At 33.1% G+C, this 57,671-nt stretch carries 52 protein-coding genes (2 of these 52 cut by a window edge); 38 read left to right on the top strand and 14 right to left on the bottom strand.

Translation table 11 applies throughout. From position 1 onward, the window contains the following. From HH304_RS05330 to HH304_RS05375, 10 genes are all read left to right on the top strand, one after another. Nucleotides 1-1,141: the 3' portion of a serine hydrolase domain-containing protein gene (locus HH304_RS05330; RefSeq protein ID WP_169678706.1), read on the top strand. The gene continues 509 nt to the left of window position 1, outside the view; the window shows 1,141 of its 1,650 coding nt (coding positions 510-1,650); the start codon falls outside the window, past its left edge; it ends in the stop codon at nt 1,139-1,141. A gap of 231 nt (nt 1,142-1,372) precedes the next feature. Further along, nucleotides 1,373-1,825 (top strand): nuclear transport factor 2 family protein, encoded by a 453-nt coding sequence (locus HH304_RS05335; RefSeq protein ID WP_169678708.1) that lies wholly within the window; start codon nt 1,373-1,375, stop codon nt 1,823-1,825. Between the two features lie 16 nt (nt 1,826-1,841). Further along, nucleotides 1,842-2,927 (top strand): DUF2235 domain-containing protein, encoded by a 1,086-nt coding sequence (locus HH304_RS05340; RefSeq protein ID WP_169678710.1) that lies wholly within the window; start codon nt 1,842-1,844, stop codon nt 2,925-2,927. Nucleotides 2,928-3,032: 105 nt separating this feature from the next. Beyond that, nucleotides 3,033-3,644 carry a dihydrofolate reductase family protein gene (locus HH304_RS05345; protein WP_169678722.1) on the top strand — a complete coding sequence of 204 codons (612 nt, stop codon included), beginning with the start codon at nt 3,033-3,035 and terminating at the stop codon, nt 3,642-3,644. 154 nt (nt 3,645-3,798) lie between these two features. Continuing rightward, nucleotides 3,799-4,638, top strand: coding sequence for a helix-turn-helix domain-containing protein (locus HH304_RS05350; RefSeq protein ID WP_169678724.1), 840 nt, complete (start codon nt 3,799-3,801; stop codon nt 4,636-4,638). 241 nt (nt 4,639-4,879) lie between these two features. Continuing rightward, entirely contained in the window at nt 4,880-5,947 is a 1,068-nt protein-coding gene (locus HH304_RS05355; protein WP_169678727.1) for an NAD-dependent epimerase/dehydratase family protein, read from the top strand. A gap of 191 nt (nt 5,948-6,138) precedes the next feature. Next, complete coding sequence (locus HH304_RS05360; RefSeq protein WP_169678729.1) at nt 6,139-7,095, top strand: proline iminopeptidase-family hydrolase; 957 nt, start codon at nt 6,139-6,141, stop codon at nt 7,093-7,095. A gap of 45 nt (nt 7,096-7,140) precedes the next feature. Next, complete coding sequence (locus tag HH304_RS05365) at nt 7,141-7,842, top strand: glutamine amidotransferase-related protein (protein WP_169678731.1); 702 nt, start codon at nt 7,141-7,143, stop codon at nt 7,840-7,842. Between the two features lie 274 nt (nt 7,843-8,116). After that, nucleotides 8,117-9,859 (top strand): amidohydrolase, encoded by a 1,743-nt coding sequence (locus tag HH304_RS05370; RefSeq protein ID WP_169678733.1) that lies wholly within the window; start codon nt 8,117-8,119, stop codon nt 9,857-9,859. A gap of 141 nt (nt 9,860-10,000) precedes the next feature. Then, nucleotides 10,001-11,521: a hypothetical protein gene (locus HH304_RS05375; RefSeq protein WP_169678734.1), complete on the top strand. Its 1,521-nt coding sequence runs from the start codon at nt 10,001-10,003 to the stop codon at nt 11,519-11,521. A 50-nt stretch (nt 11,522-11,571) separates the two neighbouring features. Here the strand turns inward: HH304_RS05375 and HH304_RS05380 are convergent, their stop codons facing one another. Further along, nucleotides 11,572-12,303: a hypothetical protein gene (locus tag HH304_RS05380; protein ID WP_169678736.1), complete on the bottom strand. Its 732-nt coding sequence runs from the start codon at nt 12,301-12,303 to the stop codon at nt 11,572-11,574. Between the two features lie 232 nt (nt 12,304-12,535). On the opposite strand from HH304_RS05380, the gene HH304_RS05385 reads away from it, so the two are divergent. The 7 genes from HH304_RS05385 to HH304_RS05415 all read left to right on the top strand — a co-directional run bounded on the left by HH304_RS05385 (nt 12,536) and on the right by HH304_RS05415 (nt 18,275). Continuing rightward, nucleotides 12,536-13,132 carry a hypothetical protein gene (locus HH304_RS05385; RefSeq protein WP_169678738.1) on the top strand — a complete coding sequence of 199 codons (597 nt, stop codon included), beginning with the start codon at nt 12,536-12,538 and terminating at the stop codon, nt 13,130-13,132. Between the two features lie 471 nt (nt 13,133-13,603). Next, nucleotides 13,604-13,891 (top strand): RNA recognition motif domain-containing protein, encoded by a 288-nt coding sequence (locus HH304_RS05390; RefSeq protein ID WP_169678740.1) that lies wholly within the window; start codon nt 13,604-13,606, stop codon nt 13,889-13,891. Nucleotides 13,892-13,901: 10 nt separating this feature from the next. Next, nucleotides 13,902-14,093 carry a cold-shock protein gene (locus HH304_RS05395; RefSeq protein ID WP_169678742.1) on the top strand — a complete coding sequence of 64 codons (192 nt, stop codon included), beginning with the start codon at nt 13,902-13,904 and terminating at the stop codon, nt 14,091-14,093. A 437-nt stretch (nt 14,094-14,530) separates the two neighbouring features. Continuing rightward, nucleotides 14,531-14,974, top strand: coding sequence for a cold-shock protein (locus HH304_RS05400; protein ID WP_169678744.1), 444 nt, complete (start codon nt 14,531-14,533; stop codon nt 14,972-14,974). 320 nt (nt 14,975-15,294) lie between these two features. Then, nucleotides 15,295-15,822, top strand: coding sequence for an alpha/beta hydrolase (locus HH304_RS05405; protein ID WP_169678746.1), 528 nt, complete (start codon nt 15,295-15,297; stop codon nt 15,820-15,822). A gap of 118 nt (nt 15,823-15,940) precedes the next feature. After that, nucleotides 15,941-16,612: a DUF6090 family protein gene (locus HH304_RS05410; protein WP_169678748.1), complete on the top strand. Its 672-nt coding sequence runs from the start codon at nt 15,941-15,943 to the stop codon at nt 16,610-16,612. A gap of 193 nt (nt 16,613-16,805) precedes the next feature. Beyond that, a complete protein-coding gene (locus tag HH304_RS05415; protein ID WP_169678750.1) occupies nt 16,806-18,275 on the top strand; it encodes an aminopeptidase P family protein in 1,470 nt (489 codons plus the stop codon). 281 nt (nt 18,276-18,556) lie between these two features. On the opposite strand, the gene HH304_RS05420 is transcribed toward HH304_RS05415, so the two are convergent. Next, entirely contained in the window at nt 18,557-20,098 is a 1,542-nt protein-coding gene (locus HH304_RS05420; RefSeq protein WP_169678752.1) for a long-chain-fatty-acid--CoA ligase, read from the bottom strand. 689 nt (nt 20,099-20,787) lie between these two features. On the opposite strand from HH304_RS05420, the gene HH304_RS05425 reads away from it, so the two are divergent. Further along, nucleotides 20,788-24,243 (top strand): carbohydrate-binding protein, encoded by a 3,456-nt coding sequence (locus HH304_RS05425; protein ID WP_169678754.1) that lies wholly within the window; start codon nt 20,788-20,790, stop codon nt 24,241-24,243. A 165-nt stretch (nt 24,244-24,408) separates the two neighbouring features. Here the strand turns inward: HH304_RS05425 and HH304_RS05430 are convergent, their stop codons facing one another. After that, nucleotides 24,409-24,876 (bottom strand): RES family NAD+ phosphorylase, encoded by a 468-nt coding sequence (locus HH304_RS05430; protein WP_169678756.1) that lies wholly within the window; start codon nt 24,874-24,876, stop codon nt 24,409-24,411. Continuing rightward, a complete protein-coding gene (locus tag HH304_RS05435; protein ID WP_169678759.1) occupies nt 24,876-25,379 on the bottom strand; it encodes an antitoxin Xre/MbcA/ParS toxin-binding domain-containing protein in 504 nt (167 codons plus the stop codon). The genes HH304_RS05430 and HH304_RS05435 overlap by 1 nt, the downstream gene beginning before the upstream one ends. A gap of 177 nt (nt 25,380-25,556) precedes the next feature. Here HH304_RS05435 and HH304_RS05440 point away from each other — a divergent pair, with 177 nt between their 5' ends. The 4 genes from HH304_RS05440 to HH304_RS05455 all read left to right on the top strand — a co-directional run bounded on the left by HH304_RS05440 (nt 25,557) and on the right by HH304_RS05455 (nt 31,266). Next, nucleotides 25,557-26,945, top strand: coding sequence for a S41 family peptidase (locus HH304_RS05440; protein WP_169678761.1), 1,389 nt, complete (start codon nt 25,557-25,559; stop codon nt 26,943-26,945). Nucleotides 26,946-27,265: 320 nt separating this feature from the next. Continuing rightward, on the top strand, nt 27,266-28,171 hold the full coding sequence (locus tag HH304_RS05445) for a DUF5694 domain-containing protein (protein WP_271711515.1): 906 nt from the start codon (nt 27,266-27,268) through the stop codon (nt 28,169-28,171). An 81-nt stretch (nt 28,172-28,252) separates the two neighbouring features. Then, complete coding sequence (locus HH304_RS05450) at nt 28,253-28,852, top strand: hypothetical protein (protein WP_169678763.1); 600 nt, start codon at nt 28,253-28,255, stop codon at nt 28,850-28,852. A gap of 251 nt (nt 28,853-29,103) precedes the next feature. Next, nucleotides 29,104-31,266 carry a M3 family metallopeptidase gene (locus HH304_RS05455; protein ID WP_169678765.1) on the top strand — a complete coding sequence of 721 codons (2,163 nt, stop codon included), beginning with the start codon at nt 29,104-29,106 and terminating at the stop codon, nt 31,264-31,266. Between the two features lie 103 nt (nt 31,267-31,369). Here the strand turns inward: HH304_RS05455 and HH304_RS05460 are convergent, their stop codons facing one another. Then, on the bottom strand, nt 31,370-32,104 hold the full coding sequence (locus HH304_RS05460) for a hypothetical protein (protein WP_169678768.1): 735 nt from the start codon (nt 32,102-32,104) through the stop codon (nt 31,370-31,372). A gap of 425 nt (nt 32,105-32,529) precedes the next feature. On the opposite strand from HH304_RS05460, the gene HH304_RS05465 reads away from it, so the two are divergent. From HH304_RS05465 to HH304_RS05480, 4 genes are all read left to right on the top strand, one after another. Further along, nucleotides 32,530-33,438 carry a BspA family leucine-rich repeat surface protein gene (locus HH304_RS05465; RefSeq protein ID WP_169678770.1) on the top strand — a complete coding sequence of 303 codons (909 nt, stop codon included), beginning with the start codon at nt 32,530-32,532 and terminating at the stop codon, nt 33,436-33,438. A 176-nt stretch (nt 33,439-33,614) separates the two neighbouring features. Further along, nucleotides 33,615-34,133, top strand: a complete 519-nt coding sequence (locus HH304_RS05470) for a hypothetical protein (RefSeq protein ID WP_169678771.1) — start codon at nt 33,615-33,617, stop codon at nt 34,131-34,133. Nucleotides 34,134-34,161: 28 nt separating this feature from the next. After that, the gene (locus HH304_RS05475) at nt 34,162-34,470 is read left to right on the top strand and encodes a hypothetical protein (RefSeq protein WP_169678773.1); all 309 of its coding nucleotides are present in this window, start codon (nt 34,162-34,164) and stop codon (nt 34,468-34,470) included. A gap of 20 nt (nt 34,471-34,490) precedes the next feature. After that, on the top strand, nt 34,491-34,955 hold the full coding sequence (locus HH304_RS05480) for a c-type cytochrome (RefSeq protein WP_169678775.1): 465 nt from the start codon (nt 34,491-34,493) through the stop codon (nt 34,953-34,955). A gap of 179 nt (nt 34,956-35,134) precedes the next feature. On the opposite strand, the gene HH304_RS05485 is transcribed toward HH304_RS05480, so the two are convergent. From HH304_RS05485 to HH304_RS05495, 3 genes are all read right to left on the bottom strand, one after another. Beyond that, nucleotides 35,135-35,728 carry a c-type cytochrome gene (locus HH304_RS05485; protein WP_169678777.1) on the bottom strand — a complete coding sequence of 198 codons (594 nt, stop codon included), beginning with the start codon at nt 35,726-35,728 and terminating at the stop codon, nt 35,135-35,137. 181 nt (nt 35,729-35,909) lie between these two features. Beyond that, nucleotides 35,910-36,926, bottom strand: a complete 1,017-nt coding sequence (locus HH304_RS05490; RefSeq protein WP_169678779.1) for a zinc-dependent alcohol dehydrogenase — start codon at nt 36,924-36,926, stop codon at nt 35,910-35,912. A gap of 185 nt (nt 36,927-37,111) precedes the next feature. Next, nucleotides 37,112-37,837 (bottom strand): hypothetical protein, encoded by a 726-nt coding sequence (locus tag HH304_RS05495; RefSeq protein ID WP_169678780.1) that lies wholly within the window; start codon nt 37,835-37,837, stop codon nt 37,112-37,114. 144 nt (nt 37,838-37,981) lie between these two features. Here HH304_RS05495 and HH304_RS05500 point away from each other — a divergent pair, with 144 nt between their 5' ends. The 3 genes from HH304_RS05500 to HH304_RS05510 all read left to right on the top strand — a co-directional run bounded on the left by HH304_RS05500 (nt 37,982) and on the right by HH304_RS05510 (nt 41,367). Beyond that, the gene (locus tag HH304_RS05500) at nt 37,982-38,761 is read left to right on the top strand and encodes a LytR/AlgR family response regulator transcription factor (RefSeq protein ID WP_169678782.1); all 780 of its coding nucleotides are present in this window, start codon (nt 37,982-37,984) and stop codon (nt 38,759-38,761) included. Between the two features lie 109 nt (nt 38,762-38,870). Then, nucleotides 38,871-39,557 carry a GIN domain-containing protein gene (locus HH304_RS05505; protein WP_169678784.1) on the top strand — a complete coding sequence of 229 codons (687 nt, stop codon included), beginning with the start codon at nt 38,871-38,873 and terminating at the stop codon, nt 39,555-39,557. A 286-nt stretch (nt 39,558-39,843) separates the two neighbouring features. Further along, a complete protein-coding gene (locus tag HH304_RS05510) occupies nt 39,844-41,367 on the top strand; it encodes a PKD domain-containing protein (protein ID WP_169678786.1) in 1,524 nt (507 codons plus the stop codon). Nucleotides 41,368-41,390: 23 nt separating this feature from the next. On the opposite strand, the gene HH304_RS05515 is transcribed toward HH304_RS05510, so the two are convergent. Next, the gene (locus tag HH304_RS05515; protein ID WP_169678788.1) at nt 41,391-41,876 is read right to left on the bottom strand and encodes a DinB family protein; all 486 of its coding nucleotides are present in this window, start codon (nt 41,874-41,876) and stop codon (nt 41,391-41,393) included. Nucleotides 41,877-42,035: 159 nt separating this feature from the next. On the opposite strand from HH304_RS05515, the gene HH304_RS05520 reads away from it, so the two are divergent. From HH304_RS05520 to HH304_RS05545, 6 genes are all read left to right on the top strand, one after another. Beyond that, a complete protein-coding gene (locus HH304_RS05520) occupies nt 42,036-43,097 on the top strand; it encodes a tetratricopeptide repeat protein (RefSeq protein WP_169678791.1) in 1,062 nt (353 codons plus the stop codon). Nucleotides 43,098-43,112: 15 nt separating this feature from the next. Further along, nucleotides 43,113-43,607, top strand: a complete 495-nt coding sequence (locus HH304_RS05525) for a hypothetical protein (RefSeq protein WP_169678793.1) — start codon at nt 43,113-43,115, stop codon at nt 43,605-43,607. Nucleotides 43,608-43,847: 240 nt separating this feature from the next. Further along, nucleotides 43,848-46,100, top strand: coding sequence for a S9 family peptidase (locus HH304_RS05530; RefSeq protein WP_169678795.1), 2,253 nt, complete (start codon nt 43,848-43,850; stop codon nt 46,098-46,100). A 290-nt stretch (nt 46,101-46,390) separates the two neighbouring features. Then, the gene (locus HH304_RS05535) at nt 46,391-48,112 is read left to right on the top strand and encodes an amidohydrolase (protein WP_169678797.1); all 1,722 of its coding nucleotides are present in this window, start codon (nt 46,391-46,393) and stop codon (nt 48,110-48,112) included. Nucleotides 48,113-48,258: 146 nt separating this feature from the next. Continuing rightward, nucleotides 48,259-48,633: a BlaI/MecI/CopY family transcriptional regulator gene (locus tag HH304_RS05540; RefSeq protein ID WP_169678798.1), complete on the top strand. Its 375-nt coding sequence runs from the start codon at nt 48,259-48,261 to the stop codon at nt 48,631-48,633. Nucleotide 48,634: 1 nt separating this feature from the next. Further along, nucleotides 48,635-49,861: a M56 family metallopeptidase gene (locus HH304_RS05545; RefSeq protein WP_169678800.1), complete on the top strand. Its 1,227-nt coding sequence runs from the start codon at nt 48,635-48,637 to the stop codon at nt 49,859-49,861. Nucleotides 49,862-49,945: 84 nt separating this feature from the next. On the opposite strand, the gene HH304_RS05550 is transcribed toward HH304_RS05545, so the two are convergent. Further along, nucleotides 49,946-50,251 (bottom strand): hypothetical protein, encoded by a 306-nt coding sequence (locus HH304_RS05550; RefSeq protein ID WP_271711516.1) that lies wholly within the window; start codon nt 50,249-50,251, stop codon nt 49,946-49,948. 193 nt (nt 50,252-50,444) lie between these two features. On the opposite strand from HH304_RS05550, the gene HH304_RS05555 reads away from it, so the two are divergent. Together HH304_RS05555 and HH304_RS05560 are read left to right on the top strand one after the other, a co-directional pair. Further along, nucleotides 50,445-51,353, top strand: a complete 909-nt coding sequence (locus tag HH304_RS05555) for an AAA family ATPase (RefSeq protein ID WP_169678804.1) — start codon at nt 50,445-50,447, stop codon at nt 51,351-51,353. Nucleotide 51,354: 1 nt separating this feature from the next. Further along, nucleotides 51,355-52,680, top strand: coding sequence for a hypothetical protein (locus HH304_RS05560; RefSeq protein ID WP_169678806.1), 1,326 nt, complete (start codon nt 51,355-51,357; stop codon nt 52,678-52,680). A gap of 18 nt (nt 52,681-52,698) precedes the next feature. Here HH304_RS05560 and HH304_RS05565 read toward each other — a convergent pair whose 3' ends face one another. Genes HH304_RS05565 through HH304_RS05575 form a run of 3 tightly spaced genes read right to left on the bottom strand, consistent with a single transcriptional unit; the run spans nt 52,699 to nt 56,342 of the window. Next, nucleotides 52,699-53,565, bottom strand: a complete 867-nt coding sequence (locus HH304_RS05565) for an MORN repeat-containing protein (protein WP_169678808.1) — start codon at nt 53,563-53,565, stop codon at nt 52,699-52,701. Nucleotides 53,566-53,586: 21 nt separating this feature from the next. Further along, complete coding sequence (locus HH304_RS05570) at nt 53,587-54,411, bottom strand: DUF2490 domain-containing protein (RefSeq protein WP_169678810.1); 825 nt, start codon at nt 54,409-54,411, stop codon at nt 53,587-53,589. Between the two features lie 2 nt (nt 54,412-54,413). Further along, the gene (locus HH304_RS05575) at nt 54,414-56,342 is read right to left on the bottom strand and encodes a hypothetical protein (protein ID WP_169678813.1); all 1,929 of its coding nucleotides are present in this window, start codon (nt 56,340-56,342) and stop codon (nt 54,414-54,416) included. A 305-nt stretch (nt 56,343-56,647) separates the two neighbouring features. On the opposite strand from HH304_RS05575, the gene HH304_RS21195 reads away from it, so the two are divergent. After that, the gene (locus HH304_RS21195) at nt 56,648-57,271 is read left to right on the top strand and encodes a hypothetical protein (protein WP_271711517.1); all 624 of its coding nucleotides are present in this window, start codon (nt 56,648-56,650) and stop codon (nt 57,269-57,271) included. A gap of 10 nt (nt 57,272-57,281) precedes the next feature. Here the strand turns inward: HH304_RS21195 and HH304_RS05590 are convergent, their stop codons facing one another. Then, nucleotides 57,282-57,671: the 3' portion of a hypothetical protein gene (locus tag HH304_RS05590; RefSeq protein ID WP_169678815.1), read on the bottom strand. It continues 225 nt past the right edge of the window; the window shows 390 of its 615 coding nt (coding positions 226-615); its start codon lies beyond the right edge, outside the window — the gene reads right to left on this strand; its stop codon occupies nt 57,282-57,284.

The raw sequence follows: 57,671 nt of genomic DNA on the forward strand, positions 1-57,671 counted from the left end.
TCCTGGAGAGAAGTATGAGTATAATAATACTGGGTATGTCTTATTAGCAGAAATAATTGAAAGAAAATCTGAGAAACCATTTCAACAGATATTGGAAGAGCTAATATTTATCCCTAATGAAATGTATGATACCAGAGCAGTAAATAACTCAACGATTATTATTAAAAACAAAGCACAGTCATATAAAAACGAAAATGGTTTGTATAAAAAACATCCCTTCAATACCATGGCTAATGGTTCATCAGGTATCAGCACTACAATTAGTGATTTATCAAAATGGGCAACTAAATTTCAATTCCCGGATAAATTATCAAAAGAGATTTTTGAAGAAATGACTAAGCCGACCATTCTTAATTCCGACAGCATAATTAATTATGGGTTGGGATTAGAATTTAAAAAATATAAAGGTCAGGACATAGTTTTCCACGGAGGTGGTGACGCCGGGTACCGTTCTTACTTATTACATATTCCAAAATTCAAGTTTTCAGTAGCAATACTTGGGAATAATAATGATTTCACTCCACTATTCATTGTTAATGAAATTATTGATCTCTATCTAAAAGATTATCTGGAGAATACACCTACTCCTATAAAAACATCATACAACACTAAGGAACTTAAGCAGTTCGAAGGTACTTTTGAAATGTTTCCAGGCACCTATTTTAATATTATTGCAGAAAATGACACATTGTTCTTTCAATCTTATGGCAATAAAAACAAAGCTCCACTACCAACAATCGGTGATGGTGAGTTTTTATTTCCCTATGTCCCCACTAGTAAATTTTCATTTTATAAAGGTGGGTTTATATTTAATATTGCCGACTTCAAATATGATTGCAAAAGGGTTAATCTACCAGAAGTAAAATACCCCAATAAATCAGACCTTATTCCATATACAGGGGTTTATCACAACCATGAGTTCAATTTACATTATGAGATAGTAATTTTAGACAATCAACTTATTGCAATCCACCAGTTAAACGGCAATATTCCATTGATGGATTTGGGAAATGACCATTTTTATACTAACCAATCATTTTTTGGAAAACTTGATTTCATAAAGAATAAAGAAGGCAGGGTTAACGAATTTTTACTTTCAGGTCAAAATCTAAAAAACCTGTCTTTTAAAAAAATTAATTAAAATGGCGCTGTAGAAACTGGTTAAAACAAGGTGAAAAGTTGAATGGTTAATTAATAAAATCATATAATCATAAAGGCATCAAAACGTTAAGAGTTGTTTACAAAATGTATTTAATGCTTTTTCCAATGAATATTTCATGGTTTCCATTATTGATTTAGAATACCAACAATCGTCATTTTGATTTTGATTAAACTAAAGCTATTTTAAGCTTCAAGTACAGAACTAATCAAAATGAAAACATATACCTTTTTAATATTTATAATATTTCTCGGGTTTAATATGACTGGTATTGCTCAGGACTTTTCCCTTGATCAAGTCAAAAGTGAAATCGAAGAAATATCTTCAAAAGAACAAGAAGCTTTCAAAAATGGTGATTGTGAAACTGTAATGGAATTAATGTCTGACAATATTACTTTTTACGCCAACGGAACCCCCTCTCCTCCCAAGGCTATGATTGAGAAATTTTGCAATAATATCCCTCGACCATTTCCGGAACTAAATGATGGTGATTTAAAGATTTATCCTCTTTCATCAAACAGTGCCTATTCAGTCAAAACTCTTGAATATCATAAAGATGAAAATACCAGGATCAGAAAGATTGTTACTAAAATCTGGAATAGAATAGAAGGAAACTGGAAAATGGCCCATCTTCAATCGACGGTCAAAGAAATACTGATTAAGTAATAAATTCTACTAACCAATGCCAAAAAATATAATAATCTGTTGCGACGGGACTGGTAATCAATTTGGTGATTCTAATTCGAATGTCGTCAAATTATATAGTGTAATTAAAAAGATCCCGGAGAAACAAATTGCTTATTATGATCCGGGTGTTGGTACTTATAAGTACCCAGGTTTAGGCCTTTCAATTAACAGTAGTCTAAACAGAATATTTGGATTAATTACCGGATTTGGATTATACCAGAATGTTTATGAAGCCTATTCATATCTAATGGAAAATTACGAATCTGGTGATCGTATATTTTTGTTTGGTTTTAGCAGGGGCGCATATACTGTAAGGGTATTATCCGGATTTATTCGTTTAATGGGTTTGCTGGAAAAAGGTTGCCAGAATTTAATTCCATATGCATTTCAGATATATGCAAAGAGAAATCCAAACTTCAAAATAGCAAATAAATTCAAAATGCAATATTGCAGGGAATGTCCGATTAAATTTATGGGTATCTGGGATACTGTTTCGTCCGTAGGATATTTTGGAAACTGGAAGTCATATCCTTATACTGCTAATAATAAAAATGTTGAGGTAATCAGGCATGCTGTTGCTATTGATGAAAGAAGAGCCTTTTATAAGCAAAACAAACTGGGAGCTAAGTATAACAACATAAAAGAGGTCTGGTTTGCAGGAGTACATTCGGATGTAGGAGGTTCTTATCCGGAAAAACAAAGTGAGTTATCAAAAATCTCTTTACAGTGGATTTTGAATGAGGCAGCAAAAGAAAATCTGATTATTGATACTGATAAATACAGACAAGTTGTGTTAGGGAAACATCCAAAACTGGTTAAACCTAATCCATTTGGTGTCCTGAATAAATCATTGAAGGGTTTTTGGTACCTAGGTGAAATTATTCCCAAGGCAGAAATTGATTACAGTAAGAAAACCAAAAAGTGGTATATCCCTTTAGGTAGATATAGAACTATCCCTGAAGATAGTTTTATTCATGAGACTGTTTTCGAAAGAATTAAATATTGCAAAGAAAAATATTCTCCTCCGAACATACCTAAATCATATCAAATAGAAAAAACAATTGATATGATTGCTAAATAGTCTGGTTATTTCAATTTGTCTTGATTGACCTCCTTAATTGTCGTATTAACACTTCCTGAAAGATACATTTACTTATTAAATTCAATTAATGATAAATGTATAGAAATGAGAAAAATAATACTACAAGAATTCATATCCCTGGACGGGATTATACAATCTCCGGGAGCTCCGGAAGAAGATAGTTCAAACGGTTTTCAATCTGGAGGCTGGGTAACTCCATTTTTTAAGAATGCAGATTCAAAAACTCATGAATTCATGCAAAAAAATCTGATTATGACTGATCTTCTACTTGGCAGAAAAACCTATGAAATATTTGCAGAATACTGGCCAGACCATGCTGATTCCTGGCCCGGTATTAATGACGCCAACAAGTATGTAGTTTCAAATAGTGATATACCGCTGAATTGGAAAAATTCAGTTTTGATTACTGGTGATGTTATTTCTAAAATTCAAAAGCTAAAATCTGAAAAAGGGTCGAATCTGAAGGTGTTTGGAAGTAGTAAACTGGTTCAAACTTTATTAAACTCTGATCTTGTTGACAAGCTTTGTTTGATGACAATTCCTGTTATTCTTGGAAATGGTAAACGGTTATTTCATGAAAGTGATTCACCATCAACTTTCAAATTAACAGATAGTTTTGTTTCCTCAACAGGACTTATCTTTTCCATTTATGATAAAATAGATAATAAAATTGAAACGGGAACGATTGGCTCCTGACATATTGGTGAAACTTGAATGATTAAAAATAATTCATTATTGATAAAAATTTTATCATTTCAAAAAGTGACACCTACAAACAAATTAATTGACGCGTACAGACAAATTAATCACTTGGATTATCCTTATTTTTGTAGAAACAGTTGTTAACGATATGACTAAAAAACAACCTTCTGCAAACGTGAAAATGATTCATTGCAAAGATTTACATGTTGCCGCAATGATTGAAGCTGATTCTTGCCATGAGCGAACCATGTATTACCCATCAAACTACCTTGTTATGGTAGAGCAAGGTGTTTTTACATTAGAAACAGAAGACAACACCTATATTATTAATGAAGGTGAATTTGCCCTCATTAGAAAATATACCCATGGTCAAATCAAAAAATCGTTTTCTGCTAATCACAAAAATTTCAAAGACACTGTATTTGTGCTTCAAGATGAATTTATAAAGGAGGTTATTAAAGATTTTAAGCAACCTGAAAATTATCTTCCCTGTACCGAAAAAGTCGTAAAATATGACAATAACTATATACTGGAAGGATTAAAACATTCACTGCAAATATATTTTACGGGTGTTGAGCAGGTTGAACCAGATCTTATACGCTTAAAAACAAAGGAGGCTATTTATGGGATACTAAAAGACAACCCAAACCTGATTCATATATTCAACGAATTTTCCGAGCCTGAAAAAGCAAATTTATCTCTTTATATGGAGCATAATTTTTTCTATAATATACCATTAGAAACCTTTGCAAAAAATTCGGGAAGAAGCCTGTCAACATTTAACAGGGAGTTCAGAAAAGTGTTTAATCAATCACCAAGTAAATGGCTGAAGAAAAGAAGATTAAATATGGCCAGAAATCTTATAGAAAGTCAAAATAAAAGGCCATCAGATGTTTATCTTGAAGTAGGTTTTGAAGACCTTGCCCATTTCAGTCGTTCATTTAAAAGTGAATTTGGCATAAACCCTTCTGAAATCTATTCAACCTAGCTTACAGCAACTTTACCAAAGAACATTTTCAACTCTTGAATATAAGGTCTTAATTGCCCACCCAACCTGTTTTAATTTCAAATCTTTATCAATGCTGTTATCTGGCTGAAAGCAGTCAACGGAAATCACCAATGAAATTCACAGGCAAGCAATAAGACATTATCAGTCAAACGAAAAGATCGAAGCTAATCTAATTTTGTATTATCTATAACAAAGAAAAACAAAATTCTAAAATATAATTATGGTAACGATAGACAAATCCAAACCTGTTTTTGTATCCGGAGCAAATGGTTATGTAGCTAGCTGGTTAGTAAAAAAATTACTTGAAGAAGGAATAACAGTTCATGCTGCAGTCAGAAATCCTGATGATGATAAAAAGGTCGGACATTTAAAAAACATTGCAAAAAACACAAAGGGAGAACTAAAACTATTTAAAGCTGATTTACTGATTTCCGGATCTTATGAAGAAGCAATGAGAGATTGCGAATTGGTATATCATACTGCATCACCTTTTACATCAAATTTCAAAGATCCACAAAAAGAATTAATAGATCCTGCAGTTAAAGGGACCATAAATGTATTAGAGACCGCCTCGAAGACCCCAACAGTAAAAAGAGTAGTTGATACAAGTAGTTGTGCAGCAATATATACTGATGCTATCGATACGGTAAATGCTCCCGGAGGAATCCTTACCGAAGAAGTATGGAATACAACTGCATCATTAACACATCAGCCATACTCCTATTCTAAAACCCTGGCTGAAAAGAAGGCCTGGGAAATTGCGAATTCTCAAAACCAATGGGATTTAATCACAATTAATATGAGCCTGGTAATGGGACCTCCGTTAAACCCGGTTCAAACAACATCAGAATCTATGAGCATCCTAAAACAGCTTGGAGATGGCACAATGAAAGCAGGAGTTCCTAAAATGGGTATCGGAGTAGTTGACGTACGCGATGTTGCTGAAGCTCATTATCGTTCAGGTTTCACACCAGAAGCCAGAGGAAGATATATCACTTCAGCACACAATACAGATTTATTAGAAATATCATCGGTGCTGCTACCTAAATATGGAACTAAATTCCCAATCCCTAAAAAGGCCTTACCAAAATGGTTATTAATGATTGTTGGTCCGATGGCAAATAAATCCTTTACCCGAAAGTTCATCAAAAACAACGTTAATTATCCCTGGAATGCAGATAATTCAAAAATCAAAAGAGAATTGTCAATGAAATTCAGATCACTTAAAGAAACGATGGAAGATTCTTTTCAAGTGTTAATTGACAATAAGATTCTAACTGCAAAATAAACTAAATATTTACCAGGGTATTTGATTTTGCCCAATTATCCGATTCCTCAAAACTGGTACATGTAATGTGCATGTACCAGTGTTATTATCCCGGTTAACCTCCAACCTTTGGCATTTCTAAAAATGGTATTGAGATATGGTAATTTTATCCTATTTTAACGATATATTTATATTCACCTTTTTAAATAAACATGAATAACTACTCTGTCATACTAATTGTATTCTTCATATTAATTTGGGGTTGTAATTCACCTCAAAATCAGAAAAACCCTTACTTACACCATGGCGAAGGCTATGTCGAAGTCAATGGAGGTAAAATATGGTATGCTATTTTGGGTGAAGGTGATCAGCCTCCAATACTGTGCCTTCATGGAGGGCCCGGAGGAAATAGTGCCAGCTATTATAATCTTTCCGAACTGTCTAAAGAAAGACCTATCATAATGTTTGATCAATTAGGAACAGGTAGATCTGATCATCATCAGGACACTTCACTTTTAAAAGTAGACCTATTTGTTGAGCAAGTAGAAGCAGTAAAATCAGAATTAAAATTAAACGAATATTATTTAACAGGTGGATCATGGGGAGCGGCTTTAGCTCTAGAATATTATGAGGCACATCCTGAAGGAATCAAAGGAATCATTTTTAATAGCCCATATTTCAGTACGCCAATATGGACTGAAGATGCAGACAAATTGGTAGCTGCTTTACCAGATTCGATAAAAGCTGCTATTTATGAAGCTGAAAGGGATAGTTTATTTAATACTCCTGCCTATGATGCAGCAAATACTTATTTCGCAAGTCTTCATGGCCGTAGAAAGGAGAAGATTAAGCATGCTTATGACACAATTGATTCAAAAAGGAATACATTTATTTACAATTATATGTGGGGACCTAGTGAATTCACAGCTACAGGTACACTCCGTAATTATGATAATCATCAAAGCTTAAAAAAGGTCAATGTACCTGCATTATTTACAACAGGAGAATTTGATGAGGCTCGGCCTGAAACTGTGGAGAAACTAAGTAAACTTGTTCCTGATTCTAAATTTGTTGTTATTCCCGATGCTGGTCATTCTACTTTAAATGATAATGGGAAAGCAGTTAGAATTGCTATAAAAGAATTTATTAATAATATAGAGAATGAATGAAAATTAAGTCCCTGATATTATTTAAAATTGGGAAAACATATCTATTTGGTTAATAAAATTGCAATTCTAGGAGATTTCAACCCTGTATTTCAAACGCTTCATAAATTAAATGATAGCACCAGGGATATTCAAAAATATCTCAAAACAGAAATTCAATTTGACTGGATTCCAACTGATTTATTTAATTCAAAGGTAGTATTTGAACAAAACAAGTACAAAGGGCTGTGGATTGCGCCTGGTAGTCCATATAAGGATATGAATAATGTACTTAAGGCCATTAAATATGCTAGGCAAAACGAAATCCCTACCCTTGGTAATTGCGGTGGTTTTCAACATATGATAATCGAGTTTGCTATTAATGTATGTGGTATCAAAAATGCTGCCCATGAAGAAGTTACCCCAGATAGCCCGGAACTGTTAATCAAAAAACTTGCTTGTTCATTAATTGGAGAACAAGAACAATTGAAAATATTGAATCAAAATTCCAGACTTTACGATATTCTACAGACCAAAAACCTCACTGCAAAATACTTTTGTAGCTTTGGTTTAAACGAGAGGTATTTAGACATACTGAACTCCAATGGGTTATCTTTAACTTCCATTTCTGAAGATGGAAATTATCGTTCTTTTGAAATCACATCACATCCATTTTTCATTGGAACACTATTTCAACCTGCGTTAACTTCTACAAAAGAAAACCCTGATCCCTTAATCATAGCATTCGTAAAGACAGCTTTAAAAAATTAATTCAATATTTCATTCTTTATAAGACTTCAGAGTTTAAAGACATAACTATATATTTTCTTATCCAGTCTATGTATTATAAATAAAATAAAAATATTAATCATAGTAGAAATAAATACATATCTGTTTAAATCCCAAAATCAAATTATTTAGCTTAAATCCACCTAAAAATATTATTAGAAATAACTAAATTATTTATGTATCGATTCAGATTTAACATGAAGCCCTACAAAATATTTTAACACCCTATTTCTAATGATTTATTAATTGCCTCAAAATGAAACTAAATTCGTCTATTCCATTTATTGTTTTTCTTATTATTTTAAGTTCCTGCAATAGTGAGAAAAAATCTGAAAACATAGCAAATAATGACAGTGAAAGTACGATTTATTTTAATGGTGATATCATAACCATGGAAGGATCGGAAACCTCTTACACTGAAGTGGTTATAGAACAAAATGGCAGGATAGTTTTTACAGGCACCAAAGAAGAAGGATTAAACCTGTATCCAAATGCAAAATCTTATGATTTACAGGGAAAAACAATGATTCCCGGTTTAATCGAACCCCATCTGCATCCATCCATTGCTGCGATAATGCTAAGTAATGAAATTATTGCACCCTATGACTGGAAATTACCCGATGAAACAAAAATAGGAGTTCAGGGACAGGATGAATATCGAAATCGAATATCTGAGTCAATCAAATCAAAAGCCAAACCAGATGAGCTCTATTTCATTTGGGGATATCATCAGCTTTGGCATGGAGAACTTTCTAGAGACCTGTTAAATGAAATAGCAGGAGATCAGCCTGTAGGAATTATACACCGATCCTTTCATGAAATATTTTTAAATGATGCAGGAATAGAAAAACTGGGAATAAAAGAAAGTGATTTTGAAGGAAATCCTCAAGTAAACTGGCAAAAAGGCCACTTCTATGAAGGTGGCTGGTTGGCGCTGGTTCCTAAAATGGCTCCAATATTACTAGAACCATCGGGATATCTCGAAGGTTTGAAATCAATGAGCAAATTAATGCTTCTAAACGGTATTACAACCATAGCAGAACCAGGATTTCCAAGTTCAGATTTTGATGGAGAACTGGCTCTATTGAAACAAGAAATGGCCAATAATCCTCCTTATGATATTTATCTTATCCCAAGTGGAACACAACTATATATATTAAAGGGTGGAAATGATAGAGCTTTGGCTTTTATTGAAACCTTAAGTTCAGATTCTTCAAACAATACAAATAATATCCATTTTTTACCAAAACAGGTAAAAATATTCTCTGATGGAGCGATTTATTCACAACTTATGCAAATGAAAGATGGCTATACTGATGGACATCATGGTGAATGGATGACCCCTCTTGACTTATTTGAAGAGCAGGTAAAATTATATTGGAATAATGGGTATAAAATTCACGCTCATGCAAATGGAGATCTCGGACAACAAATGGTTATAGATCTGGTAGCCAAAGTTTACAATCAAAATCCAAGGGAAGACCACCGGTTCACCCTCCATCATATGGGTTATTTTGACGAACCCATGGTTCAGCAGATGGCTGATCTAAAAATGGAGGCTTCTGTTAATCCATATTATCTGTGGGCATTGGCTGATAAGTATTCTGAATTTGGCTTGGGACCGGAAAGAGCTGAGAACCTTGTTTCTATAAAACTTCTCACAGACCATAATATTCCGGTATCATTTCATTCAGATTTCTCAATGGCTCCTGCTGAACCACTTACACTTGCCTGGACGGCTATAAATAGAGTAACCTCACAGGGAAGTAAATTTTCACAAGACCAGAGAATTTCTGTGTTTGATGCAATGAAGGCTGTGACTATTGACGCGGCACGTACGCTTAATCTTGAAAATGAAATTGGTTCTATTAAAAAAGGTAAAGTGGCCAATTTCACCATACTTGACCAAAATCCATTCAATGTTGACCCAATGATAATAAAAGATATTAAAGTCAAAGGGATTGTCTTTAAAGGATCTTATGTTGAAAATAAAAATTAGCAGATTAACTAGTTAGAAAGAATAATTCTATTTGTTAATAAAACATTTTCTTTTCAAATTATGGTTCAGCTATCTTTTAAGAGTTAAATTTTACGGATAGAGATCTCTACAAATTGAATTGGGAGGATTTTTTTATCATCTATGATATTGAAAAAAGGGTTTATACAAAAAAGCAGTAATATCAGTACTCAAAAACTAATTACTGGAATCTTTCTTTGGATTATATTTTCATATGTTTTATATGCCTTCTTTTATCTGTTAAGAGAATCAATTAGAGTACTTGCAGTTAAGATTGAAGATCCGGTTTTCATTATTCTCAATGAAAAAGAACACTTAATTTACAATCTGTTTTATGCTTCAATTGCAATTGCCTTAGCTTATATATTTTCGTTGAAATTTACTCTTAGAATATCTAATTATTCTCAGCCAAGAAAGTCAAGATCATTATTAAGAAATACCATTAATGATGGAGGATTTTTTTCATGGACATTCCTTTTCTGGTTTGGAAAAATGGCAGTATTCTATGGACTTTGGTATACCATCTACCCGCTTCATAATGAAATTAGTTTTCTGGATGAGTTCCCTTTATTTTTATTCTTATTACCATTAATAATATTCCTAAGTACGTGGCCTAAGCTAAGACTATTTCTTGGGAAAGAATCTTTAAAATGGTTTTTGATTTCAATCGCACTTTTCCTTACTCTAACTATAACTTTCGCATTCAAAGATTTTATTTCGATCGAAAATATCAATCAAAAAATAGTCAATAGTTCAATAGAATATTCATATAAACTAGAGATTCCTGAAACCCGAAATAGCAATAAAATTGAAAGAAAAGAGAATTCTATAAACCTGTTTATAGTTAATGACTCTACAAGTAACCCAATGCTGTTTCTCAATGAAAAGAGAAGACAAATCAGGTTTGAACAGTTAAGTTATATAATTCAACTGGAAAGAGATAAAATTGATGTAATTGATCAGAGTAGTTTAATGGTAAACATATTTGCAGATAAAAACCTAAAACTTGATGTTATTAATCAAATCAAAAATACACTTAGGGAATCTGGAATAAGAAAGATCAATTATTCTACTAACAAGATCAATTCAAATTACCCGATTGAACATCCAGCAGTAAAATACAGTGGAATTAGCACATACCTTTATCCATCTTTTAGTAATAAGCTGATATCTTTTATGGATTCTATTGAAAATATAAATCTTACTAATAAGAAAATCAGTATTCCTGAAGAAAAATGGATGAGAGTTTACTCAGTAAAAAACATTAATCGTATTGAAGTCAAGGTAGATAATGAAAATGTATTTCTTAATGGGAAAAGCATAAGTGATTCAAAACTCAGGTCTTATACTAGTAAATTAACTAGTAAATATTCACCAGGTTTTGCCATCATTTATTCACCTGCTGATGACATAAGCTATGACCGATATATAAAATACCTCGATTTGTTTTATTCAGTAACAGATTCAATCCGGAACGAAACGTCGCTTATTACATATAACAGGCCCTATAAAAATCTGAACCTTGCTTATACTGAGGATTTGGAAATAGTAAATGATATTGAAAAAAGATATCCCTACTCTGTTATAGAGTGGACTGAAGATGAAAAAAGGTTAATGAAGCTATTAAATAAGCAAGGAAAATAGTTTACCAATTAAAATTAAAAAGCCCCTGATTACAGGGGCTTTCGGGTATGCTACATGCCAACTTTTGACCGGTGTTCTTCATCGATGTCTATAACAAATGCTTTCCATTCTTCTATGAAGTTCATCCATGAACCATCACCGTAAATTTCATTGAAGGTTTCAGAGACTTTACTATCCCTTTCCAAATCCGCAAAATTATTATAACCCCAAACTATGCCTGCATCAGGTCCTCCCTTACGATTAATTGCATTATTAAAAACAAGAAATGATCTGTTCCCCATCTTTGCAAATGCGGCCTGAATTTTTGTCATCGCCTCGTTAAACCGATAATATTGCCATGGCTTAAGGTATACAGCCCATACTTCATACCTTTTTTCATTTTGAAATCGATCCATTCCATAAGACAACTTTTTATTATAAGACCATAAATCGATATCTCCATATTCCTCTACATATTTCCCAACATTATCCTCCCAGTCTTTATTGTGGTCATCTCCGTCTGGTCGATTATCCATTGAAGCATATGTACCATGCATTAGCCAGACATACCATCCTGATTTATTTCCATATTCCACTCTACGTAACCCGGCTTCATGGTCACCTCCTTTGGCATGGAACTTTTTATTGTGTGCGGCAACTCCTTCTTCGAGTTGTTTATTCATCCCGGTTTTTGGAAGAATATAAATAGTTTCCGTGAGCATGGCAGGCTCATCATCTGATTGTGCGTAAGTGGCAGTATAAAAAAACATGCATACTGCTACCAACATTAGTGTGTTTTTCATGATTGTGAGATTTTGATTATATATAATATAAGGATTTTTTATCGGAATTTTACGATTTCTAATAGCAGCAATCATTAATAAACGATAAACAAGAAGGTTTTGAGGTTATCTGAGGTATTTTAATCGTTATAACTATTTAAATATACAATTAATGATTGTTCCACTAACGGTTTAGGATATACTATAATTTAGTATTATATTATTTTATAAACCAACTAAATTACCTATAACTATGAATCAAATTCACCTTATTACCATTGGACTTATATTATCATTATCTGTAAATGCCCAAGGTCTGAACAATGAACAATACCCTATTGATGAATCAGACATCAAGAATATAAACTCGATCTTTCACGGCATTGACACCTATAAATTTTTCGTAAATGCGAAGAGTAGTGAAGATTTGGATGTTAAAATTGTCACATATAAGTATGGAGAAAAAGTTGGCACAAAAACACTAATAAAAAGTATGATTGAATCATATGGAATAAACCCCATTGATAAGAAAAATGGTGATGATTTTATAAGAATTTATATTCAAAATAGCCTTGCAGACAAAAATGAAGTCAAAATAGGGTTCAAATACCTTAATATTACTTCTCCAAAACTGTTCCCTCAACTTGATTTAAAATTTATCCAAACACGCGCATTCTCTGATGTCCCTTCATTTATTGAAAAAAACACACCTGTTTTAGCAGTTTATGGAAACTATGGGGGGAATTTAATTTCATGTCCGGGCGATGCCAAATCTGAAGATGTTATAAAATTATACGATTGGGTAAGTCTGATTTACATCGATAAACTTGATAACAACATTTCTGAATGATAGGTTCACATTCATCTCATCATATACATGTTATTAATTCAAATCAAATAATAACTATATCACATTAATACTTTTCCTTAACCTTATGATGTTAAAATATGATATATTAAGATTATAAATTCCTTCAAAAACCATGTAGAATTGACACTAGTTTGGTTATTAATTGCAGTTTCTATTTTACCTAATAACAATTACAATTAAATACCTATGTATGGTATTATTGAATATAAATAAATAACATTTGTGATTTTCTAATATATATCAATTTAAATAGCGTACCTTTGTATTGAAATTGAATATTAAAAAGTACATCTTATCCTTTCTACGATTAATTTGATGCGTTTTTTTATCCCTTTTCAATAATGCAGAATGCATAGAAAAAGAATAGTCAGCATCAGATTTATCCTTCTCTAATTATACTGCACAGTATTAATCAAGCTGGACAAAATTCCAGGCTTTAAAATTATTATTATGAATATTTATGTAGGAAACCTGGATTATCAGGTAAACGAAAGTGATTTAAAATCAATTTTTCAAGAATTTGGTTCCGTTAATGATGTTAAAATCATTCAAGACAGATTTAATGGACGTAGTAAAGGATTTGGTTTTGTAACCATGAACGATTCTGATGAGGCTGAAAAAGCTATTGCTGAATTAGATGGTTCAACTCTGGAAGACCGCAAATTAGTGGTAAATATTGCTCGCGAAAAAAGCGATTCAAACAGCAGAAATAATAACAGTTATAATAATAGATATTAAGACATTAATCATGAACGAAGGAACAGTTAAATGGTATAACGAAATTAAGGGTTTCGGATTTATCGAAGTAGAAAACAGTAAAGATGTATTTGTACACCAATCAGGTTTGGCAGATCGTTTTAGTGGTTTAACTGAAGGACAAAAAGTAACTTTTGATATTAAACAAGGTGATAAAGGCGAAATTGCCTTCAATGTTAAATAATCAATAAAGTTTAAGGTAAACTTAATAATATTTAAATGCCAATCTCGATTCTTGTAATCAATCAGGAAAAGTGATTGGCGTTTATTTTCGAATAAAAAAGTTCATAGGAATATTAAATTATAATTGACTGAATCATCTAAAAAAATTCTTTTTATTTTAAATAATATTTTATCAATTAACCTTCTCTTTTTTATTATCTATTAAGCTTATTTTTATTAAAAAAACCTTGCAAAAGGCAAAATTTCTGGTTAACATTTAAATACAAGCAAATTGTAAAAATGAGCAAACCAGTACATAGTCTTCTTTAAAAAGCGTACCTTGTGAATATCCTTAATTTAAACGAAGAAAACTATGATCATTTAGAATTGGTGACCTTTATTTAAATTTCAGAGAAGCGGTGCTTCAAAGAAGATAATATTTATAACAAAAAATAATATATGGCTAGATCAAAAGAAACATTTTTCAAAAAAGAAGTAAGAAACAAAAAGGAAAAGAAAAGAAAAGAGAAAGTACAGCGTAAGCTGGATAAAAAAGAAAAAGGCAAACAAGATTTTGATGATATGATTGCCTGGGTTGATGAAAATGGTGTCATTACTTCAACTCCACCGGATTTAACAAACAAAAAAGAAGTTAAAGCCGAAAATATTGAAATTTCCATACCCAAATCAGACGAAAGGGTTAATAATAAACTAAGAACGGGAAAAGTAAATAATTTTGATGACTCCAAAGGATTTGGTTTTATCATTGATTCAGATACTAGAGACTCAATCTTTGTACATATTAATGACTGTAACGACGATATCGCAGTTGGAGATAAAGTTGAATTTGAATTAGAAAAAGGTCCAAAAGGTTTAAAAGCTTCAAATGTAAACCGTGTTTAATCTTTTTATAATTAATTAGAAAATTCCTTTTAATAACATCAAAATACTGATCCCGGTAACTCACTATTTATTTTAAAAAATGATTGTGGTTACCAGGGGTTTTCATTTGCAGTCCTTTTTTGATTACTTCTTTACGACCTCTAATATTTAATTTATAGTTTCTGTCTATATTTTGAATATGATCAACTATTCTTGCCAGATAAAGCAACTCACGCAATTTCCATTTTAATTTAATAGACCGGTTTATATATACTTTATCGGAAACCAATCTCATTTAATGATTTGATAATTAAGTTCTAATACTTATAATCGCAAATATTATGAGCAAGAGATTAATAATTCTTTCTGATTTATGGGGAAAAGAAAAGTCAAATTGGTTAATAAATTATACCAGTGTTTTAAATTCTGAATTTGACATTACATTTTATGATAGTTGTGACCTTGGTGGAATTAACAAATCCGAATACACCATAGAAAATATTCATAATCAATTTGTTAATGGAGGAATTGAAAAAGCAGTTAAAACGCTTATCTATGAGGAAAAAAAACCAGTAAATATTCTTGCTTTTAGCATTGGTGGTACAATAGCCTGGAAATTTGGCATAAAAAGCAACTACATAAAATCACTAATTTGTGTTTCATCTACCCGATTAAGAAAAGAATCAATTCTACCAAATGGAGATATCCACCTCTTCTTTGGGGAAAATGATCCATTTAAACCTGATTTAGTTTGGTCTGACAAAATTAGTGTTAATTACCATATAATTAATGGAAAAGACCATGAGGTATATCGTGAGAAAAGTTTTGCAGAAATGATAAATACCAGAATTCTAAATTCATTCACATAATCCAGTTCATTACAATATTGATTATGCTATTTCAGGAAATTTACATACTTTGATAATTGATAAATAGTATATCATATTCAAATATTAACTGACACTTTCCCACTAATAATAGCAACTTATGGAAAACCCCAAATCTAAAAGTAAAATAGATTGGAAATCAAAATTGCTTGATCTTCTAATTGTGATTATTGGAATAACCATTGCATTTCAGTTAAATGAATGGAGTGAATCCAGAAAAACAACAAATGAAGAGCTTGATTATTTAACAAGTTTCTACGAAGAAAATATCTCAAATCAGAATAACCTCAAAGAAGCCCTTAATTTTTCAAAAAACACAAAGAACGATATTGATACCCTTAAAAACCTGCTCCTAACTGGTAACTATAAGGACAACCGAATAAATCAACTAATATCTAAAATGATGATAATGGCAGACTTCAGTCCTTCCATTACCACCATGGAAAATATAAAAGCATCAGGTGAGTTTGATTTGATTAAAAATATTGATTTAAGACGGGATTTAATATCGACGTATAACTCATATACCACAACTGATAAACTAGAGGATATGCTAAAAGAATATGTTAATGAATATGTTACTCCATTTTTTATGCATAATGTTCGTTTTAGTAGTTTAGGTATATCCGATCCTAATATTATAAGTGATCCAAAGCTAGAAAATATTGTACTAGGCTATGAGGCATTACTTGCCCAACAAATTGGAGGATATGAAAGAACCCTTAACAAGCTTACTCCTCTATTAGATAGATTGTCTAAACAAAAAAAATGATCTATTAGGAACTTAGCTTTCAATATCATTTGAAATATATCGGTATAGAATATTAATATTCTTAATACTTTTAGATAATGAGCTCTCTTTCAAAGATTACTTTATACAAAGTCCTTGTATGATTTTTAATATGGTGTTATATTCATTACCATATTAGCTCTCCTGTGAGCACATCAATAGCCAAATTAAAAACATGAAAAACACATTAATATTCTTATTGAGCTTATTTAGTATATGTATTTATTCTCAAAAGCCAACAGATTTTCTTTCCTCAGAATTCCATAAAAACAGGAGGAATATCCTAAGAGAAAAAATGCCGAAAAACAGTGTTGCTGTATTCTTTTCAAACCCAATAAGAAACAGAGCTAATGATGTTAACTACAAATACCACCAGGATCCGAACTTTTATTATCTCACAGGTCATCAGGCACCACATGCATTACTATTGATATTTTCTGAAAACCAAGATATCAATGGTCAATCTATTAATGAATTACTATTTGTTAGAGGAAGAAATGCTTTAGCTGAATTATATGATGGTGAGCGTATCAGTACAGAAGAAGCTGTAAAAGCAATCCAGATTTCGAACGTTTATCAAACTCCTGAATTTAAAGACTTTCCAATCGATTTTAGCCAATTTGATCAGGTGTTATATTTTGAATTTAAAAATGATGTTCGCGACACTAAAGAGGAAGGTGATTTATATGATCTGATTGATCAGTTTAAAACAAAAGCAGGTCACCCTGATAAACAGGCTTCAACAGTTCATGTTGAACCTCAACCAAATAATCTTAATTCTTCTTTATTAAGAAATTTGCTTGCACCCATGAGAGGAATAAAAACAGCAGAAGAAATTGATCTATTAAGAAAAGCTGTTAAAATCAGTGCTCTGGGACAAAATGAAGTAATGAAGGCAATGCGTCCGGGAATGTCAGAGCTGGAAGTTCAAGGTATGCATGAGTTCATTTATAAAAAGTATCAGGCTGAATATGAAGGTTACCCAAGCATTGTAGGTGCCGGTCATAACGGATGCGTTTTGCATTACATTGATAATTATAATCCTTCAATTGAAGATGGTCAACTAATTTTAATGGATTTAGGAGCTGAATATCATGGTTATACAGCTGATGTAACCAGGACTATTCCGGTAAATGGTAAGTTTAGTAAAGAGCAAAAACAAATTTATGATCTTGTATATGAAGCACAGGAAGCAGCAATGGCAATAGCCAAACCTGGTGTTCCTTTTAGTGAAATATACGATGCTACACTGGAAGTTATCAATAAGGGTTTGTTAGAACTTGGTATTGTTGATAATCTAAGTCAGGAAGAACTAATAAATCCGGCTACAGGACGTCATCGTTATTATCCTCATGGTTGTTGTCACCATATAGGTCTTGATGTTCACGATTTGGGCACACGTGATGTACTACAAGAAGGAATGGTAATAACAATTGAACCAGGCATCTATATTCCGGAAGGTAGTCCATGCGATAAAAAATGGTGGAATATTCCAGTTAGAATTGAAGATGACTATTTAATTACCGCTGACGGCATAGAGTTGCTTTCTAATGATGCACCAAGAAAAAGTGAAGAAATTGAAGCATTAATGAAAGAAGAAAGTGCTTTTGGGCAATTAAATCTTCCTGATCTTGATGTGAAATAAAAGTCCCTGGTATTCCGGATATATGTTAATGTAATTATCGAAAATTAAAAATTGGTATCCCGCCATATAATAAAATTGAGGCAACACTAATTGAATGTGTTGCCTCAGCATTATCCCATAAAGAACAATACTATTTGTCTGAGTTAACAAAACTTGAAATTCTCAAAAGAGAAGAAAGATATTTGTTTAACTCAAATGATGATGAAGACTATTGAAATCAATGAAGACTTCCTTATGCCAATTAGTCTTATTTATTAGCATAAGGAAGTTAAGTTTTATGATTAACTAAGATGCTTTTTCAAAATTTTGCCCGTGGCACTCATTGGCAAAGCATCCATGAATTGGATAATTCTTGGATATTTGTAAGCGGCTATATGCTCTTTGGTCCATTCTATCAGCTCTTTTTCAGAAATCTCTTTTCCTTTGTGTAGTACCACACAAGCTTTTACTTCCTCTCCGGACTCATCATCCGGAACTCCGATTACTGCAACCATTGACACAGCTTCGTGATTCATCATTACCTCTTCTATTTCACGTGGGTACACATTAAAGCCTTTCCTGTTAATCATTTCCTTTGTCCTGTCAACAATAAAGAAGAAGCCATCTTCATCTTTGATGGCCACATCTCCCGAATGCATCCATCCGTTTCGCAGAGTAACCTTATTTTCTTCAGGTTTATTATAATATCCTTTCATTACATTATGTCCACGATAGATCAACTCTCCTTTTTCTCCAACCGGAACTTCATTATCGTTTTCATCAACTACTTTAACCTCAACACCCCAAACAGGTGTGCCTACAGAGCCTGGTTTCTGTCCAAATTCTTTTTGATTAAATGTTACTACCGGAGAGCCTTGAGACATACCGTAACCTTCCAAAATATGTACCCCAAACTTCTTCTCAAATTCCTCCAGAACATTCATGGGTAATGCCGCTCCACCAGAAACGCATGTCTTTAAATTTTTAGCAATTGCCTTTAAATCAAACTTTGTATTTTCATAATTTAGTAGTCCCCAGTACATAGTTGGAACTCCTGCAAAGATGGTTATATTATGTTTTTGCATAAGACTCAATACTGCCTCAGCATCAAAACGAGGCAGAAGCACACTGGTAATACCTTTGTATAAACCAGCTATCATTAATACAGTCATTGCGAAAATATGAAAGAGGGGAAGCACAATTAGTTGCCGGTCATCATAATCGGCATCAGAAATCTCCCTGGATATCATGGCATTCAGGAGTAAATTAGAATGAGTAAGCTCAGCTCCTTTAGGTTTTCCTGTTGTACCTGAAGTATAAATTATCAATGCCGTATCATCGGCTGAGGTTAAAATGGTTTCAAATTCAGGTGATTGATTTGCCATGAGCATTCCCAAGGTATTAGTTCCTTCTAGTGGAGATGGATCTGCAGGGTTTCCAGTAATAATATACATTTGTTCGCATGTATCGACTACATCAAACCCGGCTTTTCCCTCCTTACCCATTGGCAGCTCCGTAGTGCCTTCAAAGCAAAAGTAAGCAACAGCGCCGGAGTTACGTAAATGATATTCTATTTCATCATGCTTTAACAAAACGGATAAAGGAACAACAATAGCTCCGGTTTTTAAAATTCCAAAATAAACCATTGGAAAGTAGGGTATATTTAAACAGCTTAATGCTACTCTATCCCCCTTTTTAATACCGGCAGCGACAAGTCCATTTGCAATTTGATTTGCGGCACCATTTATTTGAGAAAAAGTCAAATGCTTGTCCATAAATATGAAAGCATCCTTACCTGGAAATTTCCTGGCACTATCTTCTAATACAACAGAAAGGTTTATCATGATCGGGTGTTTTATTTTAATATAGAATTTTAACACCACTAAATCAATTCTAAAATAGCATTTTACGATGAAGATTATAACTAATGATTTTAGAACCAAATGAATTCACACTAGTCTTGACCAAGCTTGCCATTTTAAAAAGGGAAGAAAGATACTTATTCGATAATAATGATGATGAAGAACATTAATTATAAAATAACACCTAATAATTTTATCGCAAAAAGACAAATAGACTTACGCTATTAAAGAAATGATATTTTAAAAATGGAATAATTATAACCTTAATCCACAAGACTAAATCATCAAGACTAAACCCTGATTAAGTTTTGCGGTTTGATTTCCATTGCTTTTTCCTTAAATTTTCTATCTAGAGCCGTTTGCGCAACAAAACTTTTTCCCATACTTTATTATTTTCTTCAATTGTTTAGACAACAAACAATAATTAGTCAAAAGGGTAATAAATGCAATTACAAGCTAAAGAATTGAATTTTTATTCATTCACGATTGTACAAAATAGGGGTGAAAAATGTACAGATTTTCACAACCTCATTTACTAATTATTATTATCATATATATTGCAATCAACCTAAACACAATAACTATCCCATCACAATTTTTAGTTCATTTGATTTCATTGTTTACTTATACACAAACTAACATTATCGAAATTCAACCAACACATATTCAGCATGAAAAGAAAACTATTTTCGACAATTATTTTAGCGATTGCCATATGGCAAAGCTTGTCTTTTGCATATGCTCAAGACTTTACTTTTGGCACTATACCCGACACACAGAATCTTACTGAAAATGATGCCGATGCCGGACGTATCATGGACATTACGGGATGGTACGTAGGGCAAAGAGAAAACCTTAATATTAAATTTGTAGCCTCTCTTGGAGATATGACTCAATGGGGAGCTCACAGCCAATGGCAAAGAGTCAGACGAGCCTACAACTTATTTAAAAATGATAACCTGCCATATGCACCATGCCAAGGAAATCATGACCCTCAATTAGACCGATTTAACCAGTATTTCCCTCAAAGTGAATTTATTGGAAACTCCACTTTTGGGGGAAATCTTAATGGGGGAATGGAAAATGCCTACTACTTATTCTCCGAAGCAGGAATGGATTTTATCGTTGTGGTGATTCAATCACATGACAATCATATCGGTCATTATAATCGGGAATCTATCGATTGGGCAAACTCAGTTTTAACACAATATTCCGATAGAAGAGCAATCTTCGTTACTCATGATTTTTATGAGGAAAAAGGGTTAATAAATGATGTCATCAAAAAGCATGACAACCTATTTTTAGCTGTTTGCGGACACTCTTGTCGTAATGGCGGAGAATATAGATGGACTGAAAAAACTCCAGGTGGCAACACTGTTCAATGTATAATGTCGGATTACCAGTGCCAGCAAGGAAATAAAGCTGCTATATTGAGATATTATACATTTAAACCTGATGAAAATAAGGTATATGCTTATACCTATGATGCTAAAAATAAACGATACCTAACCGGATCTTCATCACAATTTTCTTTTGACTACAACATGGAAAGCTCCTCTTGCGACAAGACTCAAAGAGCTTTTCAGGGAAACATTGGAGCAATTCCAGGTACCATAGAAGCTGAAAACTATAATGAGGGATGTGAAGGCGAAGCATTTAAAGATAATAGTAGTTCAAACCTGGGAGGTGAATACCGAAATGATGGAGTAGACATTGAAATATGTAACGAAGGAGGATATAATGTAGGATGGACACAACCTGGCGAATGGTTAAATTATGAAGTAAAGGTATCTCAAACAGGTAGTTATTCATTTGATTTCAGAGTCGCATCAGATAAAGAAGGAGGAGAATTTCATATTGAAGCTAATGGACAAGATATTACAGGTCCTGTTTCTGTCGGAAACACAGGTGGATGGCAATCCTGGACAAATATATCTGCAAAAAATGTCTTACTATCAGCAGGAAAACAAAACATTACTTTGGTAATTGATGCTGGTGAATTCAATATTAACTCCTTTAGTACTACATACGAAGGCGGTACTGGTTTGCCAGAAATTACAAATGTCCAACATTCACCATTAACACCTGCTCCAAACAGCAATATTTCAATATCAGCATCAATATCTGGTGATGCTGCTATATCTGAAGCAAAAGTATTTTGGGGGTTATCCTCGTCAAATTTGACCAATGAGGTTCAAATGTCTTCAAATGGTAACCAATATTCGGCATTAATTCCAGGTCAACCAGCTAATACTACTGTATATTATGAAATTAAAGCTACAGATATAAACAACAATTCAACTGCATCTACTCAAAGTAGTATTACAATATCAGGAGAATCCGGACCAAAATTAATTTGGTCAGATGAGTTCAATTACACTGGAGTTCCTGATCCATCTAAATGGAAATACTTCCTTGGACCAAACCCATATAACAACGAATGGCAATATTATACAAAACGTACCCAAAATGTGCGTGTTGAAAATGGAGTTTTGGTACTTGAGGCAAGAAAAGACTACGGTGGAGATCCAAACAGGGAATATTCATCTGGTCGAATTGAGACTAAAGATGTAATTGACTGGAGGTACGGACATTTTGAAATCAGAGCAAAACTACCTGGTGGTAAAGGTACCTGGGCGGCTATATGGATGCTACCATCTGATAAAGTTTATGGCAACTGGCCAAAAAGTGGAGAAATTGATATAATGGAAAATGTGGGATATCAACCACAAACAGTTTATGGCACAGTGCATACTGAGGCATATAACCATATGATAGGCACTCAATTAGGTGGAGAAATAGATAGATCAACTTATCAAACAGAGTTTCACACCTATGCTATCGACTGGACAGAAGATAAAATTGATTTCATGATGGATGGAAATATATACTTCACACATGAACGTCATGGAGGCTCTGCTGAATGGCCATTTGATCAGGATTTTTATTTAATTCTAAACCTTGCTGTTGGTGGAGACTGGGGAGGAGCCCTTGGAGTAGACCCAAATATATGGCCTCAACGTATGGAAATTGATTATGTACGAGTTTACGATCAGACTTTTGGTGAAAGCACTGCTAATATACCTGGAATAATTGAAGCCGAAGATTACTATGATTCTTTTGGTGTAAAGAAAGAAAACTGCGATGAAGGTGGACAAAACGTAGGATATATCAGTGATGCAGACTGGATGATTTACAAAGTAAATGTGGCTAAAGCAGGTGACTATCGTGTAGAGTATCGCGTGGCCAGTTTAAATGGCGGTGGTGTTTTAAACCTTGAAAAAAATAGTGGAAAAACAGTCCTTGGAAGTGTAAACATAAATACAACAGGGGGATGGCAAAACTGGACAACTGTTTCAAACACCATACATCTTGATGCTGGTGAACAAACAATTGGAATTGGTGTTCCTTCAGGAGGGTTTAATATAAACTGGATGAAATTTACACTTGTAGCTGATAACCCAGTACAATCTATACATATCGAAGCTGAAGATTACAGTTATATGGATGGTATTAAAACCGAAGCCTGTTCTGAAGGAGGTGAAAATATTGGTTGGACTACAAAAGGAGACTGGCTTATATATGATCAGGAAATAAGTGCTGGAACATATAATGTTTCTTACCGTGTAGCCAGTATGTATGGCGGTGGAAGAATTCAACTAGAAAAACAAGGTGGTGGAACTGTTTATGGAACTACTGATATTGATGCTACTGGAGGGTGGCAAAACTGGTCAACTGTTACCCAGCAAATAACAATTGATGAAAACCTTTCTAAAATAGCTATTGCCATAAGAGAAGGTGGTTTTAATCTAAATTATTTTGATCTGATTCCAGTCTCATCAAGTAGCAAATCGTCAGGTTTCGGATCAGGCCTAACTAGAAATATTGAGGTATCAGAACCAAAAATCTCTCCCAACCCTGTAAAATATGAACTAACAATCAGTGACATAGATAAAAATACAAGTCAATTAATTATTACTGGTTTAGATGGAATAACCTACCGAACAATAAGTCTAAATAATCAGTCAAGGATAACTCTTGATTTGTCTTCATTAGACAAAGGTTTATATATCATTTACCTGAAAAGCGAAACAGAAAATAAAGTATATAAGTTTTTCAAAGAATAGATTAGAAATATTTCAACAAAATTCAGACTACCTCACTTTAAGTTGAGGTAGTTTGTTTTATATATTAAATAAACTTCAGAATTAACCATTATAAAAACAGCCCAACAATGTATTTAATTGTATAAAAGCAATTAATGATTCGATATTTAAGGGGTTTTAATTTTATTAATGAGTTTGTGATTTCAACCTATCATCAATCGGAAGATTAATAAATTCAGATATTTCAACTTTACCAAAGTCTTTATATAATGGATTAAGAATATAATTATATTCAAGACCTACAATAGTTGATGGAACCTTTAAAGCAAAAAAATCTCTATTTGATGCGAGTTTTGTGAAAACAGATGTAGTTTCTTCAGTATATGGATATTGATTCCAGCGTTCAGGTAATTCTTCAACTTCGTTTATTTTAAAGCTATCCGGAAATACAATTCTGGCAACAAGAATTTCCTTTGGCAAATAAGCAATGTTTTCGGAATGAACATAATACTCCAATAGTGCTAGAGAAATATTCTCAGAACAGTAAACAGCCCTTGTTCCAATCTCATTCCATCTCCCTCCTACTTTTTCCGCACCGATGCCTGTCAACGTAGATTCCTTGTACCTGACATTTGCTACCCGGTAAACGACCATCAACTATAAACGTTATATTGGATTCTTATAATTTCATTTTCAACCAGTTCAAACCCAAAACTGCTATCCAGAAGCTCAAACGGCTTTTTATTTCCAAGGGTGCGCAATGGAGTCAGTAGCCATTGTTTAAAATCTTCTTTAGAATCAAAAACTTCGTAACCCAGGCTAAATAATTGTGCTAATTCATATATCCTTTCCGAAGTTTCCCTACCATAAACTGTTTTTTTCTGCATACTGCTAATTGATACGGGTAGTATGAATTCAAACTCCTTTTCGGTAGCTCCAATGCTTTCAATGAGTAATTTCCAGTCAGACTTCTTTACTCCGTCCCTAATCCGGTCAATAAGCTCAAGCTTATAACCCGGAGCATCTTTTGAATGAATCAACACCCATGCTGGAGAAAACTTTGAAGGGTTCTCTTTTTTGTTTCCTTTACCGGATATTGAAACCTTACCCATGCTGGAGGTCTTTTTATCCTTATCGTAAGCAAATTCTGCACTCATAAATTGTAATTTTACTCCTGACTAGATGTAAATTTACAATAATATGTTTAGATATTCAAAAAAATGAACACAAGCTTATATACAAAAGATTAATAAATAATCTAATTAATTTTTTATGTCATATAGTTATAAATATGCACTTTTGATAATGTACTAAAGACCTCAATTTCACTCTTTATGATAAATTCTAAAACACTCATCCTGCTTCTTTTATTTATTTCAAATAATATATCAGGTCAACCATTAAATAAATTCTCCGGACAAACTGTATCAAAAGACTTAGACTTTCTATATAATACTCTTATCGAGACTCATTATAATATTTATGCTTACACTACTGAAGAAGAGTTTAAGGAGAAGTATTTAAAATTAAAACACTCGATTGCTCAAGATACTTTAACCTTGCTTGAAACAATAAATTTATATCAGCAACTAGTCGCATCTATAAAAAACGGACATACAAGCATTGATTTTCCTTTTCAATCATATATAAATTATGCCAAATCAGGAGGTACTATATTTCCTTTAGAACTAGTATTTGAAAATAGAAAAGCATTAGTTAGAAAAAACTGGTCTTCAAATGAAATGATTAAAAACGGAGATGAAATACTGAGCATAAACGGAAAAGAAATTAACGAGGTATTATCCCAAATTTACAATCTCGTTTCCGCAGAAAGACAATACTTTAAAAATGTTAAAATTGAGTTATTCTCATTCCCTAGATACTATTGGCAGGTCTATGGTAAAGTAGATGAATTTAATATCGAAGTAAAATCGAATGGAAGTACTTCATTACATACAATAAATTCGGTTAACCTAATTGAAGGGTTTGAACAAAAAAGAGATGAAATAATAAACCCAAAGGCAGAATTAAAATTTTATGAACAAGCAGCATATTTAAACCCGGGAAATTTTTCTGGTGATGAAGACCAATACCAAAAATTCATCGATTCTGCTTTTGCATTAGTAAATGAAAAAAAAATTAGTAACCTGATCATTGATTTTAAAAATAATGGCGGAGGTAATGATTCATTTAGTGACTATTTAATTTCTTATTTTGCTGACAAGCCATTTCATTGGAACTCAAGTTTTACATTAAAGACCAGTCAAACTTTGAAAAACATTGTTTTGCAAAACAACGATACAACTGAAAGATATTGGAAAGAAATAGTAAATCGAGAAAATGGAGAAATTTATAATTATGAATTTGATCCTTATACTCCTCAACCTGAGAATAAACGATATAAAGGAAAAGTATTTGTAATGGTAAACAGGCAATCTCATTCCCAATCAGCTGTAGCTGCTGCACAGATCCAAGACTATGGTTTCGCGACAATTGTAGGAGAAGAAACTGGTGATTACCCTTCACTATATGCTTCTATATTCCAATTCGCATTGCCAGAAACAAATATTACTGTCAACGTATCAAAAGGATATATCATTAGAGTTAACGGTAGTACCAAAGAAGAAGGGGTTATTCCGGATATACAAATTAAAGATTATTTACTAGATGAAAATGATGAGATTTTAACTGGCTTATTGGAAATTATCAATAAATCTAAATAATAAATTCATAAAAAACCATTAAATATTAACCCATTACTGAATCAGTAATAAGGCCTTCATGGAAATTATATAAATGGGTATTCAAAAGAAATTGATGCTATAAATTCTCTTGCCGAATAGGTTATATCTCAACAAATAATTTCTAAGATGCACATTCACTAAAATTGATTATTCCCTAATAATAATAAGAGTAAATTTAATTACTTCTTCTAGTATATGATTTTATAGGTTAATAATGTATTTTAATAAATTCAAAATATCATTTCCCAGGTGTTAGATATGAGCAGGTTGAAAATGGGATATAACTAATATATATAATTATGATTCATAAACGACCAGGCAAAACTCTAGCTGTAATATTTTACCTTGCTTCAATTCTGATTTCATGTGAAAAATCAAATCATGAAAACAATAAGGCATTAGTATCAAATGATGACAAAGAAAGTTCATCAATAAAAACACCTGCAGATTTCTTTCCTGAAGAAAAAGCTAAAGTTTTAGTAGTTGGCACTTTTCATTTTGACTATCCCGGACTTGATGCTCACCAAATAGATGAGCAAAATAAAATTGACGTACTTATCGAACCCAAGAAAACAGAAGTTACAGAATTGGTTGAATACATTAAGAGATTTAAACCAACCAAAATTGCAATAGAAGCTAATGAAAATTGGGAGGCTACTAAAAAATTAAGAAAATATATTGATGGAGATTACCACGATAAACGTGATGAGCGGTTTCAGATCGGAATGCGAATTGCTAGCGAATTAGGACTAGACACACTCTACTCTATTGATACTGAAACAATGGCTCAAGATATTGAAAAAATAGACTCATCTTATTCTTCAAAACTCTGGAAGGACTATGATTTCAATAGTGATGATCCTATGGAAAAACATATGCGGGAATGGTTTAAATACAATGATGAACAACAGGCTAAAATGAATCTTCTTGAATATTTTAAAGTATCAAACTCAAAAGAATCTCATAATTATGGCTATGGAATCTATCTTATTGGTGACTTCAAGCTAGACGACCAGCGTGGAGCTGATATTCTATCATATTGGTGGTATAATAGAAATGTGAGAATCTTTAGAAAAATGCAAATGATTACAGAAGGTAAAAACGATAGAATTCTATTGATTTTTGGAAATGGTCATGCAGCAGTACTTAGGCAGCTAATAGAAGCTTCACCTGAATATGAATTTGTTGAGTTTGGAAGCATGTAGATTAGGTTTTAAAATATCATTCAATATTTATCTTTGTATAATTTTAAAATTCAGTATATAATGAAATAAGAGCTTGATGCTATGACAGAGATATATCAAAAAAAAGGTGGTGAAATAAGAGGTTATAAAATCCTGAATGATGTTATAGAAGCTGAGATTAAACACAATGGTAATCATCAAATTTTTCAAATCAGGCTTGAAGAAATCTTCTTCAATGAAATGGTCCAAAAAAGAAAGCCTCAACCATTAGTTATAGGTTTATTTTTTTCATTAATGGTAAATTTCATTTTACTTGTTTTCCTTTTTGCTGATAGGTTAACAGGTTTTGTTGGAAATGAAACAATTATATCCTCAATGGCTTTTGCAGTACTTGGAGGTTTTAGTTTCTTAATTATGAATATTTCTAAAAATAATACTGAAAAAATCCTCCAAGGTATGCATAACATTTTCTTCTTTTATAATAAAAAAGATCAATTAGAGGTAGATAAATTTATTAATACACTTAAAACCACCCAAAGAAAATATATCAGAAATAAGTACATGAAGATTGATGATTATAGCCCAAAAGAAACTTTGGAACAGACCATATCCTGGCTATATGAAAGAAACTTTATATCCAATAATGAATTTGAAGGATTGCTTTCCGAATTAAGAAACAGAAAGATTATTGATGGCATCTAATATTCAGAATGTCAAAATGAAACTGAAACTATATTTTTAAATATATTCTCAATTGAGAATTTAACACTTCTATTATAATAACTTCTTGTAAAGTATTTGTAACAAAAATCATTTGCTTTTGAGCCAAAAACGTCTATTTTCGAAACTCCAAGGTATTTTTCATTAACATAAGTAATGATCACTAGGATTGTTACAGTTAAACCTTAAATGAAGCCAATTATTGGTTTATAAATTCAAATAAACGCTAAACGATGACTAAATTTCTTAAAATCAAACAACTGGGGCTACTGCTATTAAGTATGATAGCAATAGTTAGTTGCACCCAGAAAACAGAAGAAGCTGAAACTGAGAAAACTGAATTGGAAAACCCATTGCTAAAAGAATGGACAGGTCCCTACGGAGGTGTTCCTGCATTCGACAAAGTAAAAATTGAAGATGTAAAACCAGCCATGATAAAAGGTATGGAATTACAACTAGAAGATATTGAGGCAATCGCTAACAATACTGAAGCTCCAACTTTCGAAAATACAATTGAAGCGATGGAGCGTGCAGGTAAAGAGTTAGACAGAGCTTTTTCTTACTATGGAATATTAAGTAGCAATATGTCTAGCCCTGAATTTAGAGATATTCAATCTGAACTAGCTCCAATGTTTTCAGAGTTTCAATCTAAAATCACGCAAAACGAAAAACTATTCCAACGCATCAAAGCAGTTTATGATGCTTCTAAGGAAAATCCACTTCCGGCAGACCAGCAACGTGTAACTGACCTTGTTTATACTAGTTTTGCAATGAATGGTGCAGAATTAGATGCCGCTAAAAAAGAAAGGTACGCTGCAATTAATAAAGAGCTTTCTACCCTTTATACAAAGTTTTCGAATAACGTTTTACACGATGAAGAAAACTATGTTACCTATTTAAAAGAAGATCAATTAGGTGGATTATCTGAAGGATTTATTAAGTCTGCAGCTAAAATCGCGGCTGATAAAGGTCATGAAGGTGAATACGCTATTACTAATACGCGTTCTTCAATGGATCCATTCCTTACTTTCTCAACTGAAAGAGAATTGCGAAAGCAGGTTTGGACTAACTACTATTCAAGAGGTGATAATGGAGACGAGTATGATAACAACGAAATAATCGCTGAAATCTTAAAACTACGTCGTGAGAGAGTAAAACTTCTTGGTCATGAGAATTATGCCGAGTGGAGATTACAAGACAGAATGGCTAAAAATCCTGAGAATGCGATGGAGCTAATGATGGCTGTATGGCCTGCAGCAATTGCAAGAGTTGAAGAAGAAGTTCAAGACATGCAGGCTGTTGCTGATGCTGAAGGTGCAAACATCAAGATCGAACCATGGGATTACAGATTTTATGCTGAAAAAGTTAGAAAGAAAAAATATGATCTAAACTCTGATGAGGTTAAGCAATACTTACAATTAGATAAATTAACTGAAGCCATGCACTATGTTGCCGGCAGATTGTTTAATTATGAATTTAAGCCAGTTCCTGAAGGAAGTGTTCCGGTTTACCATGAAGACGTTAAAGTCTGGGAAGTAACTGATAAGACAACAGGTGAAAACATTGGTCTTTGGTACCTTGACCCTTATGCAAGAGAAGGAAAAAGATCTGGAGCATGGGCTAATACTTTCAGAAGTCACACAACGTTTGATGGTAAAGAAAATGTTCTAGCGACTAACAATTCAAACTTCATCAAGCCAGCTCCTGGTGAGGCTGTTCTTGTTTCATGGGATGATGCAACTACATTCTTCCACGAGTTTGGTCATGCATTGCACTTCTTCTCTTCAAATGTTAAATACCCAACATTAAATGGCGGCGTAAGAGACTATACTGAATTCCAGTCTCAATTACTTGAGCGTTGGTTATCTACAGATGACGTAATTAATAATTACCTTGTTCACTATGAAACTGGCGAACCAATGCCGGCTGAACTTGTAACAAAAATTAAAAATGCATCTACATTTAATCAAGGATTCAGCACAACTGAGTACCTGGCTTCAGCAATTATCGATATGAAGTTACACCTTGCTGATCCTGAAAATATAGATGTAGACAAGTTTGAGAGAGAAACTCTTAAAGAACTTAACATGCCTGAGGAATTACCAATGCGTCACCGTACACCTCATTTCGGACACGTATTCTCAGGTGAAGGTTATGCTACCGCATATTATGGTTACATGTGGGCTGATGTATTAACTTCTGATGCTGCAGAAGCATTTGCTGATGCACCGGGAGGCTTTTATGATGAGGAAATGGCTCAGAAATTAGTTAAATATTTATTTGCTCCAAGAAACTCAATGGATCCGGCTGAAGCATACAGATTATTCAGAGGTCGCGATGCTAAAATTGAAGCATTAATGAGAGACAGAGGATTTCCGGTACCTACCGAAAACTAGGAATTGATTTAATAATCACATAAAAACACCCCCATTGAATTGATTATCGCTGGGGGTGTTTTTTAATATAGGCTACAAAATTCATTAGTCCAATAATACAATTCTAAGGATTTCTCCTGAGTTCTGCATTCATTTTCTTATACTTCCACCTTATAAAAATTGAATGATTGTTTAATTCAATATTTTCAAATTCAGAAACTAATTTTTCTTTAGATTCATCGCTAAAGTACTTCCAGTTAAATTTTATGATAGGTATCAAGGTGCTACTCAAATAAATCAAGTCTTCATCAGAAAATGCAATTGAATCATTTTGATAAAACATATATGCTGACAATATATTTGCCTGGGACTTTTCCCATTTTTCAAAACTTCTTTTTCTTTCAATATCAAATGTATCTAGCCTTTGTAAATAATCCTTTGAATATTTATTAACTGACAAAAGAAATGATCGTAACGCCCCGGCATACTCTACATGATAATACATAGGGCTGCTTCTCATATTTTTATCATCATATAACTCAATAAAGTTTTCCAATCCCTGTTGATTGAACTGAAAATCATCAGAATGATCATAATTCATTATCTTTTGATACAACATGCCTGATTTGTCACTATTCTTAACAGGTAATGAAAAAAAATTCTTCTCTTTTAACTGACCAAGTACGTCAACACAAGTATTCAGGTCAATATAATTCCAATCCTCTCCTATATCCGGAACGCCTAACTCATAATACTCCTTTATTGAAAGTGAACGATCTTCTATATTCTGAGAACAACTTAAAAAAATCAAGGATATAAAAAGGCCTCCTGCAAAACCAGATAAAATTCTATTCTCCATATTTTTCACACTGAAAATTAAAATACATTATCAATCAATCTTAGCGTAGTTAAAAATTTAAACAAATATTTAATTTATATAATTTTCAAATACACCCTCCCCTGTCTCGACCGATTGTTAAAAAGTATTTCAAGAAATATCTTATTTTATTTTTTCCGAACCAGTAATCATTTATTCAAATGACATGATAAACTAAAAATAAATTTAGTCAACTACATTTCATTTTACCCTGCAATTCTATTATTTAAATACATTGCTGATCTAAATCAAAAATCAAATCAAAGGCTTTGCTATTTGAATTGAAAACATCTATTTTCGCGCCACTGAGAATAAAGAGAACTCGGCAAATATCTATAACAATAAACCAGGAAACTGGAAGCTGGCATCATTTAAAAGTTACGCTTCTTCAAAAACTATAATATCAAATGAAAAAAATTTATTTTTTATTATCACTTCTTATTGCTGGATTGACAAGCTGTGAAAAAGAAGAAACAATAACAACCTATACATTAACAACTCAGATAAATGGGTCTGGATCAGTTTCAGTTCAACAAATGAATGTAATGGCTGGAGATACCATAGTAATTACAGCAACACCGGACCAGGGCAAGTATTTTAATGGATGGACAGGTGATACTACCTCTTATGAAAATCCTGTTTCCATTGTCATGAACAGTGACAAGAACCTGACAGCAAATTTTGTTGATGAGACAGAAATAATTCAATTAGCTGATAATGGAGTGACATTATACTGTCTTCCAATAGCAGAAACAGGCAAGAAATATCCTTACAATGGAGAAATGTATGAAATAGTTGATAGTGCCAGATTGTATTATCTCGCATACTACGGTCATGATGTCACTAAAGTCATCACAACAAATATCACGAATATGAATTCTTTATTTAAAGACAGGAATTTCTTTAATCAAGATATTTCTACGTGGGATGTTAGTAATGTGACAGATATGGAGTTAATGTTTTATAGAGCAACATATTTCAACAAGGACATATCTAATTGGGACGTTAGCAAAGTAACAAATATGGGTTCAATGTTTCATTGGGCTCAAAATTTCAATCAAGATATATCTAAATGGGATGTGAGTAATGTAACCGATATGAGTGTCATGTTTGGTCGTGCAGAAGCATTTAACCAGAATATTTCAGGGTGGAATGTCAGTAAGGTAACCGATATGTTTACCATGTTTGGATATGCTGTAAAATTTAATCAGAATTTATCATCCTGGGATGTTGATCAGGTGTCTTTGTGCTTACTATTTGCAACGTACACTCCAAGCTGGACCCTGCCTAAACCAAGGCTGTCATGCACCCAATAATCCACAAACACATAATCCTGATTATCAACATTTTATAATAATCAGGATTATATACTTGTATTATTGCCATACGATATACTTGAATTAATAATTGTAAAAGGAATATTATTTTTTAATAATCCAGATTTTTAAGCGTTACAACTTTTTAATCTGGATTTAACTCTCCCCTGTTTCTCATGCAAGAATATAATCTGATTTATGATTTCACATTACAGCATTACAATCTTCCATTATTCATTATTTCTTCGGTTTTAATAATTGGTGGAATATTAATCATCCTTTTTCGTAAAGAAGTTAAAGCTTATAGAACCTATGGCCAGAACACAAGGCTCTTTCCAATAAAACAAATTGATATTGAAAAGAAATCCTTCAAAATTTTGACAGCATATTATGGAATAGTTTTGATTGCTTTTGGAACGTTTCTATTTGGTGATCTTGTATTCTATATTAAGAAATCAAATATTGAAAGGTTTGAGAATGTGAAAATTGTAAAAGGTTCAATCAATTCATTTTATGAAAGGGAAGTATTCGAAGTAATATACTATTCATTTGAAGTAAACAACGAGACCTTTAATATCCGAAAAGATAATAATTTTATTGGGAAGCCAAGGTTATTTAATGGCAGCAAAGTTTATATTGAATATTTCAAATCTAACGAACCCTATAACCTGAATAAAATAATTAAAATAAGTTAGGCAAAAAAATTAAACATGTATATTCAAGATGATAATTAAATGGATATTCATCATATCGATTATTCAATTCATTTCATATCTGGTTTTTGATAGGTTAAAAGTAAAACATGCAACCAGATATATATTTACCTTAGTTATTTTAGGATACCTATTTATACTCCCTCCTCTTTTCTATCCTGAGCCACAACCAGATGGAGGCACTTGTGGTATGCCGGTTTTAGGTATTACTCTCGGATTCTGGGTTATCGGTGGTATCGCTGCCCCGATAACGCATATTATCTTTCGTTCTATTAGGCCTAAAGAAAGAAAAAAATCACTACCTATAGACCATTTGTAAAATAATAAAATGTAATTGAGATGAAGGAAATAAAAACGGCTGTAATTCTATCATTCATGGCAACCATTATCACTTCAATTGCATTTGGATTAACTGTTTTTTCAGATTTTCCATACTACAAACAAGCATATTGTGGTGGTGCTATAATGCCTGAAGACTATAAACCCACTGAATATCTAACACCACTTGATCACCCGGGTCAAATCGTATTTAAAAGTAACTGTACAACCTGTCATTCTTTAGACATTAAAATAATAAGCCCTCCACTTCGTAATGTATTTGAATATAGAGATTCGTTATGGACAGTGAAAATGATTAAAAACGCTAGAAAATTAAGAGAAAATGGAGACTCGCTTGCAATAGCTAATTTCGAAGGATACAATCATCTTCAACATACATCTTTCGAAATAATGCCAGACTCAACATTAAAGCTTTTAATCTCTTATTTAATTGAAGAAGGAAATCGAGACTCAGCTCAAAATTAAAGCATATAAATATTTTGACGCCGAATAAGCCCACAGGCTTTTCATCACTACAGGTTTATAAATTCTTCCACAGCGGCAACATAAAAAGCTATTCTTACTATGAAAATAACATCATAGCTTATAATAAACCTTATTGTGCCATTTAAGAATCTTCTAATAATACAATATGATTTAATCAATCACTGAACCTTTGGAGGTATTGGCTCAGGAACAATGTTATCAACAGGATTGAGGCTTTGCAGATAAGCAAAAATCGCCTTCAGGTCATCATCGGTAAAGTTCCTGTAATGTTGCCATGGCATCGGTGGTAATAGCGGTCTGCTACCTTCTATACCTTTATAAAGTCCTTTCCTGATTGCGGTTAGAAATTGACCTTCTGTCCAGGTACCAAGTCCTGTTTCATGCGGAGTAAGATTAGCAGCAAAGGAAGTTCCCCATGGACCAGTAGCTGCTGTTAGCCCTGGTGAAAAAAGTATATAAGATTTTGCTGTTGCTTCATCATAAGGGGCTAATTTCTCATTTGCCGGGTGTCCGGAAAGCATTCTACTCTCATCAACTTCAACTCCATTTTCAGTCATCACTTTTGGTGAATGACAATCATTACATCCATTTGTATTTACAAGGTAAGCTCCTCTCACAACCGGGTCAGCTTTTAACATGGTCTTAGGTTCATTAACTTTTTCTAGAGTAGCTTCTTTTGTATGTTCATCTGAATTGCAGGAATATATCATAAACCCGCATATCAATGCAGCAATTGTGGTGGTGGTTTTCATGGCTCAATCAGTTATGGTAACTAGTACTTGTGATACATATAAATTTAATAAAAACACCGCAAATATTATCATCAGACGATAAGTGAAAATTTCCATTTTTTTACACTTTTCTGATTATACTAATTTGTTAAAATAACTGATTACTGAATCAAACCTAATGATAAGTTTTTATTCAAAATTTCTATTCACTATCAACCATTACTTTTACAGACTGACTGCTATCGGCTTGTACTTCAAATGCTTCAGGCAATTTACTCAATGGAAAGTGATGACTAACAATAGGTGATATATCCAACTTCCCTGTCTCCATCAGTTTAATTGCTTCTAGAAAGTCATCAGCTGAATAGAAAAGTGAGCCTTTTATATTTAACCGCTTATAAACTACATTATTTGGATCAAATTCTGTCGGTTTTCTATAGATTGCCAAAACTGTTAATTTTGCATCGGGAGCAAGTACTTCTGTAATCTGCTTGAATATAGCACTTACACCAGTACATTCAAATGCAGCGTTCAAGTTTGGAAGCTGCCCGGCATAATTTAGAGAATCTACCATGCCGAATTTTTCAGAAATGACATCTCCAAGATCACCATCTGACTTAGGGTTATAGGTCATTTTTGCTCCTAGTTTTTTTGCCAGTTCCAGTCTTTTTTCACTAATATCCGAGGCTATTATATTTTCATACCCTTTGGCTTTTAATCCAGCTATCGTAACCAACCCGATTGTACCACAACCGGATACGAGTATATTATCATCCTTATTTAGATTTGTATGATTAATTGCTGCTAACCCTACAGACAAAGGCTCTACCAATGCGCCTTTCTCACTGGTAATTTTATCTGGAATAATAAACAAATTAGAATTTAGCTTTGCATTATCAATTTTGACATATCGGGCAAATCCACCGGGACTTAAACCAAGGCCGGTACCATTGATCATGGGGTTTACTACTACCCTGTCGCCCACATTCATATCTATCACATTCTTCCCCACATTAATCAACTCTCCTGAAAACTCGTGACCCAGAACTGACCCTTCCGGAACAAGCCCTTCATGATAAATATGCAGATCTGTACCACATATTCCAGTCATTTCAACTTTTATTATAACACTATCATCACCGGGAACTGGTACATCCATAGATTCTACACGAACATCATGGACACCACGAAATACACCCGAAGGATTTGAATCTTTCATAATATGTTTGGTTTTAGCAGATTTGAAAATTTATAGCCCTATGACTAATAAGGCTGTGCCTTTATTAAATATACTCAATCAAACTGCACTATACCACCCATATACTTAATAAAAAGCAGAACTATATCGCATATATAATTAGCTTTTACAGTTCTGCTTTTCAATTTTCTTTCAAAAGGAAAATATTAATTACAGGAAACTTTGCTTAACTCTTCAGCTTCTGTTACTTGATTTTGGGTATAGGCCTCTTCTTGATACATTACAAATTTATCTATTGCATGACCATAAGAACGTCCAGACACTTCCATTTTATAAATCCCTGGATTATTAAATTTCACATAAATCATATGGGCATCATTATCTGATGTTCTTGACTGCCATTTAAAGGTTAACGGAGTTCCACTTCTATAAATTTTAAACCATCCATCTTTTGAAGCTCCATGAGGGTTAGGTGACTTTCCAGAACCATTAGGATAAACTAAACTACCGTCTGGTTTTTTACCATAAAAATCATCTGCATCAGGAAATCTAAGCCATGAATCATTACCTTCGGAAGGGCTTTCTCCTTCAGTTACTGCACTTTTCCATATAAAACGATAGGTACCAGGATTACTTATTTTTAAATTATAGTTGGCTATACCTTTTCCCGGGTTCGAAAAATTATTATCACCTTCCCATCTCATATATCCTTCCCCTGAAACCTCTGATAAATCCCTAACTAGTTTCCACCCCTCTCCAAAAATAGCATTTTCAAACTCTATTACAAGAAGCGAGTCAGCTTCCGAAAATAATGCAAACTTACCTTCAGAACATTTTATTATTGAAGATGGAGTAAATTGATCTTCAGAATTACATGAATTGTTAATTAAATAAAGCGCAAATAATGGAATCAAATATAGTTTTCTTTTCATATCTAAAAATTAAAATTCCCCCTAAATTATAAGTTGAATTCCATATACCCAAAACACCTTTTATAAATTAAAATATCCTTTGGTAAGTTTTCATTATTCTTTATCAATATGAAATATTAATTTGACAGGAAGAATAATCCTATAATGAAAACAAGAGGTATTTATATCCGATTACTAATATCTTTTATACTATCAAATGTACTTATCCTGATCGGGAAAGATGACTGGATCTCTTTATATGTGCACAATTCCCGACATTACCAGGATATGATTCAAACCTTCTTTTGTGTTTTCATAGTGTTCGAATATATTTTCCGGATAAATACATACCTTGACACTAAACACAACTGGAAGAAATCACCTTTTGAAAGATCAATTTTTCAGGTCTTTTTCGGATTACTTATCCCTTCCATATTAGCTATAATTCTGACTTTTATTCAATGGGAATTCATCTGGCATAAAGGGCTGATTGAAGGTAATTACTTCAAATATGAATTTCTACCACAGGTACTACTAATAGTAATAATGAATTTATTTTTGGTTATTTTAAACATTTTTAAAACTGAAAATAACCAAACATCAGACGTACCAACAACTACTATTCAAGCATCAAAAGGAAATAAAAATATCCCGGTTTCATTAAGTGATATTGCCCACTTAAAACTAAGGAACGGCATCACCTATTTAAAATCTTTTGATAATGACAACCTGATAGTATCCTGCTCTCTTGAACAGATTGAAAAGACCTTACCTCCCAGTCAGTTTTTCAGAGCAAACAGACAGGAAATCATCAATAAAAAAAATTGTAAGTCCTATGCTTCGATAGAAAACGGAAAGGTTGAGGTTGTACTAAATGGAGATGAAGAATCAGTAAAGGTAAGTCAAAAGAAAGCAGCAAGTTTTCGTAAGTGGATTAAGGAATAAATAGAATATACTTCAGCCTTAAAAATATATACTTCACGAAAAATGGGCTTTCAGGTTAAAACAAGGCACATAATATTTGCGCTACAAATAGAAATCATGAATTAAAACTATGAAAAAGCAACACCAAAAACTTTTAAGAATTATGATCTTATCAATAGTAAGTTTTTCTTTAATACTTACTTCTTGTGATGATGAAGATCTGTGTCTAACAGGGTCTGGTACAGTATCAGATTATGAGTTAGATCTTGTTCAATTTAACAATGTTAGCCTCGAAGGCCCTATTAATTTAAGGATTACCCAGGGGTCTACACAAAAAGTTGTTATTGCTGCAGAACCTTCTTTATATGGCCCATTATATCATTATGTCAGAGATGGCAGGTTGTTTGTAGGCTATGACGAAAATGTTAGATGTTTTAATACTGATTTTGGAGTTTGGGTTAACATCACCGTTCCCGACCTAAATTCAATTCATGTTGATGGTAAAAGTGAGATTGAGTCCTCAGGAGATTTGATACTTGACGACTTGCACATATCCAACTCAGGAGAATGTAAAGTATCCCTAACTGGTACAATCGATGATCAGGAATTTGACACTGAAGGTAAAATTTCAGTATTTAATTCAGAAGTATCTTCTAAAAATGTCTCAATCGATGTCGAAGGATCAGGCTATTTTGAAGTTAATTGTCAGGAAATAATGAATATTGATGTGGAAGGATCTGCAACAATAAGATATACAGGAAAGCCTCAAATCTATCAGGATGTTGAAGGCGCTTTAGAACTAATAGACGCTAATTAAATAAATTAAAACCTGGATTATAACGTGATATTTAAAAGTAAATATCACGTTGTTTTTATAGTTCCTGTATGGTTTAACTATTGACCCTTCTATATATATATATTGCAATTTACTTTCCTTTTAACACAAACATATACCCGAAAAAGTTAACATAATATTAACCTGATTCACAGACATATATGATATGATTTTTTAAAAAATTAATGTATCTTAATAGTAGAGCATCTTTAGGGAATCAAAACCTGGGGTAACATTAATTTTCTATACTACACCACACGATTATATCATGAGAATAAAATTATTCCCATCGCTATTACTAATAATAATTTTTAGTTGTTCTGATAGTGATGATCCAGTTAGCCAAGTTAAAGCGTCATTTAGATCTGCACCAACTTCATTATTTTCCGGAGAATATGTTCAATTCACAGATAATTCAACTGGAAACCCTTCATCATGGCAATGGGAATTTGAAGGAGGAACACCGGCACTTTCAAGTGAACAAAACCCTCAGATTCAATATAACACGCCTGGGAATTTTTCTGTAAAACTGAAGGTGTCAAACGGACAAACGGAAGATTCTGAAGTAATGGAAAATGTTATTACCGTTCATCCTACTGAAATAACTGTTGATATAGCACCTGATAAATCAAATATTTATGTTGGAGAAACAGTAAAATTTACAGACAATTCAAATGGTAACCCTACCTCATGGTTTTGGAATTTTCAAGGTGGCACACCTGAAACATCCAACGAACAAAATCCAAGCATTCAATATAATACTGTAGGCGTTTTTTCGGTTACTCTCACTGTTTCTAATCAAGAAACAGAAGCAACTAAAGTTTATGAAAACCTGATTACTGTTGAAGATAAACTCGTGGTGATAGATTTTACTTCAAACAATACTGTAGTTACAGCAGGAAGAAATATTTCATTTTTTGATAATTCCACTAATAATCCTGATAAATGGGAATGGACTTTTGAAGGTGGCTCACCAAAAACCTCAAACCAGCAAGACCCTGTCGTATACTATACAGTTCCTGGTGAATATCAGGTTAAACTGAAAGTGACCAAAAATGATTATGAAGATGAAATAATTAAAACAAATTATATCAAAGTTGAAGCTATGACCAAACCTCCATTTGAAGGAACTGTATTTATTGCGCCAGATATAATAAAAGAAAGTGATCCGACAACTTATATTAAAGCTGAAAGTGTTGGAAAGGGTAAAAAAACAGTGTTTGATAGAAGAGTTGGTAAATGGATAGAAATTAATGCCCATTTAATTAACCTGACTTATGAGGGGCAGAAAGTAATACAAGCTGTTGTAAACCCTGAGTTCACTTCTGAAGAAGCTCTTCAAACGGCAATACATTATGGTACCTCAGTTGGCCGAATCCCCAAATTCTTGATTAAAGATGTAAATGAACTCTGGATTCATAAGGGGAAGTATCCATTTGGTGGTGGAAATAATTCGATTTTGATTCATACAGACCAGGGAAAAGAATATGAAGATGGTGGCTTTCTGGAAGAAGCATTTATACATGAAGGAGGTCATACATCACTAGATGCAGGTCATGCCAATAGCGCCGGTTGGTTGGAAGCACAAAACTATGACATGGTTTTTATCTCAACTTATGCTATGGAAAATTCGAGTCAAGAGGATATAGCTGAATCGATTTTAACCTACCTTGCAATAAAAAAACGCAAAAGCAGACTCAACGATAACTTGTATTATAACATAAGAGCAGCGAATAAATACAGGATAGAATACTTTAACAAACAGAATTTTAATTTCTATCCTGTAGAGTAATCATAATTATTTTGATAATTCAATTAATTCCAAATCCCAAGGATTTTTCTGAGAAGAACAATTTGACCAACGTGGTACGCATTATGATCCGCTACAAGAAGAATTTCTCTTAAATATGTCTGTCCATCACCATGAGGGATTTTAGTAAAAAGATCTATTTTAGAATTTTGAGCCAGATCCTTAATCATTTGTAGATCATCATTAAACCTTTCGATGCTTTTACCCCATTCATTTTCATACTTCGGGTTGGAATCAGAGGGCCAATATTTATCAGGCCATGCCATTTCTTTGTAATCAGGATTAATACAAAAATCCAGAATATCAAATTGAGAAATCCGCATATGCTCTATCAACTCCCATATTGAATAGGGATAATTTTCATGCTTGATATATCGCATTCCAGATGGAATGCCCTTTATTGCAGTCTCAAAATTCACATGGGCTCCCTCCCAATCAAGGAGTTTAACCAACTGAAATCTTAATTCCTTATATTCTTTTATTAAAGACATATAATAATATTTAATTCATAATTATCGATAACTTCTCAATTTTCTAATTACAACAGTATCCTAAATCTTTTGGAAAATGAAATTATTGGAAATGACATATTAATTTATTTATTTTCCAGCCATTAGGAATTTATTTAGCACTTATTTTTTTGTTTACATATGAAACCACATTTAGTACTTTTCTTTTCTCTTATATTATTTTATTGCTACTCACAAACAGATGGTAATAAAGAAAACGCTATTAATCTAGCTAGAAAAGCCGTAAAACTAATGGATAATGGAGAAATTGATGAATCAATTGATCTACTTGAAAAAGCTGTTAAATTGGATCCATCGAACTACATCTACCCTTATGAAATTGGTTATGCATATGTTCTAAAAAAGGATTATGATAATGCAATCAAATATCTAGAAAAGGTAATTAAAATGGATGGAGTCAATGACCTTGGATATCAACTACTAGGTAATACATATTCAATGGCCGGAAACAAAGACAAAGCTATAAAGACTTATAACAAAGGGTTAAAATTGTTTCCTAACTCCGGTAAGTTATATCTTGAATTAGGTAATGTTCATCAGGATGACTGGCTTAAAGCACTTGAATTTTATGAAAAGGGCATCCTTGTAGAACCAACTTTTCCATCCAATTACTATTGGGCATCAAAAATCTTTTGCAATTCTTCAGAAGAGGTCTGGGGAATGATATATGGTGAAATTTTTATGAATATTGAAAGGGGGTCAGGAAGGACTGAAGAAATCAGTAAACTACTTTTTGACACTTATCAAAGTGAAATTCAATTCACATCGGACTCATCAGTTTCTGTTAGTTTTAGCCAGAACAACATTGTCAACGTTGATAAAAAAGACATTAAAATCCCATTTACTGTAATCTATGAGCCAACACTTTTGTTGGCAACATCAACTATCGATTCCATATCACTTAATACATTAAATAAAATTAGAACAGAATTTATATCATTTTATTACCAAAAAGAATTTAATGATGAATATCCAAACATTGTCTTTGATTGGAATAAAAAGTTGATCGGTGAAGGACACTTTGAGAGCTATAATTACTGGCTCCTCATGAAAGGCTCTCCTGAGGAGTTTAATTATTGGATATCTGAAAACGAAGATAAATTCAATGACTTTATTGACTGGTTCACAAATAATCCAATGCCAATTGATAGCCAAAATACTTTTCATAGATCATATTACTAATTTGGTGAATATATAATGAAGCTTAAATTAGTTAAAGTTAATATAGTAGTTAATTCTATAATCTTTAAAGCATACCAAACTATTCTAATAGGATATTTTCTTTCAATGTTCTTAAATATCTTAGGCTTTATAAATATTGATTATAGTATTTATTTTGAATCTATAATCAAAGATTTATTCATCATTATTGGAGTAGTATTGGTTTTAGCAAACATTGTTATATATAAAACAATAGGTACTGTACTAATTGATTCAAATACAATATATCTGATGACGAACCAGGGGAAGGAATCTATATGTTTGGAAACACCCAATAAATTGATTTTAATTAAAGTTCAGAGGGAAATTTGGCATATCATGTTTAACAATATAGATTTCAATGTCAAGCTAAATAAAAAAGAAAAAGTGGAATTTTTGAAGATAATTGAACAAAACGGAATTCCCTTCAGATATGAAAATAATTTGCGAAATCTACAAATTTGGATAAAGAAAAAAATCAAAATAAATTAAGTTGAATTACTTTATTTGGGGCTATTAATTCTGCTTTGTTGAATGTGATGGTCTGTCATTTAAAACACCTCTGTTCATTAAAAATTCAAAAATGAATATTTGGGTTACACAAATATTACCATCGAAGTGATACTATTTTACCTATGTCAAAATAGTATTGGTTCAATTAATTTGAAATTGAATCTTATCCAATTAAATTATTCCTCCAATAAACAGTTAAACCTCATTAAATCTAACAAAATGAACCTTCGAATATTATTTTTTCTAATTCTAGGGGGACTTTCCTCCCTTGGTTATAGTCAGGAATCAAAACTCCTGACGCTTGACAGGATTTACAATTCAAATGAGTTTTCTCAAGATTATCAAAACCCCATAAGCTGGATTGAAAACGGAGATGCGTATATAATCCTTGAATACAATGATCAAAACCAGAATGAGTTGATTAAATATGACTCAAAAAAGCAAACTGCTTCTCCCCTGCTTTCTGCTACTCAACTTACTCCTGAAGGGACATCTGACCCAATATATATTGAAGATTTCACCATGTCAGAAGACGAATCTAAGATTCTTATATTCACAAATTCAAGCCGGGTATGGCGAACTAATACAAAAGGTGATTATTGGGTTTATGATTTGAATACAAACAAGCTTACACAAATTGGAAGTGAATTCCCTGAATCATCTCTTATGTTTGCAAAGTTCTCAGTAGACAATCAATTTGTTGCCTACGTGATGAACTTTAATCTTTATATGGAGAATTTCAGCACTGGAGAAATAACACAATTAACAAATGACGGAACAGGCGATATCATCAATGGTACTTTCGACTGGGCCTACGAGGAAGAATTCGGAGCACGAGATGGTTTTCGCTGGAGCCCTAATACATCATATTTAGCATACTGGCAATTAGATGCCTCGAATGTTGGTTCATTCAATATGATCAACAATACTGATTCAATCTATTCTAAAGTTATTCCAGTACAATATCCAAAAGTTGGACAGGATCCTTCTTCAGCAAAAATTGGAATTTTAAAAACCAGATCAGGTGACACCCAATGGGTTAAACTCGAAGGAAGTACTATACAAAACTATATACCGGCCATACAGTGGATGAATGAGAACACACTAATTATTCAACAGATTAATAGAAAGCAAAACCATCTTAAGGTTTGGGTTTATGACCTTACTAATAATACAACCCGATTGGTCTATGAAGAAAAGAATGATTCCTGGATCGATCTGCAATACCCTGATGTAACAGCATCGCACTGGGGCGACAATGATTTAAAAATAATTGATGATGGCAAGTCATTTATCAGACTGACTGAAGATAACTGGAGAAATGCATATAAAATAAATATATATAATGGAGAGAAAACAATGCTTTCTCCTGGCGCATACGATGTTGCCTCCTTTGGTGGAAAAAGTGACAAGCTACTTTATTACTTGGCTTCTCCATCAAGCAGTTCGCAGAGATATCTTTATACTGTCGATTTGAAAGGTAATCAAAAAGATAAAAGATTAACTCCGGATTCATTTGAAGGGATTAACAATTATAATATTTCTCCTAATGGAAAATATGCCATTCACTCTCATTCAAGTGCACTTTCACCAACTACTGTTGATTTTATTTCTCTACCTGACCATAAAATCATCAAGCAACTAATAACCAATGAAAAATATAAAGAAAAGCTCAATTCTTTGGCAATGCCAGAAGTTGAATTCATTAAGGTTACAACCGATGAAGGCATCGAAGTTGATGGTAGAATGATAAAACCACTTAATTTCGATGGATCGAAACAATATCCGGTAATATTCCATGTTTATGGAGAGCCATGGGGTCAGGTAGCTACTGATAACTTTGTAGGATTATGGAATATCATGCTAGCTCAGCAAGGATACATAGTTATTGATATTGACCCGAGAGGAAGCCCTTGTTTAAAAGGAAGTGAATGGAGAAAATCAATCTATCGAAATATTGGTCGTAAAAACATAAATGATCTGGGTAAGGCAGCTGCAGAAATTGTTAAATTTCCATTTATCGATGCAGAAAGAGTTGGTGTATGGGGATGGAGCGGTGGAGGAAGCTCTACACTGAATTTAATGTTCAGATTTCCGGAAGTATTCAAAACCGGGGTAGCCATTGCTTTCGTTGCAAACCAGTTAACCTATGACAACATCTATCAGGAAAGGTATATGGGATTACCTCAGGAAAACAAGGAAGATTTCATCAACGGGTCACCGATATCACATGTCGAGGGACTAAAAGGTGACTTACTTTTGATCCATGGTACTGCAGATGACAATGTCCACTATCAAAATATGGAGTTACTGGTAAACGAACTTATTTCTAAAAACAAGCAATTCGATATGATGTCTTACCCTAATCGCTCACATGGAATTTATGAAGGTAAAAATACCAGAAGACATCTTTATACATTGATTACAAACTATTTCAATGAAAAAGTCCCTGTTAACAACCTGAATCAATAAGAAAAATTATCATGGTTTGTGTCTCCTTTAGCTACATCAGAACAGCAATGACCATTAAAGATACAAGCCATACTTTATTCAAGTGATAATGCTCACCATGAAATAAACGGACACGTAAGATATATGCGTGTCCGTTTATTTTTCAAAACTTGTCATTTCAGTTAGATTTCACAAAATTAATTAGTCATTGAATCTATTTTTCCAATAAATTTTGCTATTCATTTAAATAAAATACATTAAGATATCAGTATATTTAAATACACACGATTAATACTTAAACTTCTTATAAGATGAATAGGCCAAATTTAATATGGGTTGCTCTGTTGATATTTATTATTTCGTCATGCTCGAGCTCAAATAATGAAAGCGTAAATAATGATGAAATTAATATCAGCAAGGTAATATTGTATCACAATGGTGATATTATTACAATGGAAGGTGATAACCCCGAATATGCAGAAGCATTAGTGGTAGACAAGGATAAAATTGTTTTTGTTGGCTCTGAAATTGAAGCTAAAGAAAAATATATGAATTTTTCTAAAGTAGACCTTAAAGGAAAAACCTTAGTGCCCGGTTTTGTAGATGGCCATGTCCATTTCTCAGCTCTGGGTACACAGGCCTTAAGTGCAAATTTACTTGCTTCACCTGATGGGGAAGTAAATACTATCGATGATCTTATCCGCGTTTTTAAAGATTGGACAAATAATAATGAGCCTGAATTGTTTAATGGATGGTATATTGGAATGGGCTTTGATGATGCTATCTTCGGAAAGTTCCCTACTAAAGATGATCTCGATAAAGTTTCTAAAGAGGTACCTGTGATGGCAATTCATATCTCTGGTCATTTTTGTGTAATAAATACCAAGGGGTTGGAAGTTGCAGGCATCACATCTGATACTGAAAATCCGGAAGGAGGAATAATAAGAAGAGTTTCAGGTACAAACGAGCCTAATGGAGTACTTGAAGAATTGGCCGCAATTCCTCTTATGGGTAAAACAATTACTCCTGACACACCTGAAAAGATAGATAAATTCACAAATGCTGCTCAAGACCTTGCTATCAGCTTTGGATATACCACAGCCCAGGAAGGAAGAGCTAGTACAAACCATGAAGCACTGGCTAAATTTGCAACGGAAGGTAAATTAAAAATTGATGTACCCAGTTATATAGATTATGCTATCCCAAAATATTTCGAAACAGATTGGTATTCTACTGAATATAAAAATCACTACCGAATCGCAGGAATAAAATTAACCCTCGATGGTTCACCACAAGGAAGAACTGCCTGGCGAACTGAACCATACCTGATCCCTCCCGATGGAGAAAGCGCTGATTATAATGGTTACCCTGCAATTCCTGAAGATGAAAAAGTACAGGAAATTGTTAATATGGCCTATAAAAATAGCTGGCAATTGCTCGTTCATTGTAATGGTGATGCTGCTGCTGATCAAATGATTAGGGCAGTGAGTAATGCTGCGAATGAATTTGGTAATACTGACCGACGAACGACACTTATACACGGTCAATACATAAGATATGATCAAATCGATAGTTTGGCCAAATATGACATCATACCCTCATTATTTCCAATGCATACGTATTATTGGGGTGACTGGCACCGTCAGATAATCGGAGAAGAAAAAGGAAGTCACATAAGTCCAACTAAGACTGCTCTTAAAAAATGTGGCATTGTGACCAGTCACACAGATGCACCAGTGGCTTTACCTAATCTGATGATGATCTTATGGACCACTGTAAACAGGCAAACAAGAAGTGGAGACATCATTGGTCCTGAAGAAGCACTTACACCTTATGAAGCACTTAAAACAATAACAATTTGGGGAGCATACCAACATTTTGAAGAGGATACTAAAGGCTCCTTAAAACCGGGAAAACTTGCAGACCTGGTCATACTCTCCGATAATCCATTAAAAGTTGACCCTCTTTCACTTAAAGATATATTAGTTCTTGAAACTATTAAGGAGGGTAATTCCATTTATAAGAGAGAATAATTTAAAAAATCTCAGTTCTTTAAATATTATCGAAACTATTAAAACAGCCTTCCGATAATATTTTTTTTTAAAATATCTACTACATCTATAGTAGATAAAAAATATTTATAGTATATTTAAATTATCATTGAAATTAAAACACAAAAATGGAAGAACTAACCAAAGCACAAGAAGATATACTTAAAGCCATCTGGAAGGTAAATAAGGGTGCCGTTAGCGACATTTTGAATGAGATCCCCGAACCTAAGCCTGCATATAATACAGTTGCAACTGTCGTTAAAGTATTAGAGAAAAAGGGGTATGTTGATCATGAAACATATGGTAAAACCAATGTCTATTTCTCAAAAGTATCAAAAGATGAGTACGCTGGAAATTTAATGAAGACTAACCTGTCAAGCTTTTTTAATGGATCTATAAAGCAATTTGTATCTCATTTTGTAAAAGATAAAGAAGTAGACCTTACCGAACTTGAATCATTAAAGGAACTTCTCGAAAAAGAAATTAAAGAGCAAAAGAAATAAGATGAACTTAATACAGTATCTAATTATATCATCCTTTACTTTATCAGTTTTACTGTTTGTATACAGGATATTTATTGAAGATAAAACCAATTTTAAAATTAGCAGATTCTATTTACTAATCGCTGGTACTATATCTTTGATTATTCCTTTTCAGCCTTGGGCGATAGGAACAAATGAAATACCCGCTGCCCTATCAAATGAATATCAGGATTTGCTTGAAAAAACCAGAGGAATTGGAAATTATTCAATTGATAATCCAGGCGTTCAAATTGGTATTCTGGATATCATTACAATGATTTATTTTGTCGGTTTTATAATTATGACTCTCAGGTTTATATCAAGTTTATTCAAAATTGCTGATATCTATTCTAAAGGCAAAGTTGAATATCATGATGAACTGACAATAGTCTATAATAATGAATACAAAGAACCATTCACTTTCTTCAAATGGGTCTTTCTACCAAAAGATTATTTAAATAAGGAAGATATCCGGAAGGTATTAATTCATGAAAAAACACATGCCGAAAAGTTACATTCTATCGACCGGTTTATTGCCGAAATAATAGTAATTATTCAATGGTTTAACCCCTTATCAAGATCTTATCAAGGTCAGATTGAGCTTATAAATGAATACGAAGCTGATCATTCTGTAATTAATAAGGGAATCAACAAGTATGATTATCAAGCGCTGATAATAAATCAAATAGCTGAAGAAAAATTGATCACCTTTTCTTCTCATTTAAATCAATCACAAACTAAAAAAAGAATGATAATGATGAACAAAAACATAAAGTTCAGCCGCTCATCTGTATTCAGGGTATTATTAATAATTCCTGTAACAGCGCTCCTGGTATTTGGTATTGCATGTACCAGAGACGAGCAGATAGCTGACCACCAGGTAAGAATAGACCCTGAATTGGAAAATGCAATCTACATTGTTGACGGAGTTCAAGTTGATAATATCGATGATATTGAAGAATCATCAATTAAATCTATTGATATAAACAAAGACGACAACACCGTTACTATCAACACTAAAACTTCAATGGAAATGCCATCTGGAAATCTGTTATGCCTAATAAATGGTGAAAAACAACCAGACAATTTTGATGTAAATTCTATAGACCCGGCAACAATCGAAACAATGAACATCTGTAAGGGTGAAAAACTTGTAAAACAGTATACTGATGAAGATTATGATGGAGTAATCCTTATTACATTAAAGTAACACATCAATTTTATAAAATTAAAAGCCCCGCATATCACGGGGCTTTACTCATTATTCTAATAGTTGTTGATTTCTAAATTTATTTTAACTCCCAGCAAAAGGTGTTCCAAATATTCCAACAGCTAATTCCATCCAGATCAACACCATTAAAATCAGAATTATAAAAATATAGAGCAATTTTTTATCCAGCTTCTTAATAAACCTGAATACTAACTCAATTGCAACACCGGTAACTAGTAACAACATTCCCATCACGATGAAGTCAAAAAGACTCCAATTAACTTCATCTGTAAACTGCATTCCAATTGCAGGAATCATCAGCAGAGCAACTATTATTCCAAGAATTGATAGTATCCTCACCTTTCCTTTATGCATTATTTTTTGATCCATTTCATTTCATATTTAATCTTAAATAAAAATAAATCTTTTACTTTGAAATACAAAGTACTTTTAATTAAATATTAGATTTAATACTGTTTACATTTATGGCAATTCAATAATCTCTGGATATTATGGTAAAACATTCGGAAATTTAAGATTCTCAAATCGAACTATATTTGTTCAAAACAGTTGATAATAAAGTATGGCAGAAACTACATTTTGGAAAGGATCAGAAAAATATTTGTGTGACCCTTCATTAGCACAGGCATTTCACATGGCAAGGACATTAGGCATGCCTTTACTTATTGAAGGTGAACCAGGAACAGGAAAGACCGAATTACCTATACACTATGCAAAGGATAGAAACCTTCATCTAGAGGTTTTCCCGGTAGGCTCTAAAAGTAATGTTGAACAATTTGTTGCCCGATTTGATCATGTGAAGTACTTGCGAGATTCACAGATAGAAATTTTGAATGCCCAAAGAGAAGAAAAAGGTCTGACTTCGAAGTTAACAACCGGAGGTAGAAACCCGGAATCACTGAAAGACTATGTTATCAAAGGTCCTGCGGCAATTTCTTATGAAATACCTAATTCGGTATTATTGATTGACGAAATAGACAAGGCTCCACGGGAATTCCCTAATGACTTACTTTATGCTTTAAGTCACCGAAAATTTATCATGCCTGAATCGGGTGAGATAATTGAAGTTTCAGAGCAAGACATGCCCGCTATTGTCATAACTTCTAACAGGGAACAAGAACTTCCGACAGCGTTCAAAGGTCGTTGTATATATCATTACATAGACTTTCCGGATGCAGAAACAATGGAGAAAATAGTTGAAAAGCACCACCCTGATCTCGACGATAAAGTTGTTAAGGTAGCATTGGATATTTTCTATAACCTTCGAAGGCTAGGCCTTGAAAGAGCTCCCACTACAAGAGAATTATTGAACTGGCTTAAATATATGAGTGATATTTCTTCTGAAGATGCTGTTAAAAGAATTACAGGGTTACAGGGAATTGGTGCATTAATTAAGACTCAGCATGATATGGAAAAAGTAAATAGAATGATTGGTGCTGATGATTCGTTTTATGGTTCTAACTTAAATTAATATGTTTGGAACGTTACCAGAGCATTTCAGATCACATGGACTTCAGACGGATGTCAGAACCCTTCTTTTATTGCGACAAGCAATGAAAAAAGGCTTGGTAAAAACACTCGGTGACATTCATAATGTATTAAAAGGTATCATAGTAAAAGAACCCACCGATATTGGGCCATTTACTAAAGCGTACTATGAATATTTCCTTCACATTCCCATCGAGCCGGGTCAAACACTTGAAGACGCTATTTTAAGATCGGAGACATTTGCCAGGTGGAAAACTGAATTTCTCGATGAAGCAGACAGAGAGTTTGATGATAGTGAACTAGTCACAAAATTTCTGGATCAGGTTCATCTTACCAGCTATGATATACAAGAAATAATTTCAGGAAAAGATATCTGGGATCAGGACAATCCTGACCTGGAGGACACTGAATATGAAGATAATAATGAAAAATCAGGACCTAGAGAATTAGATAAGATGGCGGATTATTCTGACCTAACTCTTGAGGAACTTCTTGAGAGGATGGAAAGAATTCGCCAGCAGCAAAAGTCAAAACATGAAGGAGGAAGTCACTGGATTGGAACTGGAGGTATTTCTCCCTATGGTCATGGAGGTGCTGCTAAAAATGGCATACGTGTTGGAGGTCAAGGCGGTGGTAAAATGGCAAGAAAGGTAATTGGTGATAAAAATTTCTTCCCGATAGATCGCGATGCCCTTTTAAATGACAACAATATTGATGCTGCTCTTTCATCAATAAAAGGGGTAATTCAGGAGAGTGCAGCAGAAAAACTCGACATTCCTCTAACAATAAAAACAGGCTTAAAAAGAGGTGGTTTGTTTATTCCCGAACTCTCAAATGAAAATTTTGAAGAATTAAAGGTTATCGTACTTATTGATAATGGCGGGTATTCGATGGCTCCTTATGTTAGAAGTGTCCAAAACCTATTCAGAAAGATGAAGACCAGGTTTGCACACGATTTGGAAACATACTACTTCCATAATACGATCTATGACAGAGTCTACATTGATGAAAGAAGAACTAAATCAATCACCATAGATAAGTTAATTTCACATGACAAAAACTATCGTGTTTTTATTATTGGTGATGCGGCTATGGCTCCTTACGAATTAGATTCATTGAGCATCAGAAGCTTAAAATCCATTGCAGAAAAATTTAAAAAATCTGTATGGTTAAACCCCGAGCCCCTCAAATACTGGCCATATACATACACCATTCAGGTAGTCCAAAAACTGATACCAATGTACCCTCTCACTCCGGCAGGTATAGAACGTGCTGTATTAGCAATGAATAAGAAGCATACTTTGGAGTAAAACAAGTTTGGTGTAGAGTTATTTTTCTTCAACTCTCACCAGTTCATCTTTTTTCCAGACACCCTTGGCTACAATCTCGCCTTTCTCATTGTAAAAGGTTCCTTGGCCGCTTCGTTGATCATTCTGCCACTCGCCAACAAACTTCTCTCCATTTGGCCAATAATAAGTTCCTACACCACTTCTTAAATCATCTTTATATTCACCTATATAATATTCGCCATCGGGCCAGTAGAATTTCCCTTCCCCATGCCTAAGATTATCTTTCCATTCACCTTCATACCGACTTCCCGTATTTAATAATGCTATCCCATGACCATTTGCTTTACCATTTTGAACTTGTCCTACATAATGAACGCTATTCCCTTTCTTGCTAGAGAATGTAAGATATTCGCCATATGACTTTTTCTGTAATTGACTTTTTAATCTATCAAGTTGAATTTGATACTTTCTTAATGCAAAACTAAGAGAATCATAATTCCTGATTTCTTCAGCTGTAGGTCTTCTCGTATTTTCTGCCAGCGTATCCATTGAAATGGTATCCTGATTTACAGAATCGACATTCACCACACGCCGACTTTGTTGTATAAACTTTTTGGTTAATTCAATGCGTTGTTGAATCAAATCAAAACTACTACTATCACTTGAGGCAAGTTGATCTTTATAACCTTTTAATGCCGAGTTATAATCTCCGGTTAGGAGTAATGAGTCTAATTCTGACATCTTTTTACTACGTTGATTTAAAGCATAAATAATTGAATCTCTATTCTCTTCGCTCAATTTCAAGGCTCTTCTAAGCTCATTAGTTTTAATAAAATAAAACACAGCGAGGATAAAAGCCCCTAACGAAACTAAATATATAATTAATGTTCTTTTAGATATAGTCATTATCTATGTTTTAAAAATAGGTTAATCATTTAGGTGAATTGAAGGAAGCTTATGTTTTACTTTTCTAAAATCCGGAGCATAGTACATATGAAATCTCATAGCCCATTTTTGCTTATAATAGGCTCCATCAGATAACTCTTGTCCTAAAGAATACATTGCCCCCGCAGCAAATGTCAATCGTGGATTTATAATATATCCCAGAGTAGTTGTAATTCGCAAATCTTCCATCGGACTATCCACTACTGGTGCTCCACTTTGCATTATCAATTCTGTTTCAGGAGCCAGATAGAAAGTTTTTGGAGCTAGTTTTTCATTATTAAGAGGCAACTTTAACCTAAGCATATATCGCCATCTGTTACGATAGATATATTCAGCATCCTCTGCATATCCTTTTGACCATCTGTGTTCAATTCTGATCCGATGATAAACCATCAATCTTGATAATGGCATTGCAAATTGATATTGATGCCAAATCCTCCATTCAGGCACCCAGCTATTTTCTTCTGTTGTACCTTTTGTATTAAAGTTTATCCTTAAAACACCCCCTGCCCTTACATTAAATTTCTTTGAAAATATATATCCAATCGCATGTCGATTATAAAGCTGTGCAATCTGTCCCGCAAATGGCTTGTCACCCTTTTCTTGAAATCTAAAATGAGTTTGCGCATCCCAAAACAACCGTTTTGACAACCTTATATTTCCATAAGTATTTACCCATAAAATAGTTATTGGCTCCTCAAGCACAGACTCTTCAGGATCTGATGTTGTTTGTCCAAATACCGGAATCATGCATGAACATATATATATAAAAAGTCCGGTAATAAGTGTATATCCCCTCAAAGTCATTCCTATATATTTTTAAAGATTGGCTGAATATTGAATAACTCAAGAACTTCATTAGCATTATCTGCACGTTTTAGCTTTCGCTCCATTTTAGATGTATCTTCATCTTTCATTTCTATCATTCGACTATGAAGTTCATCTAAAAAGCCTTGAAGTTCAGAAACCCTTTCACATGAAAGGTCATTGTTAACCTCATTTAAAACCTCAGGAATCAAGACCGAATTGTAGGCATTCATAATTCGCTTTTTAATATCTTCATCCATTACCGTAGATGTAAAAGGATTCCAAACCTGATCTGTATACTCTTCTTTTAAAATTTCTTTTTTATTATTTATTTCAGAAACTGATATAGCTAATCCATTCATATTTGTAAAACATGTAATCAACTCCTCTCCTCTTTCTAATTTACTACTTACCCCTGGTAACTCAGAATAGTCTTTTAGTTTAGCATTTGCATCCTTTTTCATAGCCATTAAGCTTAGCGATGGCTCACCCGAAGTAATTAAAATAAGCGAATCAAGTAATGAGTTTAATGATTTAATTTCAATAATCATTTTCTCTTCCAAATCTGCCAGACTTTGCTCCTTTTGTCTTTCTCTTAATTTATCTTCCAGTTCATTATTTATATCTTCAAGAACGGCCAAAGAATATCCGGATATTTGCTCAACAAGTGCAAGTCCCGAAATATTAAAATCAAAATCATTAATCGGTCCGGTATATATTCTTTCAACCATGCTATCACCGTTCTCAGTACTCACTTTAATTTTACCATCTACCTCAGCTGCAAACCATACATCATTCCTTTCTATATATTCCAGAACATCGTTTTCATAATAATCAATTATCGTTTTTGCCGGTTTTATATGATGTTCATCAATCGCTTCTGCTACAGCTACCAAATACTGAACTTCCGAGTCTGACAACTCTAAAATTCGTAATTGTGTATTATCTAATAGTAGGGAAGTGATTTTTTCAGAAGCACCCAAGGCATAAGTGATATTCTCCAAACTTTTTAATTCTTCTTTAGTGTATGGATAATGACCAACTTTAACTTTGAATTCAGGCATGAAACTGGTATTCCCTAACCCAAATAAAATATCATCAATAGATTTATAGTATGATGCATTTTGAGATAACATTTCAATCATACTACTTTCATGCATTAAGGTATCTGATACACCATTCAGAAGTGTCTGTAATTTTAATATCTCAATATATCTTTTATCCAGATTAATTATCTTATAGTTCTCAATCTGATCACTATATAATTCGACATTTCTAGTCTGATTATTATTCGTAATTGAAATATTTCTTAGCCAACCATTATTAAAAATCCAGTTTTCTGTAGCACCCAATACATCTCCGCTGTATAATTCCCAATTATCATGAGCCAGTCCATCTCTAAGAAACCGACCAACAAGCGTTAACTGATCATTTTCTATACTAAACGTCTTTTGAGGTATTCCTTTATCAAAATTTATTTTACTCCTGAAGAGAAGCTCCTTAGAAGTAGAATTAACTAAACGATGAACGTTATGAGTGAAGATCCCGTTGGGTTTACCATTTATCAATTTTCCATTCGCTTCATGAAGTATTCCATTTACTCCAATCCGAAATTGATAATTATCAAGATTAATGTCTTGGGAAGTTTGAAGATTTCCAATCTTAAAAGACCAAAAACCATTTGGGAAACCATCCTTAAAAGTCCCTGTAAAATCAAAAAACTTATCACCTGAGCCAATTAGAGAATCCGGTTTCGAGTATTTAAACTCAAATCCGCCGTTATAAATTGTATCTGAGTTTTCTAGGATATAACTAAAATTTGCCTTGCCGCGAAAGTTCCCTAAATTAAATTCACCAGAATAATTAAATTCATTCTGGCTATATATCCCGATGGCAAATAAATGCAAAAGGAATAATACTATTGATCGCATAAAATGTGTGGTTTAGTGCAAAAACATAACTTCAAATAAAATAAATTATTGACAGATATGTTTACCAAATCTAAAAAAGTGAACCAAAGATTCTAAGTTTTAACATTCATGTAACATACAACTTCATAATTAACAATTTCATATCAATTATATCCAAATGAAATTTTCATATATTTCTTCCATATTTATTCTGAAAGTTGAGTAGTAAGATATATTCATATAAATTATGTAAAAACACAAAATTATTGACTCCGAAATTTAAGTAAGTTATATTAGCTGTATCAATATCTTTCAACTAATTAACTATGTCGGAAATTAAACCATTTGTTTCTTTGGAAGAGGCTGTAATTGCCCTTGACAATGGTGGTCAGTTATATCATGTATTCACAAAAGCTCAAGATGGAATAATCAGCTCTCCGGAATTGGGCAAACTTGCCGGAATCTTTAATTCAGAGCAAAAGAATATCCTGTATTTTGAGTTAATGATATCTAATCTTGATAAAAAGAGTAAAAATGAGATTATTGATATGCTCGATGAAGAGTTAAATCAATCTTATTCAAAACATAAACCTGCTTATTTAAAACCTTCTGAAGCTGAAGAAAATGGAAAATTAGGATCAAACCTGATCATAAAAGGCATTCCTAAAAAAATTGATTCCGGCTCTCAGTTTTCTGCATTTATCATGGTTCCTATTGCTACCGGAAATGTAACTACATTTACTATGATTCCGATATTTGAAAACTATGATGTTTATGAAATCAAGGATGATAACACTTCTGAAAAACTTATTATTGCTCACGATAAGCGAACACACAGACTTCCGGAAGAAGAAGTGACAATAGGTGGTGTTTTAAAAGAATTTGCTAAAGAAAATAAAAACAGTAAGGATAAATCAGTATTTCTGGAGGTATTGTATCACTTGAATTAAATACAAAACATCAAGCCGTCTTCCGGCCAATTAGATTCAAAATTGACTCTTTAGAAAAATCAATACCCTTATCAGAATTAGAAATTAAAAATAAAGATGCATTTATACTCTTAAGGTCAAAATCTACCCACCCTGTTATGCAATGAGAGTACCCGTCTTCTTTAAACCCTGAAGTTAAATAATCATAGATAAAATCAACATCCAGTTCTTCCATCTGAAAACAACTATTCTCACCCATAACCTTATGGCGTATACATATTTCTCCAAGCATTATATTTGGTAGTGTGTAAACAAATACAGCTGGACTTGGCACATCTTCTATTTCTTTTACATGGCTCTTATCAGAAACTATTGAAGAAGAATTATTACCAATCACAACCCACTTTTCTTCTGGAGAAAT

It is taken from the genome of Marinigracilibium pacificum, assembly GCF_012926615.1.
GTDB classification, from domain to species: domain Bacteria; phylum Bacteroidota; class Bacteroidia; order Cytophagales; family Cyclobacteriaceae; genus Mangrovivirga; species Mangrovivirga pacifica.

Coding starts and splice junctions, on each gene's coding strand:
- HH304_RS05460 (WP_169678768.1), bottom strand. CDS start 32,104: ATGGAGAATAGAATTTTATCTGGTTTTGCAGGAGGCCTTTTTATATCC.
- HH304_RS05435 (WP_169678759.1), bottom strand. CDS start 25,379: ATGAGTGCAGAATTTGCTTACGATAAGGATAAAAAGACCTCCAGCATG.
- HH304_RS05410 (WP_169678748.1), top strand. CDS start 15,941: ATGGAAAACCCCAAATCTAAAAGTAAAATAGATTGGAAATCAAAATTG.
- HH304_RS05485 (WP_169678777.1), bottom strand. CDS start 35,728: ATGAAAACCACCACCACAATTGCTGCATTGATATGCGGGTTTATGATA.
- HH304_RS05510 (WP_169678786.1), top strand. CDS start 39,844: ATGAGAATAAAATTATTCCCATCGCTATTACTAATAATAATTTTTAGT.
- HH304_RS05530 (WP_169678795.1), top strand. CDS start 43,848: ATGAACCTTCGAATATTATTTTTTCTAATTCTAGGGGGACTTTCCTCC.
- HH304_RS05480 (WP_169678775.1), top strand. CDS start 34,491: ATGAAGGAAATAAAAACGGCTGTAATTCTATCATTCATGGCAACCATT.
- HH304_RS05360 (WP_169678729.1), top strand. CDS start 6,139: ATGAATAACTACTCTGTCATACTAATTGTATTCTTCATATTAATTTGG.
- HH304_RS05430 (WP_169678756.1), bottom strand. CDS start 24,876: ATGGTCGTTTACCGGGTAGCAAATGTCAGGTACAAGGAATCTACGTTG.
- HH304_RS05545 (WP_169678800.1), top strand. CDS start 48,635: ATGAACTTAATACAGTATCTAATTATATCATCCTTTACTTTATCAGTT.
- HH304_RS05385 (WP_169678738.1), top strand. CDS start 12,536: ATGAATCAAATTCACCTTATTACCATTGGACTTATATTATCATTATCT.
- HH304_RS05495 (WP_169678780.1), bottom strand. CDS start 37,837: ATGAAAAGAAAACTATATTTGATTCCATTATTTGCGCTTTATTTAATT.
- HH304_RS05350 (WP_169678724.1), top strand. CDS start 3,799: ATGACTAAAAAACAACCTTCTGCAAACGTGAAAATGATTCATTGCAAA.
- HH304_RS05450 (WP_169678763.1), top strand. CDS start 28,253: ATGACAGAGATATATCAAAAAAAAGGTGGTGAAATAAGAGGTTATAAA.
- HH304_RS05455 (WP_169678765.1), top strand. CDS start 29,104: ATGACTAAATTTCTTAAAATCAAACAACTGGGGCTACTGCTATTAAGT.
- HH304_RS05425 (WP_169678754.1), top strand. CDS start 20,788: ATGAAAAGAAAACTATTTTCGACAATTATTTTAGCGATTGCCATATGG.
- HH304_RS05540 (WP_169678798.1), top strand. CDS start 48,259: ATGGAAGAACTAACCAAAGCACAAGAAGATATACTTAAAGCCATCTGG.
- HH304_RS21195 (WP_271711517.1), top strand. CDS start 56,648: ATGTCGGAAATTAAACCATTTGTTTCTTTGGAAGAGGCTGTAATTGCC.
- HH304_RS05550 (WP_271711516.1), bottom strand. CDS start 50,251: ATGGATCAAAAAATAATGCATAAAGGAAAGGTGAGGATACTATCAATT.
- HH304_RS05380 (WP_169678736.1), bottom strand. CDS start 12,303: ATGAAAAACACACTAATGTTGGTAGCAGTATGCATGTTTTTTTATACT.
- HH304_RS05570 (WP_169678810.1), bottom strand. CDS start 54,411: ATGACTTTGAGGGGATATACACTTATTACCGGACTTTTTATATATATA.
- HH304_RS05345 (WP_169678722.1), top strand. CDS start 3,033: ATGAGAAAAATAATACTACAAGAATTCATATCCCTGGACGGGATTATA.
- HH304_RS05525 (WP_169678793.1), top strand. CDS start 43,113: ATGAAGCTTAAATTAGTTAAAGTTAATATAGTAGTTAATTCTATAATC.
- HH304_RS05500 (WP_169678782.1), top strand. CDS start 37,982: ATGAAAACAAGAGGTATTTATATCCGATTACTAATATCTTTTATACTA.
- HH304_RS05565 (WP_169678808.1), bottom strand. CDS start 53,565: ATGACTATATCTAAAAGAACATTAATTATATATTTAGTTTCGTTAGGG.
- HH304_RS05335 (WP_169678708.1), top strand. CDS start 1,373: ATGAAAACATATACCTTTTTAATATTTATAATATTTCTCGGGTTTAAT.
- HH304_RS05535 (WP_169678797.1), top strand. CDS start 46,391: ATGAATAGGCCAAATTTAATATGGGTTGCTCTGTTGATATTTATTATT.
- HH304_RS05400 (WP_169678744.1), top strand. CDS start 14,531: ATGGCTAGATCAAAAGAAACATTTTTCAAAAAAGAAGTAAGAAACAAA.
- HH304_RS05340 (WP_169678710.1), top strand. CDS start 1,842: ATGCCAAAAAATATAATAATCTGTTGCGACGGGACTGGTAATCAATTT.
- HH304_RS05470 (WP_169678771.1), top strand. CDS start 33,615: ATGCAAGAATATAATCTGATTTATGATTTCACATTACAGCATTACAAT.
- HH304_RS05560 (WP_169678806.1), top strand. CDS start 51,355: ATGTTTGGAACGTTACCAGAGCATTTCAGATCACATGGACTTCAGACG.
- HH304_RS05515 (WP_169678788.1), bottom strand. CDS start 41,876: ATGTCTTTAATAAAAGAATATAAGGAATTAAGATTTCAGTTGGTTAAA.
- HH304_RS05375 (WP_169678734.1), top strand. CDS start 10,001: ATGATATTGAAAAAAGGGTTTATACAAAAAAGCAGTAATATCAGTACT.
- HH304_RS05465 (WP_169678770.1), top strand. CDS start 32,530: ATGAAAAAAATTTATTTTTTATTATCACTTCTTATTGCTGGATTGACA.
- HH304_RS05355 (WP_169678727.1), top strand. CDS start 4,880: ATGGTAACGATAGACAAATCCAAACCTGTTTTTGTATCCGGAGCAAAT.
- HH304_RS05370 (WP_169678733.1), top strand. CDS start 8,117: ATGAAACTAAATTCGTCTATTCCATTTATTGTTTTTCTTATTATTTTA.
- HH304_RS05520 (WP_169678791.1), top strand. CDS start 42,036: ATGAAACCACATTTAGTACTTTTCTTTTCTCTTATATTATTTTATTGC.
- HH304_RS05395 (WP_169678742.1), top strand. CDS start 13,902: ATGAACGAAGGAACAGTTAAATGGTATAACGAAATTAAGGGTTTCGGA.
- HH304_RS05475 (WP_169678773.1), top strand. CDS start 34,162: ATGATAATTAAATGGATATTCATCATATCGATTATTCAATTCATTTCA.
- HH304_RS05420 (WP_169678752.1), bottom strand. CDS start 20,098: ATGATAAACCTTTCTGTTGTATTAGAAGATAGTGCCAGGAAATTTCCA.
- HH304_RS05490 (WP_169678779.1), bottom strand. CDS start 36,926: ATGAAAGATTCAAATCCTTCGGGTGTATTTCGTGGTGTCCATGATGTT.
- HH304_RS05505 (WP_169678784.1), top strand. CDS start 38,871: ATGAAAAAGCAACACCAAAAACTTTTAAGAATTATGATCTTATCAATA.
- HH304_RS05555 (WP_169678804.1), top strand. CDS start 50,445: ATGGCAGAAACTACATTTTGGAAAGGATCAGAAAAATATTTGTGTGAC.
- HH304_RS05440 (WP_169678761.1), top strand. CDS start 25,557: ATGATAAATTCTAAAACACTCATCCTGCTTCTTTTATTTATTTCAAAT.
- HH304_RS05405 (WP_169678746.1), top strand. CDS start 15,295: ATGAGCAAGAGATTAATAATTCTTTCTGATTTATGGGGAAAAGAAAAG.
- HH304_RS05415 (WP_169678750.1), top strand. CDS start 16,806: ATGAAAAACACATTAATATTCTTATTGAGCTTATTTAGTATATGTATT.
- HH304_RS05390 (WP_169678740.1), top strand. CDS start 13,604: ATGAATATTTATGTAGGAAACCTGGATTATCAGGTAAACGAAAGTGAT.
- HH304_RS05575 (WP_169678813.1), bottom strand. CDS start 56,342: ATGCGATCAATAGTATTATTCCTTTTGCATTTATTTGCCATCGGGATA.
- HH304_RS05445 (WP_271711515.1), top strand. CDS start 27,266: ATGATTCATAAACGACCAGGCAAAACTCTAGCTGTAATATTTTACCTT.